Annotated in this window: 54 protein-coding genes, 2 pseudogenes and 1 riboswitch (1 of these 57 running past the window's edge); of the genes and pseudogenes, 21 read left to right on the top strand and 35 right to left on the bottom strand. The window is 63.3% G+C overall.

What is annotated here, in order from left to right; translation table 11 throughout:
* The 3 genes from NKJ76_RS16235 to NKJ76_RS16225 form a co-directional block, all read right to left on the bottom strand.
* Nucleotides 1-251 carry the 5' portion of an amino acid ABC transporter ATP-binding protein gene (locus NKJ76_RS16235; protein ID WP_023748300.1) on the bottom strand. Its footprint begins 517 nt before the window's first position, so 251 of the gene's 768 nt are visible here — the first part of the coding sequence; the start codon lies at nucleotides 249-251; its stop codon lies beyond the left edge, outside the window.
* On the bottom strand, nucleotides 248-928 hold the full coding sequence (locus NKJ76_RS16230) for an amino acid ABC transporter permease (protein ID WP_023693608.1): 681 nt from the start codon (nucleotides 926-928) through the stop codon (nucleotides 248-250). Before NKJ76_RS16230 ends, NKJ76_RS16235 begins: the two co-directional genes overlap by 4 nt.
* Before the next feature lie 135 nt (nucleotides 929-1,063).
* Entirely contained in the window at nucleotides 1,064-1,837 is a 774-nt protein-coding gene (locus NKJ76_RS16225; protein WP_352537874.1) for an amino acid ABC transporter substrate-binding protein, read from the bottom strand.
* A 396-nt stretch (nucleotides 1,838-2,233) separates the two neighbouring features.
* Between NKJ76_RS16225 and NKJ76_RS16220 the strand changes: the two genes are divergently transcribed.
* On the top strand, nucleotides 2,234-3,091 hold the full coding sequence (locus NKJ76_RS16220; RefSeq protein ID WP_023693606.1) for an RNA polymerase factor sigma-32: 858 nt from the start codon (nucleotides 2,234-2,236) through the stop codon (nucleotides 3,089-3,091).
* A gap of 96 nt (nucleotides 3,092-3,187) precedes the next feature.
* Here NKJ76_RS16220 and NKJ76_RS16215 read toward each other — a convergent pair whose 3' ends face one another.
* The 4 genes from NKJ76_RS16215 to thiB form a co-directional block, all read right to left on the bottom strand.
* Nucleotides 3,188-4,594, bottom strand: a complete 1,407-nt coding sequence (locus NKJ76_RS16215; protein ID WP_245260137.1) for a M48 family metalloprotease — start codon at nucleotides 4,592-4,594, stop codon at nucleotides 3,188-3,190.
* Nucleotides 4,595-4,955: 361 nt separating this feature from the next.
* Nucleotides 4,956-5,690 (bottom strand): thiamine ABC transporter ATP-binding protein, encoded by a 735-nt coding sequence (gene thiQ, locus NKJ76_RS16210; RefSeq protein WP_352537873.1) that lies wholly within the window; start codon nucleotides 5,688-5,690, stop codon nucleotides 4,956-4,958.
* Nucleotides 5,687-7,294 carry a thiamine/thiamine pyrophosphate ABC transporter permease gene (thiP, locus tag NKJ76_RS16205; RefSeq protein ID WP_352537872.1) on the bottom strand — a complete coding sequence of 536 codons (1,608 nt, stop codon included), beginning with the start codon at nucleotides 7,292-7,294 and terminating at the stop codon, nucleotides 5,687-5,689. The genes thiQ and thiP overlap by 4 nt, the downstream gene beginning before the upstream one ends.
* A gap of 249 nt (nucleotides 7,295-7,543) precedes the next feature.
* Entirely contained in the window at nucleotides 7,544-8,551 is a 1,008-nt protein-coding gene (thiB, locus tag NKJ76_RS16200) for a thiamine ABC transporter substrate binding subunit (RefSeq protein ID WP_352537871.1), read from the bottom strand.
* A gap of 43 nt (nucleotides 8,552-8,594) precedes the next feature.
* Nucleotides 8,595-8,709, bottom strand: a riboswitch (TPP riboswitch).
* Nucleotides 8,710-8,871: 162 nt separating this feature from the next.
* Here thiB and NKJ76_RS16195 point away from each other — a divergent pair.
* The 4 genes from NKJ76_RS16195 to NKJ76_RS16180 are packed head-to-tail and all read left to right on the top strand — an operon-like array spanning nucleotide 8,872 to nucleotide 11,950.
* Entirely contained in the window at nucleotides 8,872-9,531 is a 660-nt protein-coding gene (locus NKJ76_RS16195; protein WP_023690494.1) for a thiamine diphosphokinase, read from the top strand.
* A gap of 1 nt (nucleotide 9,532) precedes the next feature.
* Nucleotides 9,533-11,353 (top strand): ABC-F family ATP-binding cassette domain-containing protein, encoded by a 1,821-nt coding sequence (locus tag NKJ76_RS16190; RefSeq protein ID WP_023690493.1) that lies wholly within the window; start codon nucleotides 9,533-9,535, stop codon nucleotides 11,351-11,353.
* Nucleotides 11,354-11,408: 55 nt separating this feature from the next.
* Entirely contained in the window at nucleotides 11,409-11,651 is a 243-nt protein-coding gene (locus NKJ76_RS16185) for a type II toxin-antitoxin system CcdA family antitoxin (protein WP_023709715.1), read from the top strand.
* Nucleotides 11,651-11,950 (top strand): CcdB family protein, encoded by a 300-nt coding sequence (locus NKJ76_RS16180; protein ID WP_023707245.1) that lies wholly within the window; start codon nucleotides 11,651-11,653, stop codon nucleotides 11,948-11,950. Before NKJ76_RS16185 ends, NKJ76_RS16180 begins: the two co-directional genes overlap by 1 nt.
* 26 nt (nucleotides 11,951-11,976) lie before the next feature.
* Here the strand turns inward: NKJ76_RS16180 and NKJ76_RS16175 are convergent, their stop codons facing one another.
* Together NKJ76_RS16175 and NKJ76_RS16170 are read right to left on the bottom strand one after the other, a co-directional pair.
* The gene (locus tag NKJ76_RS16175; protein ID WP_352537870.1) at nucleotides 11,977-13,623 is read right to left on the bottom strand and encodes a hypothetical protein; all 1,647 of its coding nucleotides are present in this window, start codon (nucleotides 13,621-13,623) and stop codon (nucleotides 11,977-11,979) included.
* Nucleotides 13,624-13,699: 76 nt separating this feature from the next.
* Complete coding sequence (locus NKJ76_RS16170; protein WP_023684197.1) at nucleotides 13,700-14,998, bottom strand: adenylosuccinate synthase; 1,299 nt, start codon at nucleotides 14,996-14,998, stop codon at nucleotides 13,700-13,702.
* A gap of 209 nt (nucleotides 14,999-15,207) precedes the next feature.
* Here NKJ76_RS16170 and NKJ76_RS16165 point away from each other — a divergent pair.
* Both NKJ76_RS16165 and NKJ76_RS16160 read left to right on the top strand, forming a co-directional pair.
* A pseudogene (locus tag NKJ76_RS16165) lies at nucleotides 15,208-16,112 on the top strand (DMT family transporter).
* A gap of 105 nt (nucleotides 16,113-16,217) precedes the next feature.
* Nucleotides 16,218-16,682: a DUF2231 domain-containing protein gene (locus tag NKJ76_RS16160; RefSeq protein WP_352537885.1), complete on the top strand. Its 465-nt coding sequence runs from the start codon at nucleotides 16,218-16,220 to the stop codon at nucleotides 16,680-16,682.
* Nucleotides 16,683-16,746: 64 nt separating this feature from the next.
* Here NKJ76_RS16160 and serA read toward each other — a convergent pair whose 3' ends face one another.
* The 5 genes from serA to glmM form a co-directional block, all read right to left on the bottom strand.
* Complete coding sequence (gene serA / locus NKJ76_RS16155) at nucleotides 16,747-18,348, bottom strand: phosphoglycerate dehydrogenase (RefSeq protein WP_352537869.1); 1,602 nt, start codon at nucleotides 18,346-18,348, stop codon at nucleotides 16,747-16,749.
* Between the two features lie 58 nt (nucleotides 18,349-18,406).
* Complete coding sequence (locus tag NKJ76_RS16150) at nucleotides 18,407-19,582, bottom strand: phosphoserine transaminase (protein WP_352537868.1); 1,176 nt, start codon at nucleotides 19,580-19,582, stop codon at nucleotides 18,407-18,409.
* A gap of 201 nt (nucleotides 19,583-19,783) precedes the next feature.
* Entirely contained in the window at nucleotides 19,784-20,554 is a 771-nt protein-coding gene (locus tag NKJ76_RS16145; protein WP_023684192.1) for an outer membrane protein, read from the bottom strand.
* 229 nt (nucleotides 20,555-20,783) lie between these two features.
* Nucleotides 20,784-21,599, bottom strand: coding sequence for an outer membrane protein (locus NKJ76_RS16140; protein ID WP_023684191.1), 816 nt, complete (start codon nucleotides 21,597-21,599; stop codon nucleotides 20,784-20,786).
* A gap of 251 nt (nucleotides 21,600-21,850) precedes the next feature.
* Nucleotides 21,851-23,203: a phosphoglucosamine mutase gene (glmM, locus tag NKJ76_RS16135; protein ID WP_352537867.1), complete on the bottom strand. Its 1,353-nt coding sequence runs from the start codon at nucleotides 23,201-23,203 to the stop codon at nucleotides 21,851-21,853.
* 344 nt (nucleotides 23,204-23,547) lie between these two features.
* On the opposite strand from glmM, the gene NKJ76_RS16130 reads away from it, so the two are divergent.
* Both NKJ76_RS16130 and NKJ76_RS16125 read left to right on the top strand, forming a co-directional pair.
* Nucleotides 23,548-24,534: a hypothetical protein gene (locus tag NKJ76_RS16130; RefSeq protein WP_352537866.1), complete on the top strand. Its 987-nt coding sequence runs from the start codon at nucleotides 23,548-23,550 to the stop codon at nucleotides 24,532-24,534.
* Nucleotides 24,535-24,774: 240 nt separating this feature from the next.
* Nucleotides 24,775-25,227, top strand: coding sequence for a hypothetical protein (locus NKJ76_RS16125; RefSeq protein ID WP_023744990.1), 453 nt, complete (start codon nucleotides 24,775-24,777; stop codon nucleotides 25,225-25,227).
* Nucleotides 25,228-25,301: 74 nt separating this feature from the next.
* On the opposite strand, the pseudogene NKJ76_RS16120 reads toward NKJ76_RS16125, so the two are convergent.
* Nucleotides 25,302-26,180 (bottom strand): annotated as a pseudogene (locus NKJ76_RS16120) (NAD(P)-dependent oxidoreductase); the annotation flags it as partial.
* A gap of 19 nt (nucleotides 26,181-26,199) precedes the next feature.
* Complete coding sequence (locus NKJ76_RS16115; RefSeq protein ID WP_023704884.1) at nucleotides 26,200-26,964, bottom strand: SDR family oxidoreductase; 765 nt, start codon at nucleotides 26,962-26,964, stop codon at nucleotides 26,200-26,202.
* A gap of 178 nt (nucleotides 26,965-27,142) precedes the next feature.
* On the opposite strand from NKJ76_RS16115, the gene NKJ76_RS16110 reads away from it, so the two are divergent.
* Complete coding sequence (locus NKJ76_RS16110; protein ID WP_352537865.1) at nucleotides 27,143-27,517, top strand: winged helix-turn-helix transcriptional regulator; 375 nt, start codon at nucleotides 27,143-27,145, stop codon at nucleotides 27,515-27,517.
* 66 nt (nucleotides 27,518-27,583) lie between these two features.
* Here NKJ76_RS16110 and ftsH read toward each other — a convergent pair whose 3' ends face one another.
* From ftsH to ybgC, 9 genes are all read right to left on the bottom strand, one after another.
* The gene (gene ftsH, locus NKJ76_RS16105; RefSeq protein ID WP_023673598.1) at nucleotides 27,584-29,509 is read right to left on the bottom strand and encodes an ATP-dependent zinc metalloprotease FtsH; all 1,926 of its coding nucleotides are present in this window, start codon (nucleotides 29,507-29,509) and stop codon (nucleotides 27,584-27,586) included.
* 103 nt (nucleotides 29,510-29,612) lie between these two features.
* Nucleotides 29,613-31,019 (bottom strand): tRNA lysidine(34) synthetase TilS, encoded by a 1,407-nt coding sequence (gene tilS, locus NKJ76_RS16100; protein ID WP_023747284.1) that lies wholly within the window; start codon nucleotides 31,017-31,019, stop codon nucleotides 29,613-29,615.
* A gap of 51 nt (nucleotides 31,020-31,070) precedes the next feature.
* Entirely contained in the window at nucleotides 31,071-32,153 is a 1,083-nt protein-coding gene (ybgF, locus tag NKJ76_RS16095; RefSeq protein WP_023726183.1) for a tol-pal system protein YbgF, read from the bottom strand.
* A 213-nt stretch (nucleotides 32,154-32,366) separates the two neighbouring features.
* Nucleotides 32,367-32,873, bottom strand: a complete 507-nt coding sequence (gene pal, locus NKJ76_RS16090; protein WP_027050585.1) for a peptidoglycan-associated lipoprotein Pal — start codon at nucleotides 32,871-32,873, stop codon at nucleotides 32,367-32,369.
* Nucleotides 32,874-33,122: 249 nt separating this feature from the next.
* Entirely contained in the window at nucleotides 33,123-34,427 is a 1,305-nt protein-coding gene (gene tolB, locus NKJ76_RS16085; protein ID WP_023673841.1) for a Tol-Pal system beta propeller repeat protein TolB, read from the bottom strand.
* Nucleotides 34,428-34,465: 38 nt separating this feature from the next.
* A complete protein-coding gene (tolA, locus tag NKJ76_RS16080) occupies nucleotides 34,466-35,623 on the bottom strand; it encodes a cell envelope integrity protein TolA (protein ID WP_352537864.1) in 1,158 nt (385 codons plus the stop codon).
* A gap of 7 nt (nucleotides 35,624-35,630) precedes the next feature.
* Nucleotides 35,631-36,083 carry a protein TolR gene (gene tolR, locus NKJ76_RS16075; protein ID WP_023673843.1) on the bottom strand — a complete coding sequence of 151 codons (453 nt, stop codon included), beginning with the start codon at nucleotides 36,081-36,083 and terminating at the stop codon, nucleotides 35,631-35,633.
* Nucleotides 36,084-36,092: 9 nt separating this feature from the next.
* Nucleotides 36,093-36,803 carry a protein TolQ gene (gene tolQ / locus NKJ76_RS16070; RefSeq protein WP_023673844.1) on the bottom strand — a complete coding sequence of 237 codons (711 nt, stop codon included), beginning with the start codon at nucleotides 36,801-36,803 and terminating at the stop codon, nucleotides 36,093-36,095.
* 312 nt (nucleotides 36,804-37,115) lie between these two features.
* Nucleotides 37,116-37,586: a tol-pal system-associated acyl-CoA thioesterase gene (gene ybgC, locus NKJ76_RS16065; protein WP_023700290.1), complete on the bottom strand. Its 471-nt coding sequence runs from the start codon at nucleotides 37,584-37,586 to the stop codon at nucleotides 37,116-37,118.
* 65 nt (nucleotides 37,587-37,651) lie between these two features.
* Between ybgC and NKJ76_RS16060 the strand changes: the two genes are divergently transcribed.
* Nucleotides 37,652-38,902 carry a glycoside hydrolase family 5 protein gene (locus NKJ76_RS16060; RefSeq protein WP_023700289.1) on the top strand — a complete coding sequence of 417 codons (1,251 nt, stop codon included), beginning with the start codon at nucleotides 37,652-37,654 and terminating at the stop codon, nucleotides 38,900-38,902.
* Nucleotides 38,903-39,046: 144 nt separating this feature from the next.
* Here the strand turns inward: NKJ76_RS16060 and NKJ76_RS16055 are convergent, their stop codons facing one another.
* The 6 genes from NKJ76_RS16055 to NKJ76_RS16030 all read right to left on the bottom strand — a co-directional run bounded on the left by NKJ76_RS16055 (nucleotide 39,047) and on the right by NKJ76_RS16030 (nucleotide 43,664).
* Entirely contained in the window at nucleotides 39,047-39,946 is a 900-nt protein-coding gene (locus tag NKJ76_RS16055; protein ID WP_352537863.1) for a metallophosphoesterase, read from the bottom strand.
* 134 nt (nucleotides 39,947-40,080) lie between these two features.
* Nucleotides 40,081-41,118, bottom strand: a complete 1,038-nt coding sequence (gene ruvB / locus NKJ76_RS16050; protein WP_352537862.1) for a Holliday junction branch migration DNA helicase RuvB — start codon at nucleotides 41,116-41,118, stop codon at nucleotides 40,081-40,083.
* 43 nt (nucleotides 41,119-41,161) lie between these two features.
* Entirely contained in the window at nucleotides 41,162-41,782 is a 621-nt protein-coding gene (ruvA, locus tag NKJ76_RS16045; protein WP_352537861.1) for a Holliday junction branch migration protein RuvA, read from the bottom strand.
* Between the two features lie 10 nt (nucleotides 41,783-41,792).
* Nucleotides 41,793-42,299: a crossover junction endodeoxyribonuclease RuvC gene (gene ruvC / locus NKJ76_RS16040; RefSeq protein WP_023688957.1), complete on the bottom strand. Its 507-nt coding sequence runs from the start codon at nucleotides 42,297-42,299 to the stop codon at nucleotides 41,793-41,795.
* Between the two features lie 67 nt (nucleotides 42,300-42,366).
* The gene (gene rcdA / locus NKJ76_RS16035; protein ID WP_352537860.1) at nucleotides 42,367-42,897 is read right to left on the bottom strand and encodes a protease adaptor protein RcdA; all 531 of its coding nucleotides are present in this window, start codon (nucleotides 42,895-42,897) and stop codon (nucleotides 42,367-42,369) included.
* A gap of 386 nt (nucleotides 42,898-43,283) precedes the next feature.
* Nucleotides 43,284-43,664 carry a hypothetical protein gene (locus NKJ76_RS16030; RefSeq protein WP_023668767.1) on the bottom strand — a complete coding sequence of 127 codons (381 nt, stop codon included), beginning with the start codon at nucleotides 43,662-43,664 and terminating at the stop codon, nucleotides 43,284-43,286.
* 311 nt (nucleotides 43,665-43,975) lie between these two features.
* Here NKJ76_RS16030 and NKJ76_RS16025 point away from each other — a divergent pair, with 311 nt between their 5' ends.
* Nucleotides 43,976-44,527 (top strand): DUF2269 family protein, encoded by a 552-nt coding sequence (locus tag NKJ76_RS16025; RefSeq protein ID WP_352537859.1) that lies wholly within the window; start codon nucleotides 43,976-43,978, stop codon nucleotides 44,525-44,527.
* A gap of 7 nt (nucleotides 44,528-44,534) precedes the next feature.
* Here NKJ76_RS16025 and NKJ76_RS16020 read toward each other — a convergent pair whose 3' ends face one another.
* Together NKJ76_RS16020 and NKJ76_RS16015 are read right to left on the bottom strand one after the other, a co-directional pair.
* Nucleotides 44,535-45,305: a sulfite exporter TauE/SafE family protein gene (locus tag NKJ76_RS16020; protein WP_352537858.1), complete on the bottom strand. Its 771-nt coding sequence runs from the start codon at nucleotides 45,303-45,305 to the stop codon at nucleotides 44,535-44,537.
* Nucleotides 45,251-45,541, bottom strand: coding sequence for a hypothetical protein (locus NKJ76_RS16015; RefSeq protein ID WP_352537857.1), 291 nt, complete (start codon nucleotides 45,539-45,541; stop codon nucleotides 45,251-45,253). Before NKJ76_RS16015 ends, NKJ76_RS16020 begins: the two co-directional genes overlap by 55 nt.
* Here NKJ76_RS16015 and NKJ76_RS16010 point away from each other — a divergent pair.
* Nucleotides 45,525-46,022 (top strand): GNAT family N-acetyltransferase, encoded by a 498-nt coding sequence (locus NKJ76_RS16010; RefSeq protein WP_352537856.1) that lies wholly within the window; start codon nucleotides 45,525-45,527, stop codon nucleotides 46,020-46,022. The two genes, NKJ76_RS16015 and NKJ76_RS16010, sit on opposite strands and share 17 nt — an antisense overlap.
* Here the strand turns inward: NKJ76_RS16010 and NKJ76_RS16005 are convergent.
* Complete coding sequence (locus NKJ76_RS16005; RefSeq protein WP_023704892.1) at nucleotides 45,979-46,416, bottom strand: Lrp/AsnC family transcriptional regulator; 438 nt, start codon at nucleotides 46,414-46,416, stop codon at nucleotides 45,979-45,981. The genes NKJ76_RS16010 and NKJ76_RS16005 overlap by 44 nt on opposite strands.
* A 129-nt stretch (nucleotides 46,417-46,545) precedes the next feature.
* Between NKJ76_RS16005 and NKJ76_RS16000 the strand changes: the two genes are divergently transcribed.
* The 3 genes from NKJ76_RS16000 to NKJ76_RS15990 all read left to right on the top strand — a co-directional run bounded on the left by NKJ76_RS16000 (nucleotide 46,546) and on the right by NKJ76_RS15990 (nucleotide 49,380).
* On the top strand, nucleotides 46,546-47,463 hold the full coding sequence (locus tag NKJ76_RS16000; RefSeq protein WP_023716071.1) for a DMT family transporter: 918 nt from the start codon (nucleotides 46,546-46,548) through the stop codon (nucleotides 47,461-47,463).
* 143 nt (nucleotides 47,464-47,606) lie between these two features.
* Nucleotides 47,607-48,254 (top strand): thiamine phosphate synthase, encoded by a 648-nt coding sequence (locus NKJ76_RS15995; RefSeq protein WP_023716070.1) that lies wholly within the window; start codon nucleotides 47,607-47,609, stop codon nucleotides 48,252-48,254.
* A gap of 46 nt (nucleotides 48,255-48,300) precedes the next feature.
* The gene (locus NKJ76_RS15990) at nucleotides 48,301-49,380 is read left to right on the top strand and encodes a tetratricopeptide repeat protein (RefSeq protein ID WP_352537855.1); all 1,080 of its coding nucleotides are present in this window, start codon (nucleotides 48,301-48,303) and stop codon (nucleotides 49,378-49,380) included.
* Between the two features lie 9 nt (nucleotides 49,381-49,389).
* On the opposite strand, the gene NKJ76_RS15985 is transcribed toward NKJ76_RS15990, so the two are convergent.
* A complete protein-coding gene (locus NKJ76_RS15985; RefSeq protein WP_352537854.1) occupies nucleotides 49,390-50,406 on the bottom strand; it encodes a zinc-dependent alcohol dehydrogenase family protein in 1,017 nt (338 codons plus the stop codon).
* Between the two features lie 80 nt (nucleotides 50,407-50,486).
* Here NKJ76_RS15985 and NKJ76_RS15980 point away from each other — a divergent pair, with 80 nt between their 5' ends.
* The 5 genes from NKJ76_RS15980 (at nucleotide 50,487) to NKJ76_RS15960 (ending at nucleotide 54,933) form a co-directional block, all read left to right on the top strand.
* The gene (locus tag NKJ76_RS15980) at nucleotides 50,487-51,371 is read left to right on the top strand and encodes a LysR family transcriptional regulator (protein ID WP_031198552.1); all 885 of its coding nucleotides are present in this window, start codon (nucleotides 50,487-50,489) and stop codon (nucleotides 51,369-51,371) included.
* Between the two features lie 140 nt (nucleotides 51,372-51,511).
* A complete protein-coding gene (gene efp / locus NKJ76_RS15975; protein WP_352537853.1) occupies nucleotides 51,512-52,078 on the top strand; it encodes an elongation factor P in 567 nt (188 codons plus the stop codon).
* Between the two features lie 22 nt (nucleotides 52,079-52,100).
* Nucleotides 52,101-52,901, top strand: coding sequence for an inositol monophosphatase family protein (locus NKJ76_RS15970; RefSeq protein ID WP_023684166.1), 801 nt, complete (start codon nucleotides 52,101-52,103; stop codon nucleotides 52,899-52,901).
* Between the two features lie 110 nt (nucleotides 52,902-53,011).
* Entirely contained in the window at nucleotides 53,012-53,728 is a 717-nt protein-coding gene (gene trhA, locus NKJ76_RS15965) for a PAQR family membrane homeostasis protein TrhA (protein WP_023688947.1), read from the top strand.
* Nucleotides 53,729-53,907: 179 nt separating this feature from the next.
* On the top strand, nucleotides 53,908-54,933 hold the full coding sequence (locus NKJ76_RS15960; protein WP_023668754.1) for a MotA/TolQ/ExbB proton channel family protein: 1,026 nt from the start codon (nucleotides 53,908-53,910) through the stop codon (nucleotides 54,931-54,933).
* Nucleotide 54,934 lies beyond the last annotated feature (1 nt).

Here is a 54,934-nt window from a genome sequence, read left to right as displayed (position 1 = left end):
TGCAGCCGCAGGCGCTGGATGTCTCGGCTGGGGATCTTGACGCCGGGACGGAATTCCAGCGTCTCGTCGCCGATGCGCACCATGCCCGAAGTCGGGATCTCCAACAGGTTGATGCAGCGCAGCAGTGTGCTCTTGCCGCCGCCGGAGGGGCCGACGAGCGCGGTGACGCTGCCTTCGGCAATGGTGACCGTCACACCCTTCAGCACCAGATTGTCGCCGAAGCGCTTTTCGATGTCGGTGAGGCCGATCATGAGCGCGCCTCCAGGAAGCCGCCATAGCGGTTGAGCCGCTCCTCCAGCCGCGTCTGCAAGGCCGAAAGCACCGAGCTCATCGCCAGATAAAGGATCGCCGCCTCGACATAGAGGATCAGCGGTTCATAGGTGGTGGCGACGATGCGCTGCGCCGCCTGGAACATCTCCGGCACGGTGATGGCGGCGGCCAGCGACGTATCCTTGACCAGCGAGATGAAGGTGTTGGACAGCGGCGGCACGGCGACGCGGCCGGCTTGCGGCAGGATGGTGCGCCGCATCGCCTGGCTCCAGGTCATGCCGATCGAATAGGCCGCCTCCCACTGGCCCTTCGGCACCGAGCCGATCACGGCGCGGATAATTTCCGAACTGTAGGCGCCTATGTTGAGGGTGAAGCCAATCAGCGCCGCCGGAAAAGCGTCCAGCAATATGCCGACGGAAGGCAGGCCGTAAAAGATCAGGAACAGCTGCACCAGAAGCGGCGTGCCGCGAAAGATCCAGACATAGAAGCGGACCACGGCAACCAGAGGCTTGGGACCGAACAGCCGCACCAGGGCGACAACCAGGCCGACGAACAGGCCGAGTGCGAACGATAGCAATGTCAGCGGTACGGTGAAGATCAACGCCGCCCACAGCAGTGTCGGCAACGAGTCCAGCATCAGGTGTAGCCAGTGCGGCACGAACGGCTCCTCCCACAGACCGCCGCGGTGACGGCAGTGCGATTGTGTGCTTCTCATATCATGCGAATAACGGCGAGCCGTCAAAGACGGCCCGCCGCTATTTGTCATTGCCGGCAAACCGCCGGGAGATGGTCTTTACTGCGAGACATCCTGGCCGAAATAGGTATCGGCGATCCTCTTGTAGGTGCCGTCGGCCTTGATGTCGGCCAGCGCCTTGTTGATCGCCGCGACCAGCTCCGGATCACCCTTGCGCACGATGACGCCGGAATAGTCGGCGTTCTCTTCCTGCGCGGCGATCTTCACATTGGCGTTCGGCTTGTGCTTCTTGAAGTCGAGGAAAGACAGGCTGTCATTGATGGTGGCGTCGGCGCGGCCGGTGAGCAGCAGCTGGATTGACTGGTCGAAGCCGTCGGTGCCGACGAGTTCGGCGCCGTTGGTCTCGGCGAGCTTGCCGAAATTCGATGTCAACGACTGTGCCGACTTCTTGCCCTTGAGGTCGGCGAAGGTCTTGATGTCGGTGTTGTCGCCGCGCACGATCAGCACGGCCTTGGAGGCGATGTAAGGATCGGAGAAATCGTACTTGGCCTTGCGCGCGTCGGTGATGCCAACCTCGTTGATCACGGCGTCGTAGCGGTTGGCGTCGAGGCCGGCGATCAGCCCGTCCCATTTGCCTTCGAGGAACTCGACCTTGACGCCGAGCTTGTCGCCGATCGCCTTGGCGATCTCGACGTCGAAGCCGACCAGCGCGCCGGAAGCATCATGATAGGTGAAGGGCGCATAGGTGCCTTCGGTGCCGACTTTGAGGGTGCCGGCCTGCTTGATCTGGTCAAGATTGGCGCCGGCATGGCCTGATGTAACAGCCAGAACCTGAAGCGTTCCGGCGACGATGAGCGAATTGAGCCATTTCATTTCTATGTGATCCCGTCCTTGGCCGGTGTCCGGCGCTTGTGAGAGCCGGAAACTGACAGATACAGCGCAGCAAAATAAGGAACCAGATTTCAAAAAAACGGCGATCCAGAAATCACATTCTCAAAGCAGCTCCGATCGGTGCCAATAGTCCCGATCTGCGGTGCCGATGCGCCCTGTCGGACCGCACAAACAACCGCCATCGGCGGCGGAACCAATCCCCGGTGTGGCACGTTCATGGCTTGTTGTAGGGCGCCGCGTTTCCATTTCAAGAACCCTTGGCTGCGCTAGGCCCGAAGCAATTCCAGGAAAGTGGGAAAGCGGTTTCCTTCGGAATTGCGTCAAACAGAGATAACGGCCGCCAGGCCGTCCGAAAATGTCCGGGAGCAGGAGCGCGGCATGATCGAAGACACGGCAGGACGGACCATGGTCCGCACGGCAATGAAAGCCCCTTACCTCGAGCGCGATGAGGAACATGTTCTCGCCTTGCGCTGGAAGGAAGACCAGGATCAGCAGGCGCTGCATCAGATTACCGTCGCCCATATGCGGCTGGTCATCTCCATGGCTTCGAAATTCCGACATTACGGCCTGCCGCTCGGCGATCTGGTCCAGGAGGGCCATGTCGGGCTGCTGGAAGCAGCCGCGCGTTTCGAGCCGGAGCGCGAGGTGCGCTTCTCGACCTATGCGACATGGTGGATCCGCGCTTCGATGCAGGACTATATCCTGCGCAACTGGTCGATCGTTCGCGGCGGCACCTCTTCGGCGCAAAAGGCGCTGTTCTTCAACCTGCGGCGCCTGCGCGCCCGTCTTGCCAACGGCGCCGAGCCGATCTCTAACGCCACGCTCTACCGCGAAGTCTCGGTAGCCCTCGGCGTCTCCGAGGCCGATGTCGAGAAGATGGATTCCAGGCTTTCAGCACCTGACTCTTCGCTCAACGCACCCCTCGCCGATGAGGCCGGTACCACCGAGCGGATGGACTTCCTGATTTCGGACGATCCATTGCCTGACGAGGTCGCCGGCGACACCATCGACGTCGAACGGCGCCTGATGTGGCTGAAGACGGCGCTCCGCGCGCTCAATGCCCGCGAACTCAGGATCATCGAGGAGCGTCGGCTGACCGACGAAGGTGCGACGCTTGAGGCGCTCGGCGAGACGCTCGGCATTTCCAAGGAGCGTGTCCGCCAGATCGAGGCCCGCGCCATGGAAAAGCTCAAGCTCGCGCTGGTCAAGCAGAACCCCGAATTCATGGCAGCGTGAGATTGCCAGGAACAGGGGTACCGCCCCGAGTTATCTCAGAAAAGTTATCTCAGAAAAAAGCACTACGAAGGCTGGGGTTTCTGACGAAGACCGGCGCTATCTGTCCGTGACGATCTTGACCTTGTCGCCGGCCGAAACCGAGGCGCCCGGCGACATCGCGTTGAGCACGCGGAACAGATCGAGCTTGCGGTCGACGCCGACCATCTGCGCCGAAAGTGTGCCCATCGTCTGCCCGGCCTGTACCGTGACGACGCGGATATGCAGCGGCTTCAGTGCCGCCTTCTCGGCGGGGCTGAGCACGCGGAACGAACCGCTGACCGAGCGTGCCACCGGATCGAGTGTCGTGCTGGCCGAGGGGGCCGCTGTCAAAAGCCGGTAGACCTGACCGCCGGCGCGGATCACCGCAATGTCGAACTGCCAGCCATCGGCGCCGGCGTGCGCGGTCGCCGCCTGGTTGCCGTCGATCGTCTCCTGGCGCACACTGGTCTCGTCGAGACCGGCCACCCAGCCGCTTCTGATGTAGTCGGTCAGCGCACGATCCTTGTCGATCGACACACCGTCGAAGCGGATCGCCATGTCGCCGGGACCGGTCGCCGTCACCGCCGCCGCCGAATTGTCGATGATGAAGCCGTCGGGCACCGTGAACGAAACGCCGAGGCCCGGATGCAGGAAGGTCTGGCCGCGCACATAGCCCTCTTCCGGCGTGTCGCCATAGAGCAGGCCGTCTATCCCGGCCAGGAAGGAATCGCGGTCGCGGGTGCCGATGCCCGGCGCGCCGAACTGGCGGGCGTGGCGCTGCGCCAGATCAATTCGCTGCGGCGTGTTGGGGTGCGTGGCCAGGAAGTCGAGGCTGGCGTCGGTGGCGCCGCTGATCGAGCGGAAATCGGTGTAGGCCGACATCGACTGCAGGAAACGCCCGGCGGCATAGGGATCGTAACCCGCCTCGCCGATCGACTTGATGCCGATGGCGTCTGCCTCCAGCTCCTGGTTGCGCGAGAACTGCGCCAGCCTCAGCTTGCCGCGGATCAATGCCTGCTTGGCGGTCGGGCTGTCGCCCAGCACATCGGAGACCACCTTGGTCGCCAGGCCTTCCTCGGCCTCGAGCTGCTGTCGCTGCAGACCGTGATTGGCGGTGACGTGGCCCATCTCATGCGCGATGACGGCGGCGAGTTCGGCCGAATCATTGGCCAGCGCCAGCAGGCCGCGGGTGACGTAGAGATAGCCACCCGGCAGCGCGAAAGCGTTGACGTTTGGCGAATTGAGGATGGTGATGCGATAGGTCTGGGTCGGATTGGCCGACACCACGGTCAGGCTGCCGACAACCTTGGCCACCATGCGCTCGAGCTTGGGATCGGAATATTCGCCGCCATAGGTGGCAAGGATGCGCGGATGCTGTGCCTTCGCCAGTTCGGCAAGCTTGCTGTTGGCGGCGACATTGTCGACCGTGATCGGCTTGTCGGAAGGCTGGAAGCCAGATTCCTGCACTTCGGGAGGCGTGAACATCTGGCAGCTGGCCAGCGCCACGGCAAGGCCGGCCAGCGCGAGGAAGCGCACCAGCGGTCTGCGTTTCAAAGTGTCAGTGCCGGTCGGCAGCACGGCGTTCCTTCAGCTCTCGGCGCATGATTTGGACCGGGGTCCGCGCCAGCGAAAAATCGGTTTTCGTTGGCAATCCTGCACACATCAAAAAACCTACAGCGTTTACGCATCCGGCCGGATGCGGCGCTGTAGGGGGCAAATCACGGCTCGTGCCGGACCAGTACTAAGCGGACCTAGCCACATCGACTGGACCATGGCAAGCAAGCGCCACATCACCTGTAGCCGGTTTGGTCGTAAATTATGTCCGCTTCCGGGCAATATCGCGTGATCAGCCCGAACTTGCGCCGATATAGCGCCGAAACGCTTCAGGGCCAGTGCCGTCGAAAAAATCGGCGGCAGGTCCCGTCGCGGCAACCCTGCCATTGTCCAGAAAAACCATCTGCTCGCCGATACGGCGAGCGTCTTCCGGCTGATGCGTGACGAACAGCACCGTCATCGCCCGCTCGGCATGAACGCCGGCCACCAGGTCGAGCATGTCGTCGCGCAGTGCTGGCCCGAGCGAAGCGAACGGCTCGTCGAGCAGCAGCACTGGCCGGTCGCGCACCAGAACGCGGGCGAGCGCCACGCGCTGCCTTTCGCCGCCGGAGAGTTCGCGCGGCAGGCGCATTTCCTTGCCGGCCAGGCCGACGCGGTCAAGCGCCTCGGCGATCGCGGCGCGATCGGCGTCGGTCAGGTTGAGCGATGGCGAGCGGCCGAGCCCGACATTCTTCTCCACCGAGAGATGAGCAAACAGATTGTTTTCCTGGAATACCATCGACACCGGCCGCGCCGAAGGCGGCTCGGCGCCGACATCGGCGCCGCCGATCAGCACACGACCGGACTCCGGCGTCTCGAAACCAGCCACCAGATTGAGCAAGGTCGATTTGCCCGAACCACTTGCCCCCATGATGGCGGTGATCTTAGATGTATGGAATTCGACATCGAACAGGAATGACGTTTCGCCATAGCTGAACGAGACCTTGTCCAGCCGGACAGTCGTGCCTTTCTCCACAGCGGACGTCACGATCTCTCTCCCCGTCCCAGCCAGTCTGCCGCGACCACCAATGCAAGGCAGACCGCCCCGAGCAGCAAAGCCAGCCCGGCAGCATCGGCCGTGCGATAGCTGCCCATGCGCGCCAGCAGGAGATAGGGCAAGGTCTGTACCGAATCGCTGCCGAACAGCGCGATGACGCCGAGATCGCCGAGCGACAGTGCCATGGCGAAGGCAAAGCCGGTGGCCAGCGGCCGCCGGAGCGATGGCCAGTCGACCAGAAGCAGCCGGTTCCAGCCCGCAATGCCGAGCTGCGCGCACAGCTTTTCGTGGCGCTCGCTCGCCGCATCATAGGCCGGGCGCATCGCGCGGATGGCAAAGGGCATCGCCATCACCGCATTGACGATGACGACCATGACCGGCGCGATGGCAAAGACATCGCTGACCGTGCGCAGCAGGAGAAACCAGCCGGCGCCGATGACAATGGGCGGCACGACGAGGACGAAGCCGGCGCCGGTGTCGGTGGCATGTTCGAGCAATGAACGGGCACTGGACCGGCGGCGCAGCGACAGTGCCCGCCGAGCCATGATCAGCGACAGCGACAGCGCCACCGAAAGTAGCGCCGCCGAGAGGGCGAGACCGGCGCTGGTCAGGGTCGCCTGACGCACGGCACTCTCGCCCGCCAGCCGGCCGAGATCGGCGCCGAGGCCGGACGCGACGGTGGCCGCCATTGGTCCGGCGACGAACAGCAAGGCGAGCACGATCAGGACGGCGTTGAACGCTGTTTCTGCTTTGCCGGCCAAGTGATAGCGGCGCGGCGCGACAGGCAAATTGGCGTCGCCGGTCACATTGGCGCCGAGCCGCGTCAGCGCCAGCATGACGGCAAAAGTCAGCGCGATCTGCAGCACCGTCAGCGTCACCGCTCGCGCCGGATCGAAGTCGAAACGCAGCGCCTGATAGATGGCGACTTCCAGCGTCGTCGCCGCCGGCCCGCCGCCGAGGATCAGGACGATGGTGAAGGAGGTGATGCAAAGCATGAAGACAAGCCCGGCGACGCCCGGCAGCGCGGCGCGCAGCACCGGCCACTCGATCAGCCGGAAGGCTGGCCTCGCCCCCATGCCGAGCTGGCTAGCCAGCCGCCATTGATCGGCCGGCACCGTTCCCAGCGCTTCGAGGAACAGCCGGGTGGCCAGCGGCAGGTTGAAGAAGACGTGGGCGACGAGGATGCCCGACAGCCCATAGATGTCGGGCCAGCTCTGGCCACCGATCGCGGCGAAATAACCGGCGCGGCCATAGAGCGCCAGTATGCCCAGCGCTCCGACAATTGCCGGCAAGGCAAGGGGCACAGTGAACAGCTGCAGGATGAAGCCGCGTCCGAAGAAGCGCGGATGCCGCGACAGCGCCCGGGCGACGAAGAGCGCCGGTACGGCGGAAAGCAGAGTCGAGAGCGCAGCCTGCCAGAGCGTGAAGCGGACAACGCGCAGGAGATAGAGGTCAAAGGCGGACGCGGCGCCGGAAAGGTCGTGCGCGCCTTCGCGGATAAGGCCGGCGAAGGCGCCACCGATCAGCAGCGCGATTGCCGCAAGCGCGACAATGCCGGCCGTGATGCGGGGGTCAGAGGGATAGTGCGCACGCATTTCGCGCTATCCAACCCTACGGCGCACGTTCGCTGCTGACGCAAATATTTCACGGAAGTCGAGTTCCCGCCCACCCCTCTCTGGCCTGCCGGCCATCTCCCCCGCAAGGGGGGAGATTAGCAGCTTCGCTCCCCGCCCCATCCTCGCAGCGTTGGAGGTTGGCGAAAGCTTCCGAGCGCTTGATCTCCCCCCTTGCGGGGGAGATGGCCGGCAGGCCAGAGGGGGGTGTTCAAGCGCCATCCTGAATTCCTACTTGCTCATCACCGCCAGCCATTCATCCACCCAGGCCTTGCGATTTGCCGCGACCTCTTCCGGGCTGAACAGCAAGGTCTTCGCCGGCTTGACCAGCCTATCAAAAGCCGGATTGAGCGGCTTGTCGGTTTTCCCAGCCGGGAACATCCAGTTGGTCTCCGGAATGACATCCTGGAATTTCGGCCCGGTCATGAAGGCCAGAAACTTTGCCGCCAGCGGGTTCTTCGCGCCCGTGGTGGTGATGCCGGCGACCTCGACCTGCAAATACTCGCCTTCTTCGAACGACGCCGCCTGGAAGCGCCCGGTGTTCTCGGCCACCATGTGGTAGGCCGGCGATGTCGTATAGGACAGCACCATCGGCGCCTCGCCCTTGGTGAACAGGCCATAGGCCTCGCTCCAGCCGGGCGTCACCGTCAGCACTTTGCCCTTGAGTTTGGCCCAGGCTTCCGGCGCCTTGTCGCCATAGACCGACTTAACCCACAGCAGCAGGCCGAGGCCCGGCGTCGACGTCCTCGGATCCTGGATGACGATCTTGTCGGCGGCATCGCCCTCGACCAGTTCCTTCAGGCTCTTCGGTGGGTTCTTCAGCTTCTCGGTGTCGTAGACGACGGCGAAATAACCATAATCATAGGGCACGAAAGTGTCGTCGCTCCAGCCGCCCGGCACGTTGTTTTCAGCCACCGCGCCATGTGGGACAAACAGGCCGGAAGCCTTGGCTTCCGCGGTGAGGTTGGTGTCGAGGCCAAGCACGATATCGGCTTTGGTCGACGCACCTTCGAGCTTGACGCGATTGAGCAGCGCGACGCCGTCGGCCACCGAGACGAAGTCGACGCTGCAGCCACACTCGGCCTCGAATTCCTTCTTCACCTGGGGGCCTGGACCCCAGTCGGCAGTGAAACTCTCATAGGTATAGATCGTGAGTTTTTCCTGCGCGCACGCAGGGCTTGCCAGTAGCGAAACAGCAAGCCCAAGCGCTGGGACAAGACGGGACAAAAAAATGCGCATCGGCGCCTCCTTCATTCGTGTTGAAAGGAATTGAGGCGTCGGGCTGTCCGAAGCGTCTAATCCCTCCGCCGGTACAAACCGGATCAGGTTCAGCGGGTTGGCGAGACTGCCTCTCAGCCGGTCCGCGAAGATCGCGTCCGGCACCCCGTTAGAGCGTTTCGACACATAGGCCCGGCCAAGGTGCCACGCAAGTGGAAGTTTGCCCGAGCGTGATCCCGGAAAGTGGAATCCGTTTCCGGAAAAAGATCATGCTCCAACAAAGAGTGACGGTGCCGCTCGGCCTTCCGTTTCGTCGGCGGGGCTGGTAAGGGCCAGCGGATATGAGCACATTCACCATCCTGCTTGGCGGCGATCTCGTCCGCACGCCGCGGCTCGACCGCCAGGTCGCGGGCACGCGCGTCATCGCCGCCGACGCCGGCATCGATCATGCCCGCCTGCTCGGCGTGATGCCGGAGCTGTGGGTCGGCGATTTCGATTCCGTGCCGGCGGACCTGCCTGCCGATCTCGCCGCCGTGCCGCGGGAGGTGTTTCCTCCCGAAAAGGACAAGACCGATGGCGAACTGGCGATCGCGGCGGCATTGGAACGCGGCGCCACCAGCCTGGTGCTGGCCGGCGCTTTCGGCGGCAAGCGCGCCGACCACGCCTTCCTCCATCTGGCGCTCAGCCTGCGGCTGGCCGAGGCCGGCACAAAATTGCTGTTGACCAGCGGAGCGCAGGAAGGCGCCCCTCTGCTGCCTGGCAAGGCCGGCTTCGACTATGCCGACGGAACGCTGTTTTCGGTGCTCGGCTTTTCCGATCTTTCGGGCCTCACCGTGTCCGGCGCGAAGTGGCCGCTCGACCATGTCGAGGTCGTGTTCGGCTCGTCGCTGACCATCTCGAACGAGGTCAAGTCCAACACGACCGGGGGCGGCCTCGAAATCGCGCTCGGCCATGGCCGCGCGCTGCTGCTCGCCCACCCCTACCCCTTGCCTGAAAGCTGACATGGCCCCGCCCCTTCTCAACCTCGACGGCATAAGACTGACCTTTGGCGGCACGCCGCTGCTCGATGGCGCCGAACTGACGGCGTCCGCCGGTGACAAGATCGCGCTCGTCGGCCGCAACGGCTCCGGCAAGTCGACGCTCCTGAAGATTGCTGCTGGTCTGATCGAGCCGCAAGACGGCGAGGTCTTCCGCCAGCCTTCGGCAACGGTGCGCTATCTCCCGCAAATGCCCGACATGGACGGCTTTGCCAATGTGCGCGCCTATGTCGAGGCCGGGCTTGGGCCTGCCGACGATCCCTACCGCGCCACATATCTGATGGAGCATCTCGGCCTCGCCGGCACGGAGAACCCCAACGATCTCTCCGGCGGCGAGGCGCGCCGCGCAGCACTTGCCCGCGTCATGGCGCCCGAACCCGATATTCTGCTGCTTGATGAGCCGACGAACCATCTCGATTTGTCGGTCATCGAATGGCTGGAAGAAGAGCTTGTCCGGACGTCTTCGGCGCTGATCGTCATCTCGCACGACCGTCGCTTCCTCGAACGCGTCTCGCGCGCCACTGTCTGGCTCGACCGTGGCCAGACCCGCCGCCTCGACAAGGGCTTTGGCCATTTCGAGGAATGGCGCGACCTTGTGCTGGAAGAGGAAGAGCGCGAACAGCACAAGCTCGGCCGCCAGATCGTGCGCGAGGAGCATTGGCTGCGCTATGGCGTGACGGCTCGCCGCAAACGCAACATGCGCCGCCTGGGCGAACTGCAGACCATGCGCCAGCGTTTTCGCGGCCATCGCGGCGCCGAGGGCTCGGCGACCATGGTGGCCAGCGACGCCGCCGAATCCGGCAAGCTGGTGATCGAGGCCAAGAACATCGAGAAGAGTTTTGGCGACCTGACCGTGGTCAAGGGCTTCTCGACCCGCATCCAGCGCGGCGATCGCGTCGGCCTTGTCGGGCCGAACGGCGCCGGCAAGACGACGCTGTTGAAGATGCTCACCGGCGAGATGAAGCCCGATGCCGGCTCGGTGCGGCTCGGCACCAATCTGGAAATCGCCACGCTCGACCAGAAGCGCGAGGCGGTCGATCCGGCCGAGACCCTGGCGCAGTATCTCACGGACGGGCGCGGCGAAAACCTCGTCATCAATGGCGAGCAGCGCCATGTCGTGTCCTACATGAAGGATTTCCTGTTCAAGCCGGAACAGGCGCGCACCCCGGTGCGCGAGCTGTCCGGCGGCGAACGGGCGCGGCTGCTCCTGGCGCGTGTTCTGGCGCGGCCGGCCAACCTTCTGGTGCTCGACGAGCCGACCAACGATCTCGACATGGAGACGCTGGAACTGTTGCAGGAACTTGTCGCCGGCTTTGCCGGCACGGTCATCCTGGTCAGCCACGACCGCGACTTCCTCGACCGCACCGTCACCAGCATCATCGCCCCGGACGGAGGCGGCCGCTGGATCGAATATGCCGGTGGCTATTCCGACATGCTGGCGCAGCGCGGCGGCACCCGGCTCGACGACCGCAAGGCGCGCGCCAAGGCCGAAGCCAGCGATGCGCCGGCGCCGGGCAAGAGCGAGCCGGCAGCGCCAAAAGGGCCGTCGAAGAAACTGTCGTTCAAGCAGAAATTCGCCCTGGAATCCTTGCCCAAGAAGATCGAGGCGGTAATGGCCTCGATCTCGCGGTTGGAAAACAACATCGCCGATCCCGCCTATTACGAGCGCGACCCGGCCTCGTTCCAAAAGACCATCGCCGCCCTCGACAAGGAACGCGCCACGCTGGCCGCACTCGAGGAAGAGTGGCTGGAGCTGGAAATGCTGCGTGAGGAGATGGAGGGGTAGCATTGCCTGCGGTCTTTTATGCGCGTATATTGTGCGCATGAAAGGAGGCATCTCCGTGCTTCAATCGACGCCAAAAACTCAGCGGGCCTCTGTCAACACGTCCATTGACTCTCAGTTGATCAAGGACGCCAAAGCGTTGGGCATCAACATCTCCCGCGCTGCCGAAGCAGGGATCGCGAAAGCGATTGCGGCGGAGAAAACGCGTCGATGGCAAGAAGAAAACAGGGAAGCCATCGAAAGCTCCAACGAATATGTCCGAAAGAACGGACTGCCATTGGCTAAACACCGGCCGTTCTGATGGCGCGTTACGATTTCTATCGGAGTACCGAGAGCGACGGTTATCTTCTCGACGTGCAGTCAGATATGCTTGAAGGGCTGAGCACGACGGTGGTCGTTCCTTTGATGCCGCCCGAGATTGCCCCGCTTCCTGGCCGCCGCCTGAACCCGACCTTCGCTATAAACGGCAAAGATCTTGTGATGGTCACACAGTTTGTGTCGGCCTTCAGCGCGTCCGAATTGCGGATGCCAGAGGGAAACCTTTCTAGACATCACGACGACATCGTCGCCGCCCTCGACATGCTGTTCCAGGGCTTCTGAGCGAAGGCAGCCGCTACTGCCGCCCGTCAACCTGCCGTCTTGGCCTGCCAGGCCTTCAGCGCCTCGTCGAACACCTTCTCGCCCGGAATGCCCTTTTCCATGGTCAGCAGCGCCCGGCGTCCGGTCTTGTAGACCACCGGCACGTCGATCCAGTCCTGGCCTCGAAGCAAGGTCATATTGGCGTCCTCGTCGGCCTTGGTGTCGTTGAGCGCCACCAGGAAGAAGCCGTCGGCGATCTTGGCCGGAATGCCGATCAGCGGGCTGCCGGCATCCTGTTCCGAACTCTTCATGGCGACGCGCAGGATGTTGTCGACGCCACCGCCGTCAAAGCCCTCGGGCGTCAGGAAGATCATCTCGATGATGTGGCTGGCCGGCAGCGTCTGGTCGGTATTGCGGCGGATGGTCATGCGCAGCTGGATGTCCTTGCCGGGAATGGTCGCCTCGGCGCGGATCGCCGGCTCGGGCGGCAGGTCGCCGCCGGGCGATTCCTGCACCAGCGACCAGAGGATGCTGCCGGGTTCGGCCGAACCTTGCGCGGTCGAGGTGCGTTCCTCGTAGAAGATCGCCTTCTGGCCGACCGCAACGGTCGGCGCGGGAGCGGCGGCCGCCGGCGCAGCGGGCGGCGTGCCGGCCGCGGGCGGCGTGGCGGCGGCATCAGCCGGTGCTGCCCCATTGGCCGGCGGAGCGGCGCCATCGGCGGGCGGCGTTGCCGGTGGCGTGGCGGGCGCCGGCGTGGCGGGCGCGCCCGTGGAAGCGGCGTCGCCGGCCGGCGGGGTCGCAGGCGCTGGCGCCGCCGCAGGCGCTGGAGCCGGGGGTGGCGGTGTGGTCAGCGCGGCGACGGACTCGCCCTCGCCGATGCCGCTTTGACCGGCCGCGGGACCGGGATCAGTCTCACCGCCTTCGGGCGACAGGCGCTGGGTGAACTTCGTTCCCTCGCCGGCAGCAGCCGGTGCGGGTGCATCGGCCGCGGGCTTGGCCGGCGCCGGCTTTACCAGCGGTTCGGTCGAGACCGTCTTGGTGTCGCCGCCGAGGCCCAGCATCGAGCCAAAGGCATCCTTGTTCAGCCAGATGCCATAGCCGCCGCCGGCGACCACCAGAAGCGCGACGACAGCCGCGATCAACCCGCCATAGCTGCGCCTGCGCTCGGCCGGGCGCAGGCGCTGGAACGTGTCCGCGACCGGCTGCTCGTCATTGGCGAACACATCGGCGCTGTCGTCGTCGGCGTCCAGCTCCACGGCTTGCTTGTTGATGGTTTCTGCACGCGCCGCAGGCGGCGGTGTCGGCGCCGGCCTCTGCCAGCTCGGCTCTGTCCTGGCGGTCGGCGCCGGCTGCACGGGTTTCGCCGGCTGCCAGGCCGGCGCAGGCGTGGCGGAAGGCTTTACATGACTGGACTGGTTCTTGTTGCGGTCGATGGAGGAGAAGATGTGCTCCAGCTCCGCCAGTGGGTCGGATGCGGGCAGTGCCCTGGCATAGTCGCGCTCGACGCTCGAGATGGCATCTTCCAGGGATCGCTTCTGCGTGCTTATGGCTTCGGCGGCCAGCGGCGGCGAATACTCCGCAAGCTTCTTCGCCAGCATGGTACGAACGCTGTCATAGATCCGCGTACGCTTTTCGGGCGTTTCGTCGCCGTGCTTGTCGAGCGCCTTTTTCAGAATAGCAACGAAATCTGCCATGCTTCAGTCGACCTGTATTTTGTTTCCGCGCCGGCCCCCGCAAATCGGCCGCGATGCCCGGAAAGGCTTCAGAAAACTAGTCTTGAAACGGATCGGTCACAAGTATCGTGTCGTCCCGTTCCGGGCTGGTGGAAAGGAGCGCGACGGGTGCGCCGATCAGCTCCTCGATGTAACGGACATATTTGACGGCCTGCGCCGGAAGGTCATTCCAGCTGCGCGCGCCGGCTGTGGTGCCTTTCCAGCCTTCGAGCGTCTCGTAGACCGGCTCGACACGCGCCTGCGCGCCCTGGCTGGCCGGCAGATAGTCGATCGTTTCGCCGTCGAGACGGTAGCCGGTGCAGACCTTGATCTCATCCAGCCCGTCGAGCACGTCGAGTTTGGTCAACGCGATGCCCTTGATACCGTTGACGGCGACGGCCTGGCGCACCAGCACGGCGTCGAACCAGCCGCAACGGCGTTTGCGCCCGGTGACGACGCCGAATTCGTGGCCACGCGTACCGAGAAATTCGCCGATCTCGTTCTTCTGCTCGGTCGGGAACGGGCCTTCGCCGACACGCGTCGTATAGGCCTTGGTGATGCCCAGGACATAGCCGATGGCGCCGGGGCCCACCCCCGAGCCGGCGGCTGCCTGGCCGGCAACGGTGTTGGACGAGGTGACGAACGGATAGGTGCCGTGGTCGATGTCGAGCAGCGTGCCTTGCGCGCCCTCGAACAGGATGCGTTCGCCGGCGCGGCGCTTGTCGTCGAGGATTTTCCAGACGCGGTCCATATAGGGCAGGATCTCATCGGCGACCGAGGTCAGCTCGGTCATGATCGCCTCATGCGTGACTTCGCCATGGCCAAGCCCGCGACGCAGCGCATTGTGATGCGTCAGCAGCCTGTCGACCTTGAGAGGCAGCGTTTCCAAATCCGCCAGATCCATCACCCGAACCGCGCGCCGGCCCACCTTGTCTTCATAGGCTGGGCCGATGCCACGACGCGTCGTGCCAATTTTCGTCCCGGAATTGGAGGCGGCGTCCTCGCGGAATCCGTCCAGCTCCCGGTGCAGCGACAGGATAAGCGCCGTGTTTTCGGCTATTTTCAGGCGGTCCGGCGTGACCTCGACGCCTTGCGCCTTGAGTTTTGCCACTTCCGCGACGAAGGCGTGCGGGTCGAAGACGACGCCATTGCCGATGATCGACAGCTTGCCTTGCCGCACCACGCCCGACGGCAGCAGCGACAGTTTGTAGACCTTGCCGTCGACGACCAGCGTATGGCCGGCATTGTGGCCGCCCTGGAAGCGCACGACCACGTCGGCGCGCTCCGACAACCAGTCGACGATCTTGCCCTTGCCTTCGTCGCCCCATTGCGAGCCGACGACCACCACATTGGCCATGTTTCTTTTCCCTTGAGATGCCGCCCTGGCGGCCTGGATATGGTTCGAAACGACAGGCCTCTATAGCGTCAAGACCTCGCAAGCGCGACCTTTCTTTGCCGCCGAAAATGCCCTGAGGCACAACAATTTTCGGCTTTGACATCATTTACTTGCGTCGGCGGGGGCAATAGGCCGGCAAACACAACTTCCCAGGCGGCCGGAATCCCGCAATGCATCGACGCGCCTACCTGTTCCTGCTGCTGACCACCTTGTTGTGGGGCGGCAATTCCGTCGCCGGCAAGCTGGCGGTCGATCACGTCTCGCCGATGACGCTGGTCTTCCTGCGCTGGGTGCTGGCCGTCGCGATCCTGCTGCCGATCGGCTGGCGCACGATCAGGGAGGACTGGCCGGTGGTGCGCAAACACTGGTTCGTCCTGGCTGCACTTGGCGCCAGCGGCTTCACTCTGTTCAACACCATTTTCTACACCGCGCTCAACTACACGACGGCGATCAATGTCTCGATCGAACAGGCGGCGATGCCGGTCTTGATCATCATTGCCAATTTCTTCTTCTTCCGCCTGCGCGTGAGCTGGGCTCAGATTGCGGGCGTGGTGCTGACCATCTTCGGCGTCATCTTGACTGCCTGCCACGGCGATCCGCGCCGGCTGCTCCCATTGGAACTCAATTTCGGCGACGCCATCATGCTGGTCGCGGTCGTCCTCTACAGCGGTTATTCGGTCGGGCTGCGGCTGAAGCCGGTGATGCGCTGGCAGAGCCTGATGTTGTCCCTGGCGATCGCTGCCCTCATCACCTCGCTGCCGTTCTTCCTGTGGGAGGTCGCCGCCGGCAAGGTTATCGTCCCCGATATCAGCGGCTGGGTGGTCATCGTCTATACCGCGATCGGCGCTTCGGTCATTTCGCAGATCACTTACATCAGGGGCAACGAACTGATCGGCGCCAACCGTGCCGGGCTGTTCATCAATCTGGTGCCGATCTTCGGCACGCTGCTGTCAGTGCTGATCGTCGGCGAGACATTCCAGCTCTACCAGGCGCTGGCGCTTGCCCTGGTGCTGGCGGCATTTCGCTCGCCGAATACAGCGGGCGCAAGATGTCGGCACCGAACCGCTGCGGATAACATTTGGCCGCTGCCGCGCTGCGCCGCCGTCGCGATAACTGCTGCCGCGCGCCGACCTGGAACATTTTACCTCTGGCGGAGTTTGCTTGCGTGGGAGGCAACAAGATGAGCCATAACCCTCGCAGCACAGCAAGCATTGCCGGTCACCCCATTCATCCAATGCTGATTCCGTTTCCGATCGCCTTCTTTGTCGGTACCTTCGTTTGCGATCTGATTTTCTGGCAGACAGCCGATCCCGGGTGGGTCACCGGATCGCTTTGGCTTCTCGGCGCCGGCCTGATCATGGGCGCCTTGGCCGCTCTTACCGGCCTGACGGACGTTCTCGGCGATGTTCAGATCCGCAATCTCACGACGGCATGGCTCCATGCCGGCGGCAACGTGCTCGTTGTGCTGATCGAGCTTTATAACTGGTACTCGCGTTATGTCGGTGGAGCGGCGGCTGTGATCCCGACCGGCTTTATCTTGTCGCTGATCGTGGTGCTGATCCTGCTGCTTACAGGGTGGAAGGGCTGGGAACTGGTCTATCGGCATCGCGTGGGCGTCTCCGACGGCTCAGACGAATTGACCTGAACCGGCCTCTGCGACGGCCGCCCCAACGATGGGGGGAGGACCGCCGCATCCGCCACGCCGGCAACTACATTGCGTTGATGTCGAACTGCAGCCGCTTGGCCGAGTCGATGGACTTGTGCGCCTTGACCTGTTCCAGCACTTTCTCCGGGAACGGCGCGTCGAGATAGAGCAGCGCGATCGCGTCGCCGCCCGGCCGGTTGCGGCCGAGCTGGAAGTTGGCGATGTTGACGCCGTTCTCGCCGCACACCGTGCCGAGCAGGCCGACAATGCCGGGCGCATCGGCATTGGTTGTGTAGAGCATGTGCTGGCCGACCTCGGCGTCGAGATTGATGCCCTTGATCTGGATGAAGCGCGGCTTGCCGTCGGAGAAGCAGGTGCCGGCGATCGAGCGCGTCATGTGCTCGGTCTTCACCGTCAGCTTGATGTAGCCGTCGAACACGCCCGACTTGTCGCGCTTGACCTCGGCGACGATGATGCCGCGCTCCTTCACCATGATCGGCGCCGACACCATATTGACGTCGGCGACCTGCGGCCGGATCAGCCCGGCGAGCGTCGCACTGATCAGGGCGCGCGTGTTCATCGTCGCGGTCGAGCCGTCGAACAGGATCTCGACCTCGTTGATCGGGTCCTCGGTGACCTGGCCGACAAAGGCGCCGAGCACTTCGGCGAGCTTGACGAACGGCTTTAGCCGCGGTGCTTCCTCGGCCGTGATCGAGGGCATGTTGATGGCATTCGAAACCGCACCCTTGATCAGATAGTCGGCCATCTGCTCGGCTACTTGCAGCGCAACATTTTCCTGTGCTTCCGCTGTCGAGGCGCCGAGATGCGGCGTTGCCACCACATTCTCCATGCCGAACAGCGCGTTGTTCTCCGCCGGTTCGACCTCGAACACATCGACGCCGGCGCCCGCCACCTTGCCGCTCTTCAGCGCCGCGACCAGGTCGGCTTCGACGATGAGCCCGCCACGCGCGCAATTGATGATGCGCACGCCGTTCTTCATTTTGGCGATCGCCGCCGCGTCGATGATGTTGCGCGTCTTGTCGGTCAGCGGCGTGTGCAGCGTGATGAAATCGGCGCGGGCGAAAAGCTCGTCCAGCTCGACCTTGTCGACGCCGAGTTCCTCGGCGCGCTTGTCCGACAGGAACGGATCGAAGGCGACGACATGCATCTTCAGGCCGACGCCGCGCGTGGCAACGATCGAGCCGATATTGCCGCAGCCGATGACGCCCAGCGTCTTGCCGGTGATCTCGACGCCCATGAAGCGGTTCTTTTCCCATTTGCCGGCATGGGTCGAGGCATTGGCCTCCGGGATCTGCCGGGCGAGTGCAAAGATCATCGCCACCGCATGTTCGGCCGTGGTGATCGAATTGCCGAAGGGCGTGTTCATCACGATGATGCCCTTGCGGCTCGCCGCGGGGATGTCGACATTGTCGACACCGATGCCGGCGCGGCCGACGACCTTGAGTCTTGTCGCTGCGTTGATCAGTTTTTCCGTGACCTTGGTCGCCGAGCGGATGGCAAGACCATCATACTGGTCGATGACTTCGAGCAGCTTTTCCTTGTCCTTGCCGAGATCGGGCAAATAGTCGACCTCGATGCCGCGGTCCTTGAATATCTGGACGGCGGTGGTGGAGAGTTTGTCAGAGACGAGAACGCGGGGCGCCATGGCGGCCTCCTTGAACTGGATTGTCGGGAAATGGCGGCCCGCAGGCCGCCACGAATTCTCAGGCTGCTGCCTTCACCGAAGCCTTCTGCGTGGCGAAGGCCCAGTCGAGCCAAGGCAGCAGCGCTTCGAGATCGGAGGTCTCGACGGTGGCGCCGCACCAGATGCGCAGACCGGAAGGTGCGTCACGATAGGAGCCGATGTCGTACGCGACGCCCTCCTTGTCGAGCACAGAGACGATCGCCTTGGCGAAAGCCGCCTGCCCGTCGGCGTCGAGCGCCGCGACATCGGCGTCGGTGAAGGACAGACACACGGACGTGTTGGACCGTGTCGCCGCATCGACCGCGAGATGGCCGAGCCAGGACGACTTGTCGACAAAGCCATCGAGCACGGCGGCATTGGCATCGGCTCTGGCAATCAACGCATCGAGACCGCCGATCGACTTCGCCCAATGAAGCGCATCGAGATAGTCCTCGACGCACAGCATCGACGGCGTGTTGATGGTCTCGCCCTTGAAGATGCCTTCGATCAGCTTGCCGCCCGAGGTCAGGCGGAAGATTTTCGGCAGCGGCCACGCCGGCTTGTAGGTTTCCAGTCGCTCGACGGCGCGAGGCGACAGGATCAGCATGCCGTGTGAGCCCTCGCCGCCCAGCACTTTCTGCCAGGAGAAGGTGACGACATCGAGCTTCTGGAAATCGAGCTTTTGCGCGAATGCCGCTGAGGTGGCATCGCAGATGGTCAGGCCCTTGCGATCCGCCGGGATGAAATCGCCATTCGGCACGCGCACGCCCGAGGTCGTGCCGTTCCAGGTGAAGACCACATCGCGGTCGAAATCGATCTTGGTGAGATCCGGCAGTTCGCCATAGCCTGCCTCGACCTTTCTGATATCGGCGAGCTTCAGCTGCTTGACCACGTCGGTGACCCAGCCGGAGCCAAAGCTTTCCCATGCCACCATGTCGACACCGCGTTCACCGAGCAGCGACCACAGCGCCATCTCGACAGCACCCGTGTCCGACGCCGGCACGATGCCGATGCGGTAATCGGCCGGAACCTGGAGAATCTCGCGCGTCAGCTCGATCGCCTGTTCGAGCTTGGTCTTGCCGATCTTGGCGCGGTGGGAACGGCCGAGCGCAGCATTCTTCAGTGCCTCGACCGACCAGCCGGGGCGTTTTGCGCAGGGACCTGAGGAGAAATTGGGGTTTGCCGGACGGAGTCCGGGCTTCGTATGCGTCGTCATCGTGGTCTATCCTTCCAGATAGTGGCCCCTCGTTGGGGAGGGGTGGCCCACGGACGGCGATATGCGTTCAGCCCTCAGGCGTCAAGAGGAAAGTTTTTGTCGCTGGCGGCATACCGGCGATACGGGATCAGCATGTCGTGGGCTAAAACGCAAACAGCGGATCGAAGAGATCCGCCGTTGGGCTTCCGAACAGCAAGCTTCCTACCAGAGGTCGTAGCGCAGGCCGAGCTTGACCTGATGATTGCTGATGCCCTTGCGGATCGGATAGGAGGTCAGGCTCTCGGCCGTGACATATTCGGCATCCGGCGCGGAGAAGTACTGGTAGCCGAGATCTACAGAAACATTCTTGGTCACCTGATAGGCCAGGCCCGCATCCAGCGTGTAGGCGAGGGAATACTGGGTCTTGTTGTCGTTCCGGACGAAATCATCCGTAGGGTCGACATTGTCGGTGAAGTAACTCGCCGACAGCTTGTATTTGCTCCGGACCAGCCCAATGCCGGCGCCGAGGTAGGGCGTGATCCCGACATAAGTGCCGAGATCGACATAGCCATTGACCATGCCCGACAGGGAATAATTTTGCAGCGATGCCGACGCGATGGTCGCACCACCCGGCGGCGGCGTCGCCGAATCGTCAAAGCCGACGCCGATCTTGTTGCCGGGCAGATAGCCAAGATTGACGTCGCCGCGCAGATAGTCGTTGAAGTGGTAGCCGAAGCCGATGCTGGCAAAGGCCGGATCCTGCTTCTCGCTGAAGCTCGCGGGGGCGAAGGTGAAATCCTGATCCTCGTAGCTCTTCTGCGCCAGATAAGAGACGTCGCCGCGCAGATACCAGCCCGAGCCGACCTCGACCGGTTGATAGTCCGGCGCCTGATCGACATAGATCGGCGGATCGTAGTCCGCGGCCTGCGCCGGCGTCAGCGGCACAAGGACGAGTGCGGCGAGCGCCGGCGCTGTCAGCGATTTGAAATTCATGGGTCCCCGGCTCCTGAAATTGGCGCCCGTCATTTTGATCGCAAGCGCCGTTTCAGTAGGCATTGTTAACCATAGTGGTTAAGTGCGGGTTAAGGATAACGCGGCGTACCGAATTGATTTCAATTGGGTTTCTTCGGCACACGCGGCCGGTTGAAAACGCGCAAGCATCGGCAAACGAAAACCGCCCGGCAAGACCGGGCGGTTCGCGAATTCCTGGATTTCGAAGCGACTACTTGGTGTAGATCGGCTCCGGCTCTGGAACGTAGGGCTCCGGCGATGTGCAACCATTATTGCCGCCGAACTGATAGCGCAGACCGCCTCGTACCTCATGTGTGTTGATGCCATGGTCGAAGCCGGGCCCGGAACTGCTCACGTCGAAGTCGAACATGCGGCCCCCCTCAATGTGAGAGTAGCGATAGCCGGCATCCAGGATCACCCTGTCGGTAAGGCAATAGGACGCGCCGGCCATGAGCGCGTAGGCAAAGCGCCAATTCTTCGACCCGGGGTTGGTCTCGGTTGTGTTCGGGTCGTGGACGGTATCCCATTTGACGTGCGCGCCGCCGATGCCAGCGCCAACATAAGGCGTGATGCCGTGCCAGGTGCCGATATCGTAATAGGCGTTGGCCAAGAGCAGCAATGCGCTCATTTTCGACACTTCGACCGATGTCGTAACGCCATCGTTGGTTGATCCGTTGAAGTCCGAAGCGAACCAATAGTCGGCTGTCAGGTCGGTACGGAAATGATCGTTGATCTTGTAGCCAATGCCGGCGCCGAGTGAGAAGCCGCCCTTAAGCTCGCCGGAATCGAAAACATTGCTGCCGGGAGGCGGCCCGTAGGTGATATAGTCGATGCCGCGCAAATCCGATTTATGATAGTCGATGTCGCCGCGGATGTACCAGCCGCCGAAATCGGCCGGCTGCTCGTAGGCGATCGGCGCCGGCGCCTCTTCGACCACCGGCGGCTCCGCCAGATCGGCGGCGAATACTGGCCCGGCCACACCTGCGAACAGCGCGGCAAGGAGGGCCTTTTTTGCTGTATTGAACATGTTTGTCACCCCTGAGAACCGTCGGGAAAGTCCAACTTGCCCGAATGTGATTGACCTCAGTTGTGGATAATGAATTGGAAAAGTTAAAAGGCGTTTAACCCTGTCGATTAACCACGAATTCTCGACATTTTAGCAAACAGTCTCCGCCGGCATAACGCTGGGACCAACCCTGGCCGAAACAAAAAGCCCGCCTGCAGGCGGGCTTGAAGTCTTGAGCCGGCAGTTCGCCCCTGCCGTTGGACGCAGCGCAATCAGGCGGCGCTGCGCGTTTCCGAAATAATGTCGACGATGTCGTTGACCACGGCCTCGACCAGCTGTGGGTCGTCGCCCTCGGCCATGACGCGGATCAGCGGCTCGGTGCCGGAGGGCCGTATGACCAGGCGGCCGGCCTTGCCGAGACGGTTGCGCGCGTCTTCGATCACCGCCTTGACCGTGGCTTCCTCAAGCGGCTTGCCGCCGGTGATGCGGACATTCTTCAACAGCTGCGGCACCGGCTCGAATTTCTTCGACAATTCGCTGACCGGCCGGTTCTGCCGCTTGATGCAGGCCAGCACCTGCAGAGCCGAGACCAGCCCGTCGCCAGTGGTCGAGAAATCGGACAGCACAATGTGGCCCGACTGCTCGCCGCCGACATTCAACCCGTGCGCGCGCATATGTTCCACGACATAGCGGTCGCCGACCTTGGTGCGATGCAGTTGCAGCTTCATGTCGCCAAGGAAGCGTTCGAGGCCGAGATTGGACATCACCGTCGAGACGACGCCGCCGCCGGCCAGTCGCCCGCTCTGGTGCCAGGACTCGGCGATCAGCGCCATGATCTGGTCACCGTCGACGATGGTGCCGTTCTCGTCGACGATGACGACACGGTCGGCATCGCCGTCGAGTGCGATGCCGATATCGGCGCGCACTTCATGCACCTTCTTCTGCAGGCCGGCCGGATGGGTCGAGCCGCATTCCTTGTTGATGTTAAAACCGTTCGGATCGACATTGATGGCAATGACCTCGGCGCCCAGTTCCCAAAGTGCTGCTGGCGCCACCTTGTAGGCCGCGCCGTTGGCGCAATCGACGACGATCCTGAGACCCGACAGCGACATTGAGCGCGGCAGCGTGCGCTTGGCGAATTCGATGTAGCGGTCATGCACGCCGTCGACGCGCTTGGCGCGGCCGAGCCCGTCGGAATCGGCGAGCGCCAGTTCGATATCCTTGTCGAGCATGCTCTCGATGCGCTCCTCGATCTCGTCGGAGAGCTTGTAGCCATCGGGACCGAACAGCTTGATGCCGTTGTCGTAATAAGGGTTGTGCGAGGCCGAGATCATGACGCCGATATCGGCGCGCAGCGAGCGCACCAGCATGGCGACCGCCGGTGTCGGGATCGGGCCGAGCAGGAACACATCCATGCCGGCCGCGCACAGGCCGGACACCATGGCGTTTTCGATCATGTAGCCGGACAGCCTGGTGTCCTTGCCGAGCACGACGCGGTGGCGATGGCTGCCGCGCTGGAACGACAGGCCGGCGGCCATGCCGACCCGCATCGCGATCTCAGCCGTCATCGGAAACTTGTTGGCGCGCCCGCGAATGCCGTCGGTGCCAAAATAACGTCCTGCCATGCTTGCCAGAATCCCCGTCGGTTTTCAGCCGGCTCGTAGTGCCACAATTGGTCCGAGCCCGACTATCACATTGTGTGATTGTATATTACCAATTCTTAGAAAATCATTGTAGCAGGCTGTTCGGAGCGTTGGCAGCGTATCATGACACGGTGTTGCCGCAATATAGCATTCACACTGGGCCACACTGCGCAGATTGGGCCGGTAAGCCGGACTGTTGGAGGGGCAGATCGCAAGGGTCCATCACCTTATCGGGAGAACGCCGTTTAGCATCTGGCGCAGCCTAGCGTTGAGAGCTATTGATTGACACAGGTACAACCTATGGGCGCAGCAACGGGAGAAACGCCATGCTCATCCACCGACTTGCAACTTTGACGGGTCTTGCCGTCGCAACCTTGTTCATGGCGGCGCCCGCCAACGCGCTGACCATGGCCCAGTGTAGTACCAAGTATAATGCCGCCAAGGACGCCGGCACGCTGAACGGGCAGACCTGGAATCAGTATCGGAAGGCCGAGTGCGGCACCGACGCGGCGGCCACCACCGAGACCGCAAAGCCGGCGGCCAAGACGGACACGACCAAGGCCGCCGCCGCTGCTGATGACGGCGCCAAGGGTCTGACGGCCAAGGAATGCAGCGCTAAATACCAGGCTGCCAAGGCCGCCGGTACGCTCAATGGCGCGAAGTGGAACGACTTCCGTAAGACCGAATGCGCCGCCGGCGCTTCCGCCGCGGCAGAACCGGCCAAGGCCACGACCAAGGCCGCAGCCACAACCGACGATGGCGCTAAGGGCCTGACGGCCAAGGAATGCAGCACCAAATACCAGGCGGCAAAGGCCGCCGGTACGCTCAATGGCGCAAAGTGGAACGACTTCCGCAAGACCGAATGCGCCGCCGGGGCCTCGGCCGCGGCAGCACCCGCCAAGGCAACCACCAAGGCAGCTGCCGACAGCAGCGGCAAGGGCCTGAGCATGGCCGATTGCAGCGCCAAGTACCAGGCTGCCAAGTCTGCCAATACTCTGGGCGGCAAGAAGTGGAACGACTTCCGCAAGGCCGAATGCGGCGCAGGCGCAGATGACGACGACACCGTGCCCGCTCCGAGCGAGGCGACCTATACCAGCGAGCCCGAGAAGCCCTCGGTCACCGCTCCCAAGGGCGTGAAGTTCCCGGCCGCGATCTCGAAGAAATACGCCGGCGAGACGCCGGCCAAGGGCCGCATGCACACCTGCCTCGAGCTCTACTACGCCAATAAGGATGCCAACACGCTGAATGGCCTGCGCTGGATCCAGAAGGGCGGCGGCTTCTACAGCCTCTGCAATGCCAAGCTGAAGAGCTGATCGCGTAGCCATATTCTCCAGACAGAGGCCCGCGCATCGCAGCATGCGCGGGCCTTTTTATTGCGCTCGAACACACCCGGCGTTGATCGCGTTTACATATCGCGGAAGCTGTCGGCATCATCCATTCGCCCACACTGCCCACCCCAGACATATCGGTGGTTCGCAAAGATTCCAATTGAACATATGCAGAACAAATGGTATACAAAAGGACATCGAACTTTTGTCAACCAGGAGGGTCTTATGTCCAGATTGAAATTGGCGGCATTGGCTGTGACGGCATGGATTGCGTGGAGCGTCACCCCTGCAAGCGCACTGACAATGAAGGAATGCGGCGAGGCCTATCGCACAGCCAAGGAAGGCGGCACTCTGAACGGCATGGATTGGACCGCTTTCCGCACCGAGAAGTGTGCGACGTCAGCTGCGGAGAGTGCCAATGCGGATGCGGTCAAAACCGAGCCGCAGCCGCAGAAGGAAACCAGCGCGGCGGTCGCCCCCGCTGTAGCGCCGACGGGCGTGACATTCCCGACCACCCTCGCCGCCGAATTCAAGACCGAGAAGCCCTCGAAGGCGCGGATGAAGACCTGCCTGCAGGGCTACCACGGCAACAAGGACGCGGGTACGTTGAACGGCCTTCGCTGGATCCAGAAGGGCGGCGGCTATTACAGCCTCTGCAACGCCAAGCTGAAGAGCTGATCGACCAGCAGCGTTTGAAGATCGAAGGCCCCCAACCGCAAAGGTTGGCGGGCCTTCTCTTGGGTCTTGCCCCGTCAAGCGCCTTGTTTCGAGAGCAGTGCGACCAGGCTTGTAAGATCGGCATTGGCCTGGCCGGCAGCCACCCCGCGCTTCATCAGGCTTTGCATCGGCAAGACGAGTTCGGTGCTGACATCAGCCGACCTGCTGGCATCGATGAGATTGACGTAGGCATCAGCCTGCATGCCCAGGTTGGAAACGACATTGCTGGTGTGATCGCCACTGTCGATCTGTTCCGCCCATTTCGGCAGCAGGCCTTGCATCGACTGAAGCCAGGAGGCCAGCAGCGGCATGAACTCGCCGGCCGGGATCCCTGCTGCGCCCGTCAATGCCAACGCCTGCAGAACGCCCGCGAACATGCCGTACATGCCGGTCAGAAGCGAGATATCATAGAGCGGCGCGAGCCCAGCATCCTCACCGAGGAATTTGCTGGTGCCGAGCGCTCCGAGCTGCCCCGAACAGGCATCGAACGCCTGGCGCGAACCGCTGTAGAGAATCAGGGCGTGCGGCCCGCCGATCATCGGCGGCACCGCCATGATGCCGCCGTCGATGTAGCTGGCGCCCTGGCTCACCGCCCAGGCCGACATCGCCCGCGCCTGCTCGGGCGTGCCGTTGGTGAGATTGACCAATGTGCGGCCCGACAGCGCGTCTCGGCTTGGGCCGAGCACCTCACGAACGGTGTCATAGACAAGCAGGCACGCCACGATCAGTGGACTCGATCTGACGGCTTCCTCGACACTCTTGGCCACAGTGGCGCCCTTGGCTGCCAAAGCCTCAGCCTTTGCCGGAGAACGGTTCCACACCGTCACCGCATGTCCCTGGTTCAGAAAGGCTTCGGCAAGCGCCGTGCCCATGGCGCCGAGACCGATCACTGTTATGTCGCTCATTCTGCTTCTCCTTGGTTTGGTTGCGCGGTTACGCCGGTGTCGGGCTCAGGTCCTGGCCAAGGCCACCGTCCACGGTCAGCCGCGCGCCCGTGGTGAAGGTCGCGTCGAACGCCAGGAACAGCACTGCGCGCGCCACCTCCTCCATCGTGCCGTGGCGCTTCATCGGCGTGACCGCGTCGCCGATCGCCATGAAGGCGGCCCGCTCCTCGGCCGAGGCGTCGGCCACACCCATCGTCGGCGTATCGATGAAACCAGGGCTGACCACATTCACGCGGATGCGGCGCGGCAGAAGCTCGGCGGCCAGGACCTTGGCGAAGGCGCGCAGTGCCGCCTTTGATCCGGAATAGACGCTCATGCCGCCGGTGCCGGATTCGTCGGCGATCGACGAGGTGAAGACTATGGCGCCACCATCCCTGATGAGGGGCAGCAGGCGCTGCGCGGTGAAGAAAGCGCCTTTGGTGTTGATGTCGAAGGTGCGATCGTAACTGTCCTCGGTGACCCGCTCCACGGGTTCGAGATTGGCCACCCCGGCATTGACGTGAAGGAAGTCGATCTGGCCAAGCTTCTGCCCCACTTCGGCACCGAGCGTGACGATATCGGCCATGTCTGAGATATCGGACCGCACGACATGAGCTCGCGAAAGCAGCTTGGCTCGCGCGGCCTTGATGTTGCGCTGGTCGCGGCCGGTGACCAGGACCTCGGCGCCGCTTTCGATCAGGGCTTCGGCAACGGCGAGCCCCATGCCGTGCGTCCCGCCGATGACAACGGCCTTCTTGTTTGCGTATCGTGTCATGATCCATCCCTTTTTGACAAAATCCGGCCGCCGACGGCCTTTGCAGGTCGAAGCGAGGTACCGATATGATGTTGTGGTGTTCGCCGATGCCGGCGAGCTGGTTTGAAGCTATGGACCGGCTTGGTTTTTCTCAAGTACCGACAAAAATGTAAGCTACCCACCGATTGCTCAGAATTGGATGAACATGGGAAAGAAACAGCCAGATAGTTGCGGATTGGGGCCGGCGCTGGAGGTCATCAGCGGCAAATGGAAGGCGCTACTGCTCTGGCAGATTCACAAGGCGCCGGCACGATTCGGTGAGCTGAAGCGGCTGGTGCCTGACATCAGCGAAAAGATGCTGATCCAACAGCTGCGCGAAATGGAGGCCGACGGCATCGTCCATCGCGAAATCTTTCCCGAGGTGCCGCCGAGGGTCGAATACTCGATTACCGAATTCGGCATCGAGCTGGACAATGCCCTGATCCCGCTGGCCAGATGGGGCAAGCAACATGCTGGCCGGACTGACGGTGTGCGCCCCGGCAAAGCAAATGCATCCGTCCCGCATGCTATTTGAGAGACCCTGAATAGCAAAACGCCGCGGATTGAGCCGCGGCGTTTTCTTGCATCACATGATGTCAGCTCAGCTCGACGGCTGAGGCTCCATGCCGCCTTCGGGCTCGGGACCCTTCTTGCGGCGGCCGGACTTCGGCACAGCCGAGCCGCGGCTTGTGGGGGTGTCATCCCCCAAATCTCGCGCGGGCTTCTGCCCGGCGATCAGCTGCTTGATCTCTTCGCCCGAAAGCGTCTCGTATTCGAGCAGGCCCTGCGCCAGAGCGATCCATTCCTTCTTCTTCTTGGTCAGAATGGACTTGGCCGTGACATAGGCCTCGTCGATCAGGCGGCGTACTTCGGCGTCGATGATCTGCGCAGTCTCTTCCGAGACGTTCTGCGTGCGCGCCACCGAATGGCCGAGGAAAACCTCTTCCTGGTTGTCGCCATAGGCGACGTGGCCGAGCTTGTCGGAGAAGCCCCAGCGCGTGACCATGGCGCGCGCCAGCTTTGTCGCCTGCTCGATGTCCGAGGACGCGCCGGAGGTGATGTTCTCCTTGCCGAACTTGAACTCCTCTGCGACGCGGCCGCCCATCATGATGGCAAGCCGCGAGATCATGTATTTGTAGCTCATCGAATAGCGGTCGCCTTCCGGCAGTTGCATGACCATGCCGAGCGCGCGACCGCGCGGGATGATGGTCGCCTTGTGCAGCGGATCGGCCGACGGCACGTTGAGCGCCAGGATGGCGTGGCCGGCCTCGTGATAGGCCGTGAGTTCCTTTTCGGCCTGGGTCATGGCCGACGAGCGGCGCTCGGCGCCCATCATGATCTTGTCCTTGGCGTCCTCGAACTCGGCCATGGTGACAAGGCGCTTGTTGCGGCGCGCCGCCATCAGAGCGGATTCATTGACAAGGTTCATCAGGTCGGCGCCCGAGAAGCCCGGCGTGCCGCGTGCGATCACCTTGAGGTCGACATTCGGTGCCAGCGGCACGTTGCGCACATGCACCTTGAGGATCTTCTCGCGGCCGACGATGTCGGGGTTCGGCACCACCACCTGGCGGTCGAAGCGACCCGGACGCAGCAGCGCCGGATCGAGCACGTCGGGCCGGTTGGTGGCGGCGATAAGGATGATGCTCTCGTTGGACTCGAAGCCGTCCATCTCGACCAGCAGCTGGTTCAGCGTCTGCTCGCGCTCGTCATTGCCACCGCCGAGGCCGGCGCCGCGATGGCGGCCCACAGCGTCGATTTCGTCGATGAAGATGATGCAGGGAGCATTCTTCTTGGCCTGGTCGAACATGTCGCGGACACGGCTTGCGCCGACGCCGACGAACATCTCGACGAAGTCGGAACCCGAAATGGTAAAGAACGGCACATTGGCCTCGCCGGCGACCGAGCGCGCAAGCAGCGTCTTGCCGGTGCCAGGAGGGCCGACCAGAAGCACGCCGCGCGGGATCTTGCCGCCGAGGCGCTGGAACTTCTGCGGATCGCGCAGGAACTCGACGATCTCTTCCAGATCTTCCTTGGCCTCGTCGACGCCGGCGACATCCTGGAAGGTGACGCGGCCATGCGCCTCAGTGAGAAGCTTGGCCTTCGACTTGCCGAAACCCATGGCGCGGCCGGAGCCGGACTGCATCTGGCGCATGAAGAATATCCACACGCCAAGGATCAGGATCATCGGCAGGTAGGAGATCAGATAGCTGAACAGCGAGTTGGAACCGTCCGACTCAGGCCGCGCATTGATGGTGACGTTCTTGTCCTGCAGCCGCGAGACCAACTGCGGATCGCCAGGCGAATAGGTCTGGAAGCCATTGGCGTTGTCGGCGTAGGTGCCCGTGATGCGGGCGCCGGCGATGACCACCGTCTTGACCCGGCCGGCCGCGACCTCTTGCAGGAACTGCGAATAGGGAACGTCGGTCGAGGCCCCGCGAGTCTGCGGCGTCTGGAACAGATTGAAGAGAGCAATGAGCAGGACCGCTATGATCGCCCAGAGCGCGAGATTGCGATAATTCGGATTCATCAATTGTCCCGTTGGTGCCCGCTGGGACACGCGTCATGAGAGGAAACTTGCGCCTAACATAGGGAGAGCGCCCCCCCTTGCCAAGCATAACAGCACGTCTGGGTTAAGCTTTCGCGCCATGATCAACCGGCACTGTGGCGGCCAAAGGGCAAGCCGGGACAGGCGGTGCGCCGATCAACTCGGCCACGGCCTGCGCCAACACCAGATCGAAGCACGGCAGGAAACGGGCAAAGGGCGCAACGACCGGGCTGACGGCGATTGCCGGCGCCGCCGCTACATCCCCTGCAAAACCACGGCATTCGCCGCCGCGCCACAGCGCCGGTTCCGCAGCCAGGGCGGCGCGCACAAGGCTTGGCGGCGCGCCATCCCCGGCAATCGGCGTTTTGGCGGCGGCAGCGGCGCCAAGCGGCGCGATCAACCATGCACCCGGACTGTCGTCCAATGTGATCGCCCCGGCTTCGATGTGTGGCGTGATCCGCCGGCGACCGTCCCAAAGCAGAGCGCCAGCTACCGGCGCGGAACGCGGCAGGTCGCGCGATTCACGGCGCAGGAAGATGCCGTTTCGCCTGATATCGACGACCGCCCGCGACAATGTGGCGCAAAGCCGACCGGCCCGCATTTGCTCGAACAGCGCTTCGCTGCGCGCCTGGTCCGGCAACAAGGCGGTGCCGCCCGTCGCCGCCAGCAGGACACGCAGCGCATAGACCGCGGCTCGCGTGTCGTCAGCTTCGGCAAGACCGGGATCGAGACGGATGAGACCCCTCGCCGGCCGGCTGGCAAATTCACCGATCAGGGCGGCGGCGCGGCGACCGAGTTGTTCGCGCTCGCCGGCGGCCCGCCTGGCCAGGCCGATCGCTTCGGCAAAACGCTGCCCGCTCCGGTCTTCGCCGAGCACGGCCCGGATGCGCGGGCGTTCGAAATTCGTGTCGATGTTGGTCGGATCCTCCGCCCAGCCGACATGTTCGCGCTGCAGGAAGGCGCGCAACGCCGCGCGCCGAGCGCCGAGCAGCGGCCGCGCGATCCAGGTCCGCCAGTCATAGAGGGTGGCAGGCGCCATGCCGGCGAGACCTCGGCCTGCAAGCTCTCGCCCGTCATTCCGCGCGGCTCGCATCAGGACGGTCTCGGCCTGGTCGTCGGCGGTGTGGCCGGTCACGATCACACCAATGCCTTGCGCCTGCGCTGCCTCGGCCAGCAACCGGTAGCGCGCCTCGCGCGCCGCCGCGGGCAGGCCGGCCGACGGCTTGGCGCCGGACCAGTTGAGCGTCCGGTGCGCGATGCCGCGCTCGGCACAAAGCTTTGCCACGCTGCGCGCTTCGGCTGCTGCTTCCGGACGCAGGCCGTGGTCGATCGTCACCGCCAGCAGCCGGGCTGTCGGGGCGCTGCGGTCGAGGTGAGCCTTGAGGAGAAGAAGGAGGGCGGTCGAGTCGCTGCCGCCGGACACGGCCGCAAGCGCGCCGTTGGTAAAGTCGATCTGCGAAAAATTCGAAAGGTCAGGCTCGGTATCGAGCATCAATGCATGTCGCGCAAAAGTGGTCCCGGTTCTGGGACAACACGGCAAAGACTAGCACGCCGCCAGCGCCCTCTCCTGCTTGACGCGTTCCTTGAGCGCGGCCGAAATATCGGGATAGCGCTTGCCGATCTCGCCGAAGGTGGCGCAGGCGACATCCTTCTGCTTGAGGCCGACCAGCGACACGCCAAGCTTCAGGAGCATGTCAGGCGCCTTCTTGGCCTTCGGATAGTCCTTGCTGGCGGAGAGGAAAACCTCGGCAGCGTCATGATACTTCTGCTGGCCAAGCAGCGATTCGCCAAGCCAGTAATGCGCGTCCGCCGCCTTGGCGTCCTTCGGGAACCGGGCGATGTGGTCGCGAAAACCCTGCTCGGCGGTGCTGTAGTCGCCCGACAGGATGAACTGGTAGGAGTTGCGGTAGATCTCTTCCGGGTTGTTGGTGGCAGGCAGCGCCGCCACCACCGTGCCGTCCGACTTGCCGGTCTTAGCCCCGGCAGCCGGCGCCTCGGCGGCGGGAGCCGCACCTTCCGCCGGCGCCGCTGCCTGCGTGTTGCCGCCGGCGTCGATTACATTGCCGTTCTTGTCGACGGTAATGGTGCCGAAGGTCTTGGGCGGCGTGCCGTTGATCACCTTGCCGGGATCGCCGGTCTGCGATTCGACGATGACCTCGCCGACGCTCTGGCCGCCATCCGACTGCGCGCCGGCACCGGCCGGCGCCTGGTCTGCCGGGGCCTCGGCGACGCCGGTGCCCGCGCCACCGTCCTGCGGCGCGGCCTCCGATTTCTTCTGGGCCGGCGGCTGCCCGCTGGAGCCGCCTTCCAACTGCTGGAAGCGGAACTCGTTGTCTTCCTGCTGCTTGCGCATCTGCTCCTGCATCTGCAGGATCTGGAAGTTGAGTTCCTCGAGCTTGCCGTTCATCTGCCGGAGCTGATCTTCCAGCCCCGCGGCGGCGGTGCCGTCCTGCTGCTGCGCGATCTGTTGCTGCTCCGGCTTCTCCTTCTTGCCGAAAATGCCGAGCGTCGGCAGATGGAAGGAAAAGCCGCTATCCGCGGGTTGTCCGGTGCCGCTCGCAGAAGCCGCGAAGCCTGATACGAGCAGCAGCGCAAGCGTGCCGCTCAAGACCGATCTGAAATGCATGTGCCTCTCGCCGTGAATATCGTGAGCCTGTTCGCGCCTTCCGATCACAGTGGGACCGGCACGACGCCCTCGGCTCTTAGCAGGAGGCGAGACTTCGGCCAAATTTTGTTTCCGGGTTTGTTTCCGGGACCGAAACTGAAAAAGGCGGCCACAAGGCCGCCTTTCGCATGGAAGTGTTGCAATTATGCGACTAAGGCGCCGCCGTCTTGCCTATCAGGAGCCGGCGCCGGAGAGCGTGGTGACCGCGCGGCGATTCTGCGACCAGCAGGAGATGTCGTCGCAGACCGCGACCGGACGTTCCTTGCCGTAGGAAATCGTCTTCAATCGGCTCGCCGAGACGCCCCTGGCGACCAGGAAGTCGCGAGTGGCGGCGGCGCGGCGGGCGCCGAGAGCCAGATTGTATTCACGTGTGCCGCGTTCGTCAGCATGGCCTTCGACGACGATGGCGTACTGCTTGTACTGGTTGAGCCACTGTGCCTGCCGCGACAGCGTCGTCTGCGCATCGGCGCGGATCGCGGTCGAGTCCGTGTCGAAGAAGATGCGGTCGCCAATGTTGACTGTGAAGTCCTTCGCCGAGCCGGGCGTTGCCGCACCCGCGCCGTTGAGGCCGAGCTCTTCAGCGCTGTTCGGGGTTTTCTTCGAGGCGCAACCGGTGATGGCGAGCATTGCGATCAGGGCGATCATCGCCGGGTTTCTGGTAAGTGCTGCGATACGGCCCATGCCGCCTCTCCTTCGTATTCGAGTGATCGTATTTCGAGTGATTTCGTTGATCACCCAGTAACCACGTTTGGGTTAACCGGCATTCAAGAAATACGGTTAATGTTTGGTTTCGATCGTCCGTCCACGACCTTCAAATCCACGGTCACAGTTGGCGCGGACCCTAGGCGGAAATGCGGCCGAAACGCGACTAATGAATGGAAAAGGGGCCAAACGGGCCCCTTTTTAGCAGGTGTGGCAATTCGGCCGAACCTACTCCAGCAGCGGCGACCAGGCGGGATCCGACGCGAAATTCGCGGTCGGGATCGACTGTTCGTTGCGGCCGGTGAGATCGACGGAAACCAGTTTTGGGCCGCCGGCGGAGTCGCGGAAGAACATCAGCACGCGGCCGTTGGGCGCCCAGGTCGGTCCCTCCTGCTGGAAGCCCGAGGAGAGGATGCGCTCGCCCGAACCGTCGGTCTTCATGACGCCGATCTGGAATTCGCCGCCGGTCTGCTTGGTGAAGGCGACGAGGTCGCCGCGCGGGGACCACACCGGCGTCGAATAGACGCCGTCGCCGAACGAAATGCGGGTCTGGCCCGAGCCGTCGGCGCCCATCACATAAATCTGCGCACGGCCGCCACGATCGGAAGTGAATACCACCTTGCTGCCGTCGGGCGAATAAGAGGGCGAGGTGTCGATGGCGGTCGAGTTGGTCAGCCGGGTGGTCGAGCGGCTTCGCAGGTCCATGGCGAAGATGTTGGAATTGCCGTCATCGCGCAGCAGGCTCATGATCACCTTCTGGCCGTCGGGCGAGAAGCGCGGCGCAAAGGTCATGCCGGGAAAGTTGCCGACCAGTTCGCGCTGTCCGGTCTCGATCTGCAGCAGATAGACCCGCGGCTGGCCGCTTTCATACGACATGTAAGTGATTTCCTGCCGATTCGGCGAGAAACGCGGCGTCAGCACGATCGAGCGGCCATCGGAGAGATAGCGCACATTGGCGCCGTCCTGGTCCATGATGGCGAGCCGCTTCTTGCGCGCATTCTTGGCGCCGGATTCGTCGATGAAGACGACGCGTGTGTCGAAATAGCCCTTCTCGCCGGTGAGCTTCTCATAGATCGCATCGGCGATGATGTGGGCGACACGGCGTTGATTTGCGTCGTTGGCGAAAAACTGCTCCCCGGCTATCTGCTGGTTGCCAAAAATATCCCATAGTCGGTACTGGGCGCGGATTCGGCCGTCCGCCTCCTTGCTCACGCTGCCGGTGACCAGCGCCTGCGCATTGATCACCTTCCAGTCGTCGAAACGGGGCTGCGCATCCGGATTGGCGATCTTCTCGATGAAGGCGTTCTTGTCTATCGGTGCGAAGAGACCGGAGCGCTTCAGGTCGGCGGTGACGATCTCGGAAATCTGCGCGCCGAGCCCTCCCTGGAAATCTGGGATGGCGATCGGCATCGGTTCGACATTGCCTTTGTTGACGTTGAGCTCGAGGGTTGCTCGAGCAGGCAAGGTGACGACGGCGTTCATGCCCATCGCCATCGCGGCGACCATCAGGAGCGGCTTGAGGATGGATTTCATGTCTTCTCGCTTCTCTTGCTGATTTCTGGGTGCTCAGGCTACAGGCCAAGCATCGCTCTGGGATCGAAGTTGACGCGAACGTCGGACCAAATGGCATGCTTTCCGGCGGGCACCTGCAGGCCGGCGACATCGCATTTCTGCACAGCGCGAACCGCGCTGCTGTCGAATTGGGGGTTGCCGCTGGACTTCTCGACGGTCGGACGGCCCTCCAGCTTGCCGGAGGCATCCAGGCTGAAACGGATCACCACGGTGAAATCCTCAGAACCCTCAAGCCCAACCGGGAGGGTCCAGCAGCCACCGAGCTGTTCTTCCAATGCCCCTTGCTCGGACTTCGACAGCTTCTGGCCTTGATCCTTGTCGCCGCCTAGCGATGCCTGCTGGGTCGAGCGCTTGGCGCCGCCGCCGGATGGCTTCTGCTTGTCGAGCAAAGCCTTGATGTCAGCCTCATTGAACTGCTTGTCATCCGACTTCGGCTTCGACGAGGCTTCCTTGACCGGCTTGTCGGTGTCCTTGCGGTCCGGAGCCTTCGCGCTTTCGGCCTGCGCCGGCTGCGGCTTCGGCCGTGCTTCGGGAGCAGGAGCGGAAGTCGGAAGCTGCGCTTCTTCCAGAGGCTGCTGATCCGATATGGCTTCGGCGACCGCATCGGGCTTCACGCGTGGCTTCGGCTCTATGGCGGCGGTCGTGTCCGGCTGCGGTGTTGGTGCAGGCTCCTTCACCGGGGTCGGCTTCGGTTCAACCTGCTTCACCGGCTCGGGCTTGACCTCTTCCTTCGGCTGCGGCTCCGGCGCCACCTCCGTCGCAGGTGTCGGCTTCGGCGCTTCCTTTGGCTTCGGCGTGTCCTCGGTCTTCGGCTTTTCGGTCGGCGTCGGCGCCGGAGCAGCCGTCGCTGTTTTCTCCACCGGCTTCGGCTTGGGATCGTCCGTCACCGGCTTGTCGGTATCAACGCTGTTCTCGCCGATTTTCTGTGCATCTGGCACGATGTCGGGACGCTTGGTCGGCATCGGCGCCGGCTTTTCGTGCATTACCGCCTTCTTGTCGCCCTGCAGCGTCTGCGCAATGGCTTCCATGGGAACGATGTCGACCGCTATCGACTCGACATCCGTGGACGGCAGCGCGGCCGGCGCCGACAGGGTGAACAGGCCGAAAGCCAGTGCCACCGTATGCAGTATCACCGATGTGGTGAGGCCGGTCTTCATCGTGCGTCTACTGATCCTGTTGCTGCAGTGAAATCAGGCCGATATTCTTGTAGCCGGCGGCCTGGATGAGGGCCATGACCTCCATCGCGGCGCCATAGTTAGTCGCCTTGTCGCCGCGGATGAAGATGCGCTCTTCGTAGCCGGTCTTGGAAATCGCCTGCAGTTTGGCGACCAGCTCTTCCCTTGGGATTTCGGTCTCCTGCAGGAAAATCTTGCCGGCCGCGTCGATCGAAACGGTGATCGGCTGGGTGTCGGCGTTCATAGCCTTGGCCTTCGTCTCCGGCAGGTCGACCGGCACTCCGACCGTCAACATAGGTGCGGCGACCATGAAGATAATCAAGAGCACCAGCATCACGTCGACCATCGGCGTGACGTTGATTTCCGACATCAATGCATGGTGGCGGCCGCGCCGCCTGTGTCCGCGCCCGCCGCGTCCTGCCATGCCAACCGACATACCCATCTTCTTACCTCAGCCCTTAGGCGCTACTTTTTCATCGATTTGGCGCGAGAGTATGGCGGAGAACTCATCCGAGAACCCTTCCATCCGCACCGCGATCTTGTTCGCGTCGGATGACAGCTTGTTGTAGGCGATAACCGCCGGTATGGCGGCGAGAAGACCGATGGCCGTCGCCAGCAGCGCTTCGGCAATGCCGGGTGCAACAACCGCGAGACTGGTGTTCTTCGAACCGGCAATCGCCTGGAACGAGGTCATGATGCCGATGACGGTGCCGAACAGGCCGATGAAGGGTGCAGCCGAACCGGTGGTGGCGAGAAAGCCGAGACGGCCCTCCAGCTTCTCCATCTCGCGCGTCAACGCCAGGTCCATCGCCTTGTCGATGCGGGTCTGCAGGCCGAGCGGCGATTTGGCCCCCTTCTCGAAGCTCTTCTTCCATTCGCGCATGGCGGCGACGAAGATCGCACCCATGCCCGTGGTCTTGCGGTCGGCAAGCGTGCGATAGAGCTCTTCCAGCGACTGCCCCGACCAGAACACCTGTTCGAAGCGATTGAGCGACAGACGCATGCGGGCATAGCTGACCAGCTTGTCGACGATGATCGCCCAGGTCCAGACCGAGGCGCAGAGCAGACCGATCATGACCAGCTTGACCACCCAGCTGGCCTGTGTGAACAGCGCCCAAATCGACAATTGCGCTGCCGGATCGGCGAGTGCGGTAGTTTCCATGCTTCAGTCCTTAAGATTTTCCGGGCATCGCTGGCGGCTGGCCCATGGGCATCCCTTGTGGTCCGTTCGCGCTTGGCTTCCGGATTAACCCCAAAATGCACCGTTGGCGGCCTTTTCAGGGCAAATATTGGTGAAAGGAAGGCGCGCGGATTCTTCCAATCTTCACCGATCTCTTCATGAACCGTTATGGTTAAGGATGGGTTAGGAAATATGGCGCGGCGCATTGCCGCGCCAAGGGACGACGCGGACCATCCATCCACAATCGAATGCGCTGCCGATTGGCCGCCCGTTGCCGGCCGGCAGGCCTGGATATCAGCTTGCTCCTGGTAGAAAGGCCGCGATCCATTCTTTCGGAAAGCGCTTCGGCCGGCCGTTCTCGCCAATGATCGCCGCCTCGACCTTTGCTTCGACCAGAACCTCTGTCCCGCGTTTCAATTGCTGCGCCATGACGATGCGGGCGCCGGAAATATCCTGCGTTGATGTGTCGATGGTCAGGATGTCGTCCATGCGGGCAGGCGAGCGGAAGTCGATCTCCATGCGCCGCACCACCCAGACGATCCGTTCGCCGTGCTTGCCTTCGTGAAGTTCTGTGTGGTGGACGCCCGCCAGCCTGAGATAGTCCGAGCGCCCGCGCTCGAAGAATTCGAGATAGCGCGCATGGTAGACGACGCCGGAAAAATCGGTGTCGGCATAATAGACTCGCGCCATCAGCCGATGGCCGAATTCCGTCAAGGCTCCGGAAAGCCCGGCAGCAAGCGCCGCCGATTCACCATGATCGTCCATCGCGCTTTCCTTTTTGCCCCCGGCGGGGCACCTGTCTTGCCAAAATCACCAGCGCAGCAAACCGGATGGCACTGTTGACGGCGATGATCAAGACCTTGATGGCAGCGCTGCTGGTGCTGGCGGCGTCTGCGCTTCCCGGTCAGGCCGCGACCTTTTCGATGAAGCGCGGCCTCAACCTCGACCAGTGGACGACCTGGGTCGGGGAAGACAAATGGAACGACCGACAAGCCATCCTGCCCTATCCGGAATGGCGCAAGTTCCTCGACGAGGGTGACCTCAAGGCGCTGAAGGCCGCCGGTTTCGACTTTCTGCGCATGCCGGTCGATCCCTCGCCGTTTATGTCGGACCAGACGCTGGCGCTGCGCGACGACCTCTATGCCAGCGTGCGAGACTCGGCGCGCATGATCAACCGGGCCGGTCTGAAAGTGATCGTCGACATGCACCTGATCCCGGCCGGCGGCGGCCGCGAGATCGGCATGGGCCAGGTGATGGACGATCCCGCAACCTTCGAGGCCTATGTCGAGGTCGTCCGCAAAATGGCGCGCACGCTTGCCACTGAGGACCCGGCGCAGGTCGCTTTCGAGCCGATGAACGAGCCTATCGTCGACTGCGACAGCGAGGGCACCAGCCTGTGGCCGGAGCGTCAGCAAAAGCTGTTCGCGGCCGCGCGCGCCTCGGCCACCAGGCTGACGCTGATCCTGACCGGCGCCTGTTATTCCAGTGCGGCTTCGCTGGTCAGGATCGACCCAAAGTCGATCCCCGACGACAACATCATCTGGACCTTCCACTCCTACGACCCGTTCCTGCTGACGCATCAGGGCGCGACCTGGGCCGGCGATTTCATTCTCTATGTTACCGGCCTGCCCTATCCGCTGACCGCGGTGCCGCGCGCCGAGCTCGATGCGACGCTGGATGCGATCCGCGCCAAGATAAAAGCCGAGGCGCCACGGACCAGACGGAACGGCCTGCTCGCCTATCTCGATGAACAAGTCGCCAGCATGGACACGGACGAAAAGCTGCTCGGCGTCATGGATGCGCCGTTCGAAAAGGTCGAGGCCTGGGCGAAGGCCAACGCCATCAAGCCGGAAAACATCACGCTGGGCGAGTTCGGCATGATCCGCCAGGAGTATGGCAACCCCTATGTGATGCCGCCCAAATACCGCGCCGCCTATGTCAAGGACATGATCGCGCGCGCCGAGGCGCATGGCTTCTCATGGTCGGTGTGGAGTTTTGGCGGCGCCTTCGGCATCGTCGATGCCTTCAACGGCGAAAAGGCCGAACCCGCCGTGATGGATGCGATCCGCTCGCTCCATTAGCCCTAGGGCATGTCGAGATCCAGATCAGGCCGAGTCGAAAATGAGGGGTCCGAAAACCGGAACGGAGCGGACTTTGGTCCGTGACTACCGGAAGCGCAGGAACACCTCATTTGCAGGCCGGCATCACCTGAATACCGGCATGCCCTAACCGAGGTCGATCTGCAGGATCTCCGGCCGCATGCCAAAGCGCACCGGCGCGATGCTGAAGCCGAGTCCGCCTGACACGATCAAATTGCGGTCATTCTCGACGACATGGCCATAGGCAAAGCGGTTGCCGAAGCGGGACGGCACCACCGGTGAATAGCCGAACAGCCTGACCTGCCCGCCATGTGTGTGGCCCGACAGCGTCAGCGAAACCCGCCACGGCACTTTCGGGAAAATGTCAGGCTCATGCGCAAGCAGGATGATCGGTGCCTGGTCGGTGATCTTGGCCAGCGTGCCGTCGAGATCGTCCAGGCCTTCAAATCTGTCGCGGCCGGCGGCCTTGTTCGGTAACAGTGCCAGCTGGTCGGCGAGCCCGGCGATCCAGAAGCCGTATCCATCCTTTTGCAGGCGCACGGCGTCGTTCTCCAGAACCGAGATGCCGGATTCCTCCAATGCCTTGCGCGCCACAGTCCCCGCTCCGGCCTGCTGCGCGAAAGGATCGTGCCACCAGTCGTGATTGCCGAGGATCGACAGCACACCAAGCGGCGCCTTCAGTCCTGACAAGGCCGGCGCCCATTCATGGGCCTCCACCCGGTTCGTCACCAGGGACATGCCTGAGAAATAGTCGCCGAGCAGTACGATCAGATCGGGCTTCAGCACGTTCGCATCCTCGACGAGCGAAGCGATCCGCTCAGGCGTCATCCAGGGACGGCAGGCGTGAATATCGGCAAGTGCTACAACGCGCAGCTTGAGATCTGCAGGCCAATGCGGCGGCGTCAGCCGGTAGCGCTTCACATGCGTCAACAGCATCGGCTCGATGCCGACCGCATAGGCACTGAGCGAAGCCAGCGAGAGGAACGAACCTCCGGCGAATTTCAGGAACCCGCGTCTGGTGATCACTTTTCTGGCTCCGACCTTGATCGGAGCAGTTCGCGCCGACATTGCAACGCCCGATACAATCGAGGAATGCGCCTTCACGCTGGCAGGTTTGAGGAGATTCTGCACAGAAATCCGTTCCGAAGAACAAATGTCCGTTACTCTTCCTGGAACAGGTTGATCTGCTGCTGTGCCAGATCCTTTGGCGCGTCGAGGCCGAGATGGCGCCAGGCATTGGCCGTCAGCACGCGGCCACGTGGCGTGCGTTGGATGAAACCCTGCTGGATCAGATAGGGCTCGATAATGTCCTCGATGGCGTCGCGCGGCTCGGACAGGCCGGCGGCGATGGTTTCGATGCCGACCGGCCCACCACCGAAATTGCGCGCGATCATCGAGAGATAGCGGCGGTCGAGCGCGTCGAGGCCGAGCGCGTCGACCTCGAGCCGGGTGAGAGCTTCGTCGGCAATCTGCTTGTCGACGTGGCCGTCGCCGGCGACGGAGGCGAAATCGCGCACGCGGCGCAACAGTCGGCCGGCGATGCGCGGCGTGCCGCGGGCGCGGCGCGCAATCTCCAGCGCGCCGTCGCCGCCGAGCGGCATTTGCAGGATACGGGCGCCGCGGCGCACGATCTGCTCCAGTTCCTCGACCGAATAGAAATTAAGCCGCACCGGAATGCCGAAGCGATCGCGCAGCGGGTTGGTCAAAAGGCCGAGCCTGGTCGTGGCGGCAACGAGCGTGAAGCGGGCAAGATCGATCTTGACCGAGCGTGCCGCCGGACCTTCGCCGATGATCAGGTCGAGCTGGAAATCCTCCATCGCCGGATAGAGGATTTCCTCGACTGCCGGATTGAGCCGGTGGATCTCGTCGATGAACAGTACATCGCGGTCTTCCAGATTGGTGAGAAGTGCGGCGAGATCGCCGGCCTTGGCGATCACCGGACCGGAGGTCGAGCGGAAATTGACGCCGAGCTCGCGCGCCATGATCTGCGCCAGCGTTGTCTTGCCAAGCCCCGGCGGCCCGACGAACAGCACATGGTCAAGCGCCTCGCTGCGGCCCTTGGCGGCCTCGATGAAGACTTTGAGATTGGCCCGCACCGCGGCCTGGCCGACGAAATCGGCGAGCGTCTGCGGCCGCAAGGTCTGCTCAGCATCCTCGCCGCGCTTTTCCGGGGCAATGAGGCGGGGTGAAAGGCTCATGCGGCCTTCCTCGCACAGGGCAAAGGACCGGACAAGCAATCACTCACCGCGCCAGTTCCTTCAGCCCGAAACGAATGAGCTTCGAGGCATCGGCGTCCTCGCCGGCCGTCTTCAGCGCCGCCGCGACAGCATTGGCTGCGGTGTCGCGCGAATAGCCGAGATTGACCAGCGCCGAGACGGCGTCGGTGATGGGCGCCGGCGCCACGCCTTCCCCGAGTTCCTGCTTCAGGCCGATGGCGCCGGAGGCGGTTCCGGCATAGCCCGGCGCCTTGTTCTTCAATTCGGTGACGATGCGCTCGGCCACCTTCTTGCCGACGCCGGGCGCGCGGCTGACCATGGCGATGTCGCGCAGCGCGATCGCATTGGCGAGGTCGGCCGGCGCCAGCGTCGACAGGATGGCCAGCGCCACCTTGGCGCCGACGCCTTGCACATTGCTCATCAACAGCCGGAACCATTCGCGCTCAAGCACCGATTGGAAACCGTAAAGCCGGATCATGTCCTCGCGCACATAGGTCTCGATGAACAGCACCACCGCCTCGCCGGGCGAAGGCAGCGCGGCCAGCGTGCGCGCCGAGCAATAGGCGACATAGCCGACGCCGTGCACATCCACGAGGCAGAAATCCTCCTCGATCTCGTCCAGCGTGCCTTTCAATTTGCCGATCATGCGTGATCCCTCATGCCAGCGCCATCCTGTAGGCGACGCTTTGCCGGTGATGCGCGTGGCAGATGGCGATAGCTAGCGCGTCGGCGGCATGTTCGGTGTCGAAAACGGCTTTCGGCAACAGCACCTTTACCATCATGTGGATTTGCTTCTTGTCGCCATGGCCAACGCCGATCACCGCCTTTTTGACGGCATTGGGGGCATATTCGGCGACGACAAGGCCGGCGAGCGCCGGCACCAGCATGGCTATGCCGCGCGCCTGGCCGAGCTTCAGTGTCGCCACCGCATCCTTGTTGACGAAGGTTTGCTCGACGGCCGCTTCCTGCGGCATGGCCGCATGCAGGATCTCGGCCAGCCCGTCATGCAATTGGCAGAGCCGTGTCGCCAGCGCCGCCTTGTCGTCGGAGCGTACAGTGCCGGAGCTGATAAAGCGCAGCGAGTTGCCGAGGCTCTCGACGATGCCCCATCCGGTGCGCCTCAGCCCCGGATCGATACCGATGATGCGAATCGCTTCCCTCATGCGCGAAGTCTACCTCCGGCGCACAGCGATGTCAGGGAAATGTGAACAAACCGGAAACGGGAAGCGTTTAACCTCGAGCGAAAGCCGTATTCAGCAGCGTGATCTGGTCGGAAACCGGATTGGCGCGGCGGCCTGTTACCGGCGTCCCGGCAAACGCGCCGCCATAGATCTCTTCGTCCATGCGGCGCACCAGCGCCTGCAGGCGCAGCGAGCGGGTGACGAGGTCGAGGAAATCCTTCGGCAGTTCGCCCCAGCCGACCGCTTCGTCATGCGCCGAGGCGGTGTCGAGACGCACCTTGGATTTTTCCGAGGCGACCTGGTCGCGGGTCATCTCGCCGGAATTTGCCGCCCGCTGCAAAAGCAGCCAGGAGGCGACCTGCATCAGCCTTGTGGTCAGCCGCATCGATTCGGCCGCATAGAGGGTCGCCGCCAGTCTGGACAGCTTCTTGGCCTCGGCCCGGCCCTTGCCGTCGAGATATTCCGCTGCTTGCTCAACCAGGCCCATGCCTTCCTGGTAGAGCGGTTTGAAGGATTGGGAGAAAACCCGGCGTTCCGCCAGCTTGATGGTTTTCGCGCTGCCCTTCGAAGGCTCGTTCATCGATACGCCCCTGCACTGCCCCGTCGGCTGATTCGGCTTCATCGCCGTCACGCCGGCACCCTAGATGACTGAAGCTTGAAAATGCGCTTCGCCGCCGGCGAAGGCAAGCACATGTTTAACAAACGGTTAACGCCTGCGCAGGGGCGCCAAGCGGACCAAAAGCAGACAAAAAAAGAGCCGCGGATAAGGCGGCTCTCAGGAGTTTAACAGGGAGGCGTCAAACGAAGTGGCTCCAACCACTCGGTAAGAATCCAGATCACTGGATGGACATAGTAAACACCTGTAAAGCTTAATGAACCCTTAACGGCGCGGGTATTTCTTGTTCGACCGCTGCCCTTCTGTGCCGTATCAGCACAACGGCCCCCGAAGCCTGATCGTCAGCTTGTTCATGCCTTCTTCCATACAGCCGGCAAGGAAATGAAGGCGAACAGCAGCATTGCCGCATAAAAGCCCATCGAGGAGGAAGCCAGCACCGGCTCGATCTCCGGATGGCCGGCAAGTTCAAAGTAAAGCCCGATCATCAGTGCGATTCCGCAGATTGCCGTCAGCCAGAAATGCACGACCGCAATCGTCTTTTGCCCGACCGCTGGAAACAGGTGGTAGAAGAAAGCAAACACCGCCGACATCAGCCAGCCCGCCACCATGGTGTGCGCGTGGGTCGGCATCTGCCCATGGTCATTGGAGATCGCCATATGCAGGCCGAGCGCCATGCCGCACAGGGAATAGATGACGGCCAGGGTGAAGAAATTTCGTGCTACGCCTTGCATGGGATACCCTCGTTGGTTGTTGCAGACTTGGTCCGACCGCGCGCGGCCAAAATGGAGCGTCGGTCGCGAGCGGCTTAGTCCCCGCAGGTTTCAGGATCATGCCGCGAAACCAGCCAATTCCGACACGGCGTCTATCCGGCAAATGCCGGGTATTGTGCGGGCTGGCGGTAAAATCCGGCGACGGCGCCACCGCAACAAGCCGGCACCCACGCGGCATCTTCTGGATACATGCACGGAGATAATCCGCCCTCCTTCGGAAGCAGACGCGCGAAAGCAGCGTTTACCCCCGGAACGATGCACAAGGAGCGGCAATGGACTGGTATTCTCTCTTCAAATTCCTGCATGTCATGGCAGCGATCCTCTGGCTCGGCGGCGGTTTCGCCATGCTGCTGGTTTCGATACTCGCCGATCGCGCCGGCGACGACGAGACGCTGATGGTCATGCTGAGAACGACGGACAAACTCGGCTTGCGTCTGTTCGTGCCGGCGTCCGTCGCGACCCTGGCTTCTGGCCTGGTGCTGACTTCGCTATGGACCGGCTTCTCCGACCTTTGGGTCGTCATCGGCCTTTGCGGCTACGCCGCCGCGTTTCTAACCGGTATCCTCGTGCTGAAGCCTTCGTTCGAAAAGCTTGCCGCAATGCTTGCCACGGACGGCATGACCCCGGCCGCCATAACGTTTGGGCGCCGCATGATACGAATCGTCAAGTTCGATTTCGTCATCATGATCGCCGTCGTCGCCGACATGGTGCTGAAGCCGACCGCGCACGACATCGCCACTCTCGGCGCCATGGCGGTCGTGGTCGGTGGTGGTGCATCGCTGACCTTTGCGAGCGCCCCGCGAACCAAACCGGCAGCGGCCTGAGCGGGCTTTAGAGCAGGCCGGCGATCCCGTCCCAAAGCAGCTTGACCGCGACCACGGCCACGGTCGCGTAGGTGAAGGGATAAAAAATCTCCGGCCGCATGCGCCGCACCAGCCAGGCGCCGGCGATGGTGGCCAGCGGCGCCAGCGGCATCAGCACGGCCGACGCCGTCAGGTTGGCTGTGTCGAACTGGCCAAGCGCGAAATAGGGGATCAGCTTCAGCGCGTTGGTGGCGGCAAAGAAGATCGCCGATGTCCCCGACAGCACCTTCGGATCGAGCCGGATCGGCAGCGCATAGACCTGGAAGGGCGGCCCGCCGACATGGGCGACGAAGCTGGTGAAGCCGGCGACGATGCCCCAGAAGGCGGCGGCGATGCGGTTGGGCGCCGCCGCATGGTCGGAACCGTGGCGGAACTGGAGATAGAGCCAGCGCAGCACGAAGATCAGCGCGACAGCGCCGACGATCAGCCGCACCATCTCTTCGGTTACGAGCGCTGCCGTCAGCCAGCCGAGCCCAATGCCGATCACCGCGCCCGGCATCATGTCGACCAGCATCTTTCTGTCATACACACCCCACCACGTCCACACCGAAACGATGTCCATCAGGCACAGGATCGGCAGCAGGATAGCCGCCGCCTGCACCGGCGGCATGGCCAGCGCCATCAAAGGCACGCCAACGAAGCCTACAGCGCCGCCGAAGCCGCCTTTCGACAGCCCGACAAGTATCACCGCCGGAATGGCGGCGGCATAAAACCACGGATCGGCGAGCAGACCTGACATGAGCTGGAAATGGCTGGAGGGAAGACGGTTGCCCTGCAATAGCCCAGAAACCCTTGCGCCGCGACCGGGAAAATGCCGGCCGTGTCGATCAACTGTGCGTAAAGCGACGGTTCCGGATTTGCGGCAAGATCGCCGCCGATGCATAAGGGCGCCGTCCCCGCTGCATCAGGTTTTTGATCCCAGGTTTTGGCCCAGGTTTTTGACCCCAGGTTTTTGACAATGAGCGAACCCCACATCCGCCGCGCCGAAGCAGCCGACCTGCCTGCCATCGTAGCCATGCTCGCCGACGATCCGCTCGGCAGCAGCCGGGAGGACGCCACCGAGCCACTCGCCAAGGCCTATCGCGACGCCTTTGCCGCCATCGACGCCGACCCCAGGCAGTTTCTTGCCGTGATGACGGAAGGGGGCCGCGTCATCGGCACGTTGCAGATCAGCTATCTTGCCGGGCTGTCGCTTCAGGGCGCCTTGCGCGGCCAGATCGAGGCTGTGCGCGTCGTCGCGGACCGCCGCGGCGAACGGCTGGGACAGCGCCTCCTGGAATGGGCGGTCGAACAGTGCCGTGAACGCGGCTGCAAGATTGTCCAGCTGACCACCAACAAGAGCCGCCAGGACGCGCATCGCTTCTATGACCGGCTCGGCTTCAAGGCCAGCCACATCGGCTACAAGCTGGAGCTTAATTCAGTGGCGGCGGACGGCGCCGGATCGGCTGCGCCTTGATGATGGCGGTGCTGGTCTCCGCCTTGTCGGCGATGCGGTCGAGAAGCTTGTCGAGCTCGCCGATGGAGCGCACGTAGAGCCGGGCCACGAAACAGTCGTCGCCGGTGACCTTGTCGCATTCGCCGAATTCCGGGATCTCCTCGATCAGCTTCTGGACGATATGCAGCTTGCCCGGCAGTGGCCGCACCCGCACGATCGCCTGCAGCGGAAACCCCAGCGCCTCCGGGTCGATCTCGATGGTGAAGGCGCGGATGACGCCGCGTTCCTCGAGCCGCCGCAGCCGTTCCGAGACGCTCGGCGACGACAGCCCGACCTGCTGCGCCAGATCCTTCAACGAAGTCCGCGAATCCAGGATCAGGATGTCGAGAAGCTTTCTGTCCAACTCGTCCAGCATTATCATCTCCTCGCAAAAGGGCTGCGCGCACCTTATTAAATAAGGTCCTGCCCCCCTATCACCTTTCATAGGGTATATAAACGCTCAAGACGGCATGAGATTATGGCCTCAACAGATAGAGGTATTGTCATGGACAACACGGTACGCGGCACGATCGAGATGACGGCGGCGATGACGATCGTCGGCACGATCGGCTGGTTTGTCGTCATGTCGGGCCAGCCCGTCATGGACGTGGTGTTCTGGCGCTGCGCCTTCGGCGCGGTGGCGCTGCTGATCACCTGCGCGGCACTCGGGCTGCTGCGCGGCAGGCTGACGCTGCGCATTGTTGCCATCGCCGCTCTTGGCGGCGCGGCCATTGTCATCAACTGGCTGTTGCTGTTCAGCGCCTTCTCCCGCGCCTCGATCTCGATTGCCACGGCGGTCTACAACACGCAGCCCTTCATGCTGGTCGGCTTCGGTGCGCTGTTCTTCGGCGAGCGGCTGACCCTGGCCAAGCTGACCTGGCTCGGCATCGCCTTCGCCGGCATGCTGCTGATCGTGCAGACAGGGCCCGATGCGGGTGTCGGTTCCGGCATAACCGGCACAGATTATGTCATCGGCATCGTCATGGCGCTCGGAGCGGCCTTCTTCTGGGCTGTCGCGGCAATCGTCGCCAAGAAGCTCAAGGGCACCCCGCCGCATCTGATCGCGCTGATCCAGGTCTGCGTCGGCGTCGTCATGCTGGCGCCCTTCGCCAACCTCTCGCATTTGCCCGCCGATGCCTGGAGCTGGGCCATGCTGGCCACGCTTGGCGTCGTTCACACCGGCCTGGTGTACATATTGATGTACGCCGCCATCCAGAAACTGCCGACGCATTTGCAGGGGTCGCTGTCCTTCATCTATCCTGTCGTTGCGATCCTGGTCGATGTGATGGCCTTCGGCCACCGGCTGCATCCGGCCCAGCTCGTTGGCGCAGCCGCCATCCTGATCGCCGCCGCCGGCATGAATCTCGGCTGGACTTTGTGGAGGGCCAAATCGCCGGCCGAAAGCCCGCAAGCCGTCAAATGAGCCGCAGAGCGTCTGCTCGCCGGCGATCGTAAACCAAAGCCAGCGCATCGTTCCCCGCCCGCCTGTTCAAGGCGGGCGCTTTGTTCTATGCCGCAATGCAACCATCTTCGCCCGGCATAGGCGAAACCCGGGATCGAAAGCCAATGAACGACGCAACACCCCCCAACCGCTGCCGCATCGTGCTGATCGCGCCCAAGGACGCTCCGGCGCAGCGCATTGCGGCTGCCTTCGACGGCGGTGATATCGCTTCGCTGATCCTGCCTGAGAACGGCATGGACGAGGCTGCCTTCCAGGCTTTTGCAGAACAGATCGTACCGGCCGCGCAAGCGGCCGGCATCGCCGTCATCATCGCCGGCGATACCCGCATTGCCGGCCGTGTCCAGGCCGACGGCATTCATGTCGAGGTTTCCAAGGACGCGCTCGCTGAGACCATCGAACACTTCCAGGGCAAGATGATGGTCGGCGCCGGTGGCGCCAAGACGCGCGACGACGCGCTGGAACTCGGCGAAACCAGGCCCGACTACATCTTCTTCGGCCGCTTCGGCTACGACAACAAGCCGGAACCGCATCCGCGCAACCTGTCGCTCGGGCAATGGTGGGCGGACGTGATTGAGATCCCTTGCGTCGTCATGGCCGGTTCCGCCATCGCTTCGGTAGAAGCGGTGGCCGCCACTGGCGCCGAGTTCGTGGCCGTCTCAAGCGCTGTCTTCGCCGAAGGCGCCGATCCGAAGGCGGCGATTGCTGCCGCCAATGCGCTGCTCGACCAAACCGCGCCGCGCTTCGAGGGCTGACGTGCGCCGACCTGGACTTCCTCTCGCGGTTCTCGTTGCGGCCTTGATGAGCGGGGCAGCGATCGCGGCGGAAACCGTTCCGCTGCCGCAGCCGAGGCCCGACACCACCGCGCCCGCCCTCAGCGTGCCGGATGCGGGCGCCCCCGATGCGGGTGCCCCAAAAGCCGGTGCCCCGAAAGCCGGTGCCACGGATTCCGGCGTCCATATCGACAAGCCGATCGACACCCCGCTGCCGCAGCCGGCGACAACCGCGCCGCTGCCGTCGGCCGACGCGATCAACCCCGAACGTTTCGGCGCCAAGCCGGCGGACCCCGCCTATGGCGCTTTCCAGCGCGGCCTTTACAAGACGGCCTACAATCTGGCGTTGGTGCGAGCTCAGAATGGCGACCCGGCGGCGCAAACGCTGGTGGCCGAGATCCTGTCGCGCGGGTTGGGCGTGCCGCTCAACCCAGCGGAAGCCGCCAAATGGTATGCGCAGGCCGCCGAGCAGGGGATTCCTGAATCGCAGTTCCAGTATGCGCTGATGCTGCTCGACGGCCGCTACGTCAAGAAGGACGAGAAGGGAGCTTATGCGCTGATGCAGGCCGCCGCCGAGGCCGGCAACCGGCTGGCGCAGTTCAACTTCGCGCAATTGCTCGTGCAGCAGGATCCGGGCGATGCCGGCATCGCCAGGGCTGTGCCTTATTATGAGCGTGCCGCGGCGACAGGGCTTGCCGACGCCCAGTATGCGATGGCGCAGGTCTATGCCAATGGCGTCGGCGGCAAGACGCGAGACGATGCAAGGGCGCGCAGCTTGCTGGCACAGGCTGCCAGGCAGAACTACGACACCGCGCAGATCGATCTTGCCGCCTGGATGATCGAGGGCCGGGGCGGTGTTCGCGACCTGAAATCCGGCTTCAACTGGATGAAGCAGGCAGCTGAAGGCGGCAATGTCGCTGCCCAGAACCGGTTGGCAAAGCTCTATATGGGCGGCATCGGAACCGACCCCGACCTGATCCTGGCCGGGGCCTGGTATGTGGTCGCCCGCCGCGCCGGCCTTATCGATCCGGAGATGGACGATTTCCTGCAAGGGCTGACCGACGATCAGACAAAGCAAGCCTTGCAGAAGGCCAACCGCCTGCCCTGACACGCAACGTCACTGTGTATGATCCAGCACGACCTTGCCGAAGGGAGAGCCGTGTTCGAGATGGCGAAAGGCCTGCGCTGCCTCTGCCCATGGGAAGACCCGGTCGATCACCGGCCGCAGCCGATTGACGGCGAGCGCCCGGTTCATCGCTTCGAAGGACTCGCGCGAGCCGACCGGTATGCCGTGTGCTTTCACCTGGCGTCGGAAGATGTCGAGCGGATTGATCACCCCTTCGCTGCCGCCGAGATAACCGATGACGTTGATCTGGGCGCCGCGCGCCGACGCCTTGAGCGACTGCGCGAAGCTTTGGGGACCACCGACTTCGATGATGTGATCGGCGCCCCGGCCATCGGCCAGCGCCAGCACGGCCGACGACCAGTCCGGATTGTCGCGGTAGTTGATGCCGTGATGCGCGCCGAGCTCTTTGGCCCGGACAAGTTTCTCATCACTACTCGACGTAACGACGACCCGCGCGCCGGCCGCCTTCGCGAACTGCATGGCAAACAGCGATACGCCGCCCGTGCCGAGGCTGAGCACGGTTTCGCCTGGCTTGAGCTTGCCCTCGGTGAACAACGCATGCCAGGCAGTGACGGCGGCGCAAGGCAATGTCGCCGCCTCTACGTCGCTGAGATGCGCCGGCGCGATGACAGCCGCCTGTTCGTCCAGCCGGGCGAATTCGCTCAGCAAACCGTCGATCGGGCCGCCGCGCTGGTAGGAAGGTTCGGCCATGGCGAAGCTGCCGCCGACCCATCGCTGCCAGAACGTGCCGCAGACCCGGTCGCCGACCTTGAAGCGGCTGACCTCGGAGCCAAGCGCCACGACCTCGCCGACGCCGTCGGAAAGCGGCACCAGCGGCAAGGGGAATGTCGTGTGATAGCTGCCGCGCGCGATCTCGACATCGCGGTAGTTGAGCGCCGTCGCCTTGACGCGGACGATCATCTCCTGACGGCCGGGCTCCGGCGTTGGTCGTTCGACCATCTTGAGATTGTCGATGCCGCCCGGCTTCTGCAGTTCGATTGCCTTCATTGTCATTGTCCTTCCGTTTGAAAGGAAAATCGCTTGCCAGGCGGTGGATTTCAAATTCATAATGTTCAGAATGATTATGCTTGCAAAACATCGTTCTGGCTATGCTTGAGGAATTACGCACGCTCGCCCTGTTTGCCGAGGAGGGCTCGATCCAGAAGGTCGCCCGGCGCCTGCCGCTGACGCAGCCGGCTGTGACCCGGCAAATCCAGCGGCTGGAGGACATGCTTGGCACGACGCTGCTCGACCGCCGGCAAAAGCCGCCGCGACTGACGCCGACGGGGCTGGAAGTGCTGGCGCGCGGCCGCGATATCATCGCTTCCGTAGAAGCGCTGAAATCCTTCGCCGGAAAGACCGAGCCGGAAGGACTGTTCCGCCTGGGTCTCGCCCATGGCCTCTCGGACCGCGACATAGCGGGGGCCATCGCCAACGCCGCGGCAGCGTTCCCGAAAGTGTCGCTACGGCTCAAGACCGGCTGGAGCGCCGAACTGATCGATCAATTCGAACGCGGCGAGCTCGATGTGACGATTGTTCTGCGATCGTCGGACAAGCCAGGTCCGGAAGCGCTTGGCACTGAACGTCTTGGCGTCATAGCTGCGTCCACCGTCGCCGATCCGGAAGACGGTGGCCGGACACCCATGCCGTGGGTGCTTAGTCCGGCACCTTGCGACGCGCGCCAGAAGCTCACGTCCGTTCTGGTCGGCGGAAGGCGTCATTTCGAGATCGCGGCGGAGATACAGGATCCGGCCTTGCAGATGGAATGGGTCCGTCGGGGGCACGGCCTTGGGCTAATGCCGTTGCGTCTTGCAAGGCGCCGACTTCCCGACGGCCTCATGCTCGTCAACACGGAAGATGTCGACCTTTCCTTACAGGTCGCCGCACTTCGCTCGCCTCATCTCAACCGGCTGACTGAGGCTGCGGATGCCATCGTCGAGGCCGTCGGCAAAGTCATTGCAGCCCAAGTTTGAGGCTACCAGCCGCTGTCGGGCGATCTGGCATCCCTTGCCTCTCCTGCTGATTTGTGGTCTTGGGGGCCCGAAATCGCTTGTCCAGCGACCATCCCATACCAACGGCCAAGCCGTTGGTAGCATCCCGGATCAATCTCATCATGGCCAAGATCAATGGCAACGAAATCCGTCCCGGCTATGTCATCGAACACGATGGCGGCCTCTGGGTGGCGGTCAGGACCAACACCGTCAAGCCCGGCAAAGGCGGCGCCTACAACCAGGTCGAACTGAAGAACCTGATCAACGGCACCAAGCTCAACGAGCGCTTCCGCTCGGCGGAGACCGTCGAGCAGATCCGGCTCGATCTGAAGGATTTTTCCTTCCTCTACGCCCAGGACGAGGCGCTGGTGTTCATGGACACGCAGAGCTACGAGCAACTCGAGCTGGCGAAGGATTTCGTCGGCGACCGCGCCGCCTTCCTGCAGGACGGCATGATGGTGACGGTCCAGCTCTATGAGGACAGGCCGATCGGCATTTCGCTGCCCGACCAGGTGACGCTGACCATCACCGAGGCCGACCCGGTGGTGAAGGGCCAGACGGCCGCGTCCTCGTACAAGCCGGCGGTGCTGGAAAACGGCATCCGCGTGCTGGTGCCGCCATTCATCGGCGCCGGCGAACGCATCGTCGTCGACACCAACGAACTCACCTACATGCGCCGCGCAGACTGACGCGTAGGCAGGAACAGATACGATGGCACGCTCCGCACTTCTCAATGTCATGGTCCAGGCCGCCATGAAGGCCGGCCGCTCGCTGTCGCGCGACTTCGGCGAGGTGCAGAACCTGCAGGTGTCGATGAAGGGACCGGGCGACTATGTCAGCCAAGCCGACCGCAAGGCCGAGGATATTCTGTTTGCCGAACTGTCGAAGGCACGGCCGGGCTATGCCTTCCTGATGGAAGAGCGCGGCATGATCGCAGGGGACGACGACCAGCACCGTTGGATCGTCGACCCGCTCGACGGCACCACCAATTTCCTGCACGGCATTCCGATCTTTTCCATCTCGATCGCGCTGGAGCGACAGGGCCAGTTGGTCGCCGCTGTCATCTACAATCCGGCAATGGATGAGCTCTACACCGCCGAGCGCGGCGGCGGCGCCTTCATGAACGATCGCCGGCTGCGCGTTGCCGGCCGCAGCAAGCTCACCGACTGCGTCATCGGCTGCGGCGTGCCGCATCTCGGCCGCGGCCAGCACGGCAATTTCCTCGTCGAGTTGCGCAATGTGATGGCCGAGGTCTCGGGCGTGCGCCGCCTGGGTTCCGCCGCGCTCGATCTCGCTTATGTCGCCGCCGGCCGCATGGACGGCTTTTGGGAAACCGGCCTTTCGGCCTGGGACATTGCCGCCGGCCTGCTGCTGATCCGCGAGGCCGGTGGCTTCGTCTCCGACATGGATGGAGGCCAGGATATGCTCGAGGCGGGTTCGCTCGTCGCCGGCAACGAGGTCATCCAGCGCGCGCTGCTCAAGGCGGTGAAGAAGCCGCTTTCGGCGCGCTGATCACTTGGCATGCCGGCGCGGCGTGCTGAAGCGCCGCAGTCGCAAAACCGCAATCAAAGCTTGAAATACTGCCCGGCGGCCGCCCAGATAAGGGTGACGCAGGATTTTTTATGACGAGCATACCTTCACTATCCTCGCGAGAAGCGCAGCCAGACCAGCCAGTTGAAATCCCTTATGTCGGGCGTTGGCACTACTCGCGTGCGGAGATGATCGCCGATGGCATCGTCCATGCGGTCGGCATCGTGCTGGCGATAGCAGCCGGCTCGGCCTTGCTGGCACTGGCCGCCTTCCATGCCGGTCCCGGCGAATACATCGCCGCCGCCTTCTTTGTGGTGTCGCTGCTGACTGTGCTGTCGATTTCGCTGACCTACAATCTGTGGCCGGTGACGTCGCCGGCGAAGTGGATCTTGCGGCGCTTCGATCATGCGGCGATCTACCTCCTGATCGCCGCGACCTACACGCCCTTTCTGGCCCAGCTCGACGGCTCGCCGCTGGCGCTGCCGATGATTGTGCTTGTCTGGACCGCTGCTTTGACCGGCATTGCCATGAAAGTGTTCCTGCCCGGCCGCTTCGATCGTCTGGCCATTGTCTTCTATCTCGCCATCGGCTGGAGCGGCGTCGTCCTGGTCAAGCCGCTGGTGGCGACGTTGCCGACGACTTCGATCGCGCTGATTGTCGCCGGCGGCATCGTGTACTCCTGCGGCGTCATCTTCTTCGCCTGGAAACGCCTGCGCTTCCACAATGCCCTCTGGCACGGCTTTGTCGTCACCGGCGCCGGGCTGCATCTTGCCGCCATGGTCGACTGCCTGGTCGTCAACCGCCTCTGAACGGCGTGGTGCGGCCCGACAGTCGGGCAATATTGCCAAGCGCCATTCAATTTGGTCACAATTCCGTTTAGAGTCGCGAATTACGTGATCGGCGGCACTGGAGCGGTTCCAGGGAAGTATGAGCGGCTTCCCGTTCGGAATTGCGTCAAGGCAAATAGAGCATCGGAAACGGGGCACGGATGGCTTTTCTCAGATCCTTCGGCGTGGGCAGGCGTTCTGATGTCCTGATGTACGATCCGCACAAACTGTCGAGCCCGCAGGTCTTCCTCCTGACCATGGTCATCTTCCTGGTCATCGTCGCCTTCATCGCCGCCATCCTCACCCGCCAGATCTCGACCGCTTTCGGGAGCAATCCCGGCCTCAACGGCCTGATCGTCGGCGTCCTTGTGGTCGGCATCCTGCTTGCCTTCGCCCAGGTCGGACGACTGTTTCGCGAAGTGCGCTGGGTCAATTCCTTCCGCGCCGGTTCCGAAACCACCGAGCCGGTGCTGCTGGCGCCGATGAAGGCGATGATCGGCCGCTCCTCGACGGTCGCCTTCTCGACGTCTTCGATGCGCACCATGCTGGATTCGATCGCCACCCGCCTCGACGAAAGCCGCGACACCTCGCGCTATCTCGTCGGGTTGCTGGTGTTCCTCGGTCTGCTCGGCACCTTCTGGGGCTTGCTCAACACCATCGGCTCGATCCGCGAAACCATCGAATCGCTCGATCCCGGCACCGGCGACGCCGCCGCCGTGCTCGATTCGCTGAAGCAGGGGCTGTCGGCGCCGCTGGCCGGCATGGGTACGGCCTTTTCGTCCTCGCTGTTCGGCCTTTCCGGGTCGCTGGTGCTAGGCTTCCTCGACCTGCAGGCCGGCCGCGCCCAGACCCGCTTCTATACCGAGCTTGAAAACTGGCTGTCCTCGGTCACCGATCTCTCCTCCGACATCGCCGTCGCCGACCCGGCCAAGACTGAATCCTCCGACGAGATTCGGGTCCTGTCGGAACGGCTGCGCAGCATGCAGGAAAGCGGCGGCGGCTCCAATCCGCGCGTCGCCACCGCCATGGCCAATCTCGCCGACGGCATTTCCGGCCTGGTCAAGAACATGCGCTCCGAGCAGCAGATCATGCGCGACTGGGTCGAGGCCCAGTCGGACGAGCAGAAGGCGATGCGCAACACGCTGGAAAAGATCGCCGACGCGCTGAAGAAACCCGGGGTCCACTAGC

The sequence above is a fragment of the Mesorhizobium sp. M0029 genome, from assembly GCF_040323735.1.
Classification (GTDB): Bacteria; Pseudomonadota; Alphaproteobacteria; order Rhizobiales; family Rhizobiaceae; genus Mesorhizobium.
Note: the sequence above shows the minus strand (reverse complement) of the source record. Positions and strands in the feature narration are given on the sequence as shown.

Excerpts from the sequence above, each read along its gene's own strand:
- NKJ76_RS16225 (WP_352537874.1), bottom strand. The coding sequence starts at position 1,837 with ATGAAATGGCTCAATTCGCTCATCGTCGCCGGAACGCTTCAGGTTCTG.
- NKJ76_RS16220 (WP_023693606.1), top strand. The coding sequence starts at position 2,234 with ATGATCGAAGACACGGCAGGACGGACCATGGTCCGCACGGCAATGAAA.
- NKJ76_RS16215 (WP_245260137.1), bottom strand. The coding sequence starts at position 4,594 with ATGTTCACGCCTCCCGAAGTGCAGGAATCTGGCTTCCAGCCTTCCGAC.
- thiP (WP_352537872.1), bottom strand. The coding sequence starts at position 7,294 with ATGCGTGCGCACTATCCCTCTGACCCCCGCATCACGGCCGGCATTGTC.
- thiB (WP_352537871.1), bottom strand. The coding sequence starts at position 8,551 with ATGCGCATTTTTTTGTCCCGTCTTGTCCCAGCGCTTGGGCTTGCTGTT.
- NKJ76_RS16195 (WP_023690494.1), top strand. The coding sequence starts at position 8,872 with ATGAGCACATTCACCATCCTGCTTGGCGGCGATCTCGTCCGCACGCCG.
- NKJ76_RS16190 (WP_023690493.1), top strand. The coding sequence starts at position 9,533 with ATGGCCCCGCCCCTTCTCAACCTCGACGGCATAAGACTGACCTTTGGC.
- NKJ76_RS16180 (WP_023707245.1), top strand. The coding sequence starts at position 11,651 with ATGGCGCGTTACGATTTCTATCGGAGTACCGAGAGCGACGGTTATCTT.
- NKJ76_RS16175 (WP_352537870.1), bottom strand. The coding sequence starts at position 13,623 with ATGGCAGATTTCGTTGCTATTCTGAAAAAGGCGCTCGACAAGCACGGC.
- NKJ76_RS16170 (WP_023684197.1), bottom strand. The coding sequence starts at position 14,998 with ATGGCCAATGTGGTGGTCGTCGGCTCGCAATGGGGCGACGAAGGCAAG.
- NKJ76_RS16160 (WP_352537885.1), top strand. The coding sequence starts at position 16,218 with ATGAGCCATAACCCTCGCAGCACAGCAAGCATTGCCGGTCACCCCATT.
- serA (WP_352537869.1), bottom strand. The coding sequence starts at position 18,348 with ATGGCGCCCCGCGTTCTCGTCTCTGACAAACTCTCCACCACCGCCGTC.
- NKJ76_RS16150 (WP_352537868.1), bottom strand. The coding sequence starts at position 19,582 with ATGACGACGCATACGAAGCCCGGACTCCGTCCGGCAAACCCCAATTTC.
- NKJ76_RS16145 (WP_023684192.1), bottom strand. The coding sequence starts at position 20,554 with ATGAATTTCAAATCGCTGACAGCGCCGGCGCTCGCCGCACTCGTCCTT.
- NKJ76_RS16140 (WP_023684191.1), bottom strand. The coding sequence starts at position 21,599 with ATGTTCAATACAGCAAAAAAGGCCCTCCTTGCCGCGCTGTTCGCAGGT.
- glmM (WP_352537867.1), bottom strand. The coding sequence starts at position 23,203 with ATGGCAGGACGTTATTTTGGCACCGACGGCATTCGCGGGCGCGCCAAC.
- NKJ76_RS16130 (WP_352537866.1), top strand. The coding sequence starts at position 23,548 with ATGCTCATCCACCGACTTGCAACTTTGACGGGTCTTGCCGTCGCAACC.
- NKJ76_RS16125 (WP_023744990.1), top strand. The coding sequence starts at position 24,775 with ATGTCCAGATTGAAATTGGCGGCATTGGCTGTGACGGCATGGATTGCG.
- NKJ76_RS16115 (WP_023704884.1), bottom strand. The coding sequence starts at position 26,964 with ATGACACGATACGCAAACAAGAAGGCCGTTGTCATCGGCGGGACGCAC.
- NKJ76_RS16110 (WP_352537865.1), top strand. The coding sequence starts at position 27,143 with ATGAACATGGGAAAGAAACAGCCAGATAGTTGCGGATTGGGGCCGGCG.
- ftsH (WP_023673598.1), bottom strand. The coding sequence starts at position 29,509 with ATGAATCCGAATTATCGCAATCTCGCGCTCTGGGCGATCATAGCGGTC.
- tilS (WP_023747284.1), bottom strand. The coding sequence starts at position 31,019 with ATGCTCGATACCGAGCCTGACCTTTCGAATTTTTCGCAGATCGACTTT.
- ybgF (WP_023726183.1), bottom strand. The coding sequence starts at position 32,153 with ATGCATTTCAGATCGGTCTTGAGCGGCACGCTTGCGCTGCTGCTCGTA.
- pal (WP_027050585.1), bottom strand. The coding sequence starts at position 32,873 with ATGGGCCGTATCGCAGCACTTACCAGAAACCCGGCGATGATCGCCCTG.
- tolB (WP_023673841.1), bottom strand. The coding sequence starts at position 34,427 with ATGAAATCCATCCTCAAGCCGCTCCTGATGGTCGCCGCGATGGCGATG.
- tolA (WP_352537864.1), bottom strand. The coding sequence starts at position 35,623 with ATGAAGACCGGCCTCACCACATCGGTGATACTGCATACGGTGGCACTG.
- tolR (WP_023673843.1), bottom strand. The coding sequence starts at position 36,083 with ATGGGTATGTCGGTTGGCATGGCAGGACGCGGCGGGCGCGGACACAGG.
- tolQ (WP_023673844.1), bottom strand. The coding sequence starts at position 36,803 with ATGGAAACTACCGCACTCGCCGATCCGGCAGCGCAATTGTCGATTTGG.
- ybgC (WP_023700290.1), bottom strand. The coding sequence starts at position 37,586 with ATGGACGATCATGGTGAATCGGCGGCGCTTGCTGCCGGGCTTTCCGGA.
- NKJ76_RS16060 (WP_023700289.1), top strand. The coding sequence starts at position 37,652 with ATGGCACTGTTGACGGCGATGATCAAGACCTTGATGGCAGCGCTGCTG.
- ruvB (WP_352537862.1), bottom strand. The coding sequence starts at position 41,118 with ATGAGCCTTTCACCCCGCCTCATTGCCCCGGAAAAGCGCGGCGAGGAT.
- ruvA (WP_352537861.1), bottom strand. The coding sequence starts at position 41,782 with ATGATCGGCAAATTGAAAGGCACGCTGGACGAGATCGAGGAGGATTTC.
- ruvC (WP_023688957.1), bottom strand. The coding sequence starts at position 42,299 with ATGAGGGAAGCGATTCGCATCATCGGTATCGATCCGGGGCTGAGGCGC.
- rcdA (WP_352537860.1), bottom strand. The coding sequence starts at position 42,897 with ATGAACGAGCCTTCGAAGGGCAGCGCGAAAACCATCAAGCTGGCGGAA.
- NKJ76_RS16030 (WP_023668767.1), bottom strand. The coding sequence starts at position 43,664 with ATGCAAGGCGTAGCACGAAATTTCTTCACCCTGGCCGTCATCTATTCC.
- NKJ76_RS16025 (WP_352537859.1), top strand. The coding sequence starts at position 43,976 with ATGGACTGGTATTCTCTCTTCAAATTCCTGCATGTCATGGCAGCGATC.
- NKJ76_RS16020 (WP_352537858.1), bottom strand. The coding sequence starts at position 45,305 with ATGTCAGGTCTGCTCGCCGATCCGTGGTTTTATGCCGCCGCCATTCCG.
- NKJ76_RS16010 (WP_352537856.1), top strand. The coding sequence starts at position 45,525 with ATGAGCGAACCCCACATCCGCCGCGCCGAAGCAGCCGACCTGCCTGCC.
- NKJ76_RS16015 (WP_352537857.1), bottom strand. The coding sequence starts at position 45,541 with ATGTGGGGTTCGCTCATTGTCAAAAACCTGGGGTCAAAAACCTGGGCC.
- NKJ76_RS16005 (WP_023704892.1), bottom strand. The coding sequence starts at position 46,416 with ATGCTGGACGAGTTGGACAGAAAGCTTCTCGACATCCTGATCCTGGAT.
- NKJ76_RS16000 (WP_023716071.1), top strand. The coding sequence starts at position 46,546 with ATGGACAACACGGTACGCGGCACGATCGAGATGACGGCGGCGATGACG.
- NKJ76_RS15995 (WP_023716070.1), top strand. The coding sequence starts at position 47,607 with ATGAACGACGCAACACCCCCCAACCGCTGCCGCATCGTGCTGATCGCG.
- NKJ76_RS15990 (WP_352537855.1), top strand. The coding sequence starts at position 48,301 with ATGAGCGGGGCAGCGATCGCGGCGGAAACCGTTCCGCTGCCGCAGCCG.
- NKJ76_RS15985 (WP_352537854.1), bottom strand. The coding sequence starts at position 50,406 with ATGAAGGCAATCGAACTGCAGAAGCCGGGCGGCATCGACAATCTCAAG.
- efp (WP_352537853.1), top strand. The coding sequence starts at position 51,512 with ATGGCCAAGATCAATGGCAACGAAATCCGTCCCGGCTATGTCATCGAA.
- NKJ76_RS15970 (WP_023684166.1), top strand. The coding sequence starts at position 52,101 with ATGGCACGCTCCGCACTTCTCAATGTCATGGTCCAGGCCGCCATGAAG.
- trhA (WP_023688947.1), top strand. The coding sequence starts at position 53,012 with ATGACGAGCATACCTTCACTATCCTCGCGAGAAGCGCAGCCAGACCAG.
- NKJ76_RS15960 (WP_023668754.1), top strand. The coding sequence starts at position 53,908 with ATGGCTTTTCTCAGATCCTTCGGCGTGGGCAGGCGTTCTGATGTCCTG.